This is a genomic window from Paraburkholderia sp. J67, from assembly GCF_905220265.1.
In the GTDB taxonomy this organism is placed as follows: Bacteria; Pseudomonadota; Gammaproteobacteria; order Burkholderiales; family Burkholderiaceae; genus Paraburkholderia.
Genome location: NZ_CAJMZK010000002.1, coordinates 343,332 through 401,002, shown reverse-complemented (window position 1 = coordinate 401,002; position 57,671 = coordinate 343,332). Strand labels below are relative to the sequence as shown.

The following is a 57,671-nucleotide window of genomic DNA, read 5'->3' as shown; positions in this document are numbered from 1 at the left end:
GCCACGCGCCCTTCGCCGCCCTTGAGCGCCGTGCCGCCCACCACCACGGCGGCGATCGCTTCGAGTTCCCAGAGCAGGCCCGTGGTCGGTGTCGCGGAGCCCAGCCGCGGCACATACAGCACTGTCGCCACGCCCACGCACATGCCCAGCAGCACGTAGGTCGCGCACTTGACGCGATCGACACGGATCGCGGCATAGCGCGCCACCTGCTCGTTCGAGCCGATCGCCTGCACATGCCGCCCGAACGCGGTGCGATTGAGCACGAGCGCGCCGCCCGCCGCCATCAGCGCGAACACCCACACGGGCACCGGCACGCCAAAGAGGCTCGCGTAATAGACCGGCCCGTAGAGATCGGCGAGATTGTTCTGGAGCGTGAGCGCGCCGCCGTCGGCGAGCCACGTGAGCACCGAGCGGAAAATGCCGAGCGTGCCCAGCGTGACGATGAACGGCTCGATACGCCCACGCGTGATGAGCAGGCCATGCGCGAGGCCGAACAGCGCGCCCAGCACGAGCGCAATGGCAATGCCCAGCGCGACGATCGCAAGCGGCGCGAAGGTATGCGCCCCCACGCCCGCCGCGAGCGTGTTCATGGTCCAGATCATCACGCCCGCGATCAGCGCGGCCATCGAGCCAACCGACAGATCGATGCCACCCGAGATGATCACGAAGGTCATCCCCACGGCGATGATGCCGATGAACGAGGTCCGCGTGAGCACGTTGAGCAGATTGTCGACAGTGGCGAAGTCGCGGTTGAGCAGCGTGCCGAGCACGCACAGCGCGACGAGGCCGAGCAACGGCCCCACGCCCGCGAGCCGGTGCGCGAAAGCAGCGATCCTCCGCGCGCGGCCAGGCGGGCGCGCGGCCTCAGTGGGTGCCGGTTGCATGGGCGATCAACTCCTCTTCGGTCAGATGCTCACGGCCGAGCGTGGCGACGAGTCGCCCCGCGCGCATGACCGCGACCCGGTGCGCGAGCCCGATCAGTTCGATCAACTCGGACGAAATCACGATCACCGCGCGCCCGGAGGCCGCGAGGCGCTGGATCAGGAAATAGATCTCGCGCTTGGCGCCGATGTCGACGCCGCGCGTGGGCTCGTCGAGCACGATCACACGCGGATCGGGCTGCAAAAACTTGGCGAGCGCGAGCTTCTGCTGGTTGCCGCCCGAGAGCATGCGCGCGCGGCTGGAAAGGTCGCCAGTGCGGATGCCGAAGTCGCGCACCGCCGTCTCCAGCGCGCGGCGCCCCGCCTTGAGATCGAGCAGCGGCTTGCCATAGCGTTCGAGCGTCATGAGCGTAAGGTTGTCCTGCAAGCTCAGGTTCATGTGCAGGCCCCGGCCCTTGCGGTCCTCGCTCAGATACGTGAGGCCATGTTGCATGGCGTCGCGCGGATGACGCAGCGTCGCTTCGCGTCCCTCGATCTCGATCGTGCCCGCACGGCGGCGGCGCAGCCCGACGATCGCCTCGAAGGCCTCGCTACGGCCCGCGCCCACCAGACCCGCGAAACCCAGGATCTCGCCCGCCCGCACCTCGAAGCTCAGATCGTCCACCCAGCCGGGCACCGCGAGGTTACTCACGCGCAACGCAATGGGCGCGTCGGGCGGCGCTTCCAGCTTGTCGGGAAACATGTCGGAAAGGTCGCGGCCCACCATCAGGTTCGCTATCTGCTGACGCGCGAGGCCCGCGGTCGCGCTAGCCGCGACGAAGCGGCCGTCGCGCATCACGATCACGTCGTCGGTGATGCGCTCGACTTCGTCGAGCTTGTGCGAGATATAGACGATCGTCACGCCGTCCGCGCGCAGCTTCGTCATCAGCGTGAAAAGGCGCGCGGTTTCGGCGGGCGTCAGGGTGGCCGTGGGCTCGTCCATGATGAGCAGGCGCGCGTGGCGCGAGAGCGCCTTGGCGATCTCGACGAGCTGCTTTTCGGCGACGATCAGCTCACGCACGCGCGTATCGGGATGGCGTTCCAGCCCCACCTGGGCCAGCAGCGCGCGCGCCTCGCGGCGCATGACGGCATCGTCGACAAACAGGCCGCGCTTCTTCTCGTGGCCCAGAAAAATGTTCTGCGCGATCGTCAGGTGTTCGGCCAGGTTGAATTCCTGATGGATCAGCACGATGCCGGCCGCCTCGGCTTCGCGCGAGCCCGCGAACGCACGGGCGCGCCCGTCGACGACAAGCTCGCCCGCGCTCGCCTGCTCATAGCCCGCGAGAATCTTCATGAGCGTGGACTTGCCCGCGCCGTTCTCGCCGAGCAGCCCGTGGATGCGCCCCGGCGCAAGCTCGAAGCTCACGCCGTGCAGCACGCGCACGGGGCCGAAGTCCTTACGGATGTCGTTGAATCGCACGGCGACGCTCATGAGCGTGCGCTCCTCCTCGAATACTTCTGGATACTGCTGTTCGGCGGGTTTCGACGGGCGGCGCGTGAGTCTTCAACGCTCCGCCCGCCGTTCCTCGCTGGTCTCCACGGCTATTTATTCAGTCACAACTGTCGTTCACCCACTTTGCCGCACCACCAGCCGATGCGGCAGCAACACACCCGCCACGCTCGCCTGCGGCTCGGCCAGACGCCGCAGCAACAGGCGCGCGGCGGTCTCGCCGAGTTCGCGCATCGGCTGCGCGATGGTCGTGAGCGGCGGGTCGATCTGCGCGGCCAGCGCGATATCGTCGAAGCCCACCACCGCGACATCGTCGGGCACGGCCCAGCCCGTGGCGCGCAAACCGTTGACGACGCCCACCGCCAGCGTGTCCGACACCGCGAAGATCGCATCGGGCACCGGCGCGTTCGCGCCGCGCCGCCGCTGCATCAGCGCGGCGGCGCCCTGCGCGCCCGCGTCGTAATCGAGGCTGTTCACGTTGACGCGCCAGCCGTCGCGCGCTTCGATGCCGGCTTCCGCGAGCGCGGCCAGATAGCCGTCGCGACGCTGCTGCGCGTACAGATAGTGGTCGTCGGAATTGATCAGGCCGATGCGCCGCCGCCCGCGCGCGATCAGATGCCGCACGGCGTCGCGCGCGGCGGCGAAATTGTCGATGCCCACATACGGCACGCCCATCGCCGGATCGAACTCGCAGCAGGCCACCCACGGCAGCGCGGCGGCCTCATCCGCGCTCGTCTGGTTGGCGTGCTGCACGGTGGCCGGATCGAGGCAGATCGCGCCGTCCGCGCGGTGGCGGCGCAGCAGATCGAAGTAGCCACGCTCGCGGCCCGCATCCGCGCCGGTGTCGCACAACAGCATGAAATAACCGTGCGCACGCGCGACGCTGTCGATGCCGCGCACGATCTCGGCATAAAACGGGTTGCCGAAGTCCGGCACCATGGTCAGCAGCAAGCGGCTTTCGGCCGTGCGCAGGTTGCGCGCGAGCTCGTTGACGCGGTAACCGCTGGTCTCGATCTCGGCGAGTACACGCTCGCGGGTCGCGGGCCGCACGTTGGCGTGGCCGTTGAGCACACGCGAAACCGTCGCCACCGACACGCCCACGCGCCGCGCCACCGCCGCAATCGAGTCGCCGCGCGCGGCGTCGGCCACGGATGGGCTGACGCCTGCGCTTTCCCCTTCGCACTGCGGCTCGGCGGACATCGACGGTCCCGTTGAAAATGTAATCGATTACATTTTTGGTTCGTCATCGGCCAAACTTCAAGGCGCGCCGTGCCAGGACAAACACCGATCCCGCCCTGGCGGCTGAGCGTTTTCCCCTGCCGGTGGCAAGGCGCGCCGCGAAAGCCCTTTGGTACAATCTCGCGGTTGCCTGGCACCGTTTTCCGCCCGCCGTTGCTGCGTCGCGGAGCGCCGCACCGGCGGCCGATCGAAATCCCGATCCGCCGCGCGAGCGCCGCGCCGCCTGCCCAGAATCCGAAAGAACCATAACGCCGAGTCACCATGAACATCGAACAAGCGCGTTTCAACATGATCGAACAACAGATCCGCCCCTGGGAGGTGCTCGACCAGGACGTGCTGAATCTGCTCTCGATCGTCAAGCGTGAGCATTTCGTCCCCGCGGCCTATGCCGATCTGGCGTTCGCCGACCTCCAGGTGCCGCTGCCCAACGGCCAGCACATGATGCCGCCGCGCGTCGAAGCGCGCGTGCTCCAGGAACTCGCGGTGAAAAAGCACGAAAGCGTGCTGGAAATCGGCGCGGGTTCGGGTTACATGGCGGCACTGCTCGCGCACCGTGCGCAGAAGGTCGTGACGGTCGAGATCGACTCGGAGCTGGCCGAGTTCGCACGCGCGAACTTCGTCAAGAACGGCGTGCTGAACGCCGAAGTCGTGCAAGGCGACGGCGCGCTCGGTTGGGCCGCGAACGCGCCTTACGACGTGATCTGCGTCTCGGGCGGCCTGCCCGTCGTGCCGCAGGAACTGCTCGAACAACTGAAGGTGGGCGGCCGTCTGGCCGCCTTCGTCGGCAGCGCGCCGGTCATGGAAGCGCAGATCATCACGCGCATGGACGAAAAGCAGTACCGCATCGCCAGCGTCTTCGAAACCTGGGTCGAGGCCCTGGAAAACGCGGTGCAGCCTTCGCGCTTCAAGTTCTAAATTACCGTTCTACAATCGTAACCGGGCCGCGTGCCCGGTTTGTTGTTGGTTCCAGTTGATTCCCTTTCGAGATTGAGTCTTTCATGCAGATCCTGACCGCCCCCGCCCTCGCCGAATGGCTCGCCGACTCCTCGCGCGCCGCACCTGTGCTGCTCGACGTGCGCGAGCCGTGGGAAATCGAAACGGCGAAGATCGACGGCATCGTCTCGATCCCGATGGCGCAAATCCCCGCGCGCAGCGAAGAACTGGACGACGAAGCGGAAGTCGTCTGCATCTGCCATCACGGCGCGCGCAGCGCCCAGGTCGCGATGTTCCTGGAGTCGCGTGGCTTCACGAAGGTGTTCAACCTGCAAGGCGGCATCGACGCCTGGTCGCGCCAGGTCGATCCGAAGGTGCCGACGTACTGATCCACCGTTACGGCGGATACACAACGCGCAAAGGGCGCGGCCTCACAGGCCGCGCCCTTTTTTCATGGCTCGAGCCAGGCCGCTAGTCGACTTCGCGAAGCACCAGCGCGACCGTCGAGAAGATTTCCTCGATCTGCTTTTCGTTCACGATCAGGGGCGGCGAAAATGCCAGGATGTCGCCCGTATAACGGATAAGCACACCCTTCTGATAGCAGCGCACGAAGGTCTCATAGGCGCGCGCGCCGGGCGCGCCTTCGCGCGGCTCCAGTTCCACCCCGCCCACGAGGCCGAGATTGCGCGCGTCGATCACGTGCGGCTCGCCGCGCAGCTTGTGGATTTCACGCTCGAAAATCGGCGCCATCTGCGCGGCGCGGCCGAACAGGCCCTCGCGCTCGTACAGGTCGATGGTCGCGCAGGTCGCGGCCGCGGCAATCGGATGGCCCGAATACGTATAGCCGTGAAATAGCTCGATGCCGGCCGGCGCACCGCCCACGATCTGGTCGTGAATGCGCGCGCTCGCGGCCACGGCGCCCATAGGCGCGGCCGCATTGTTGGTGCCTTTGGCCATCGTCAGCAAGTCGGGCGTGACGCCGAAGTAATTGGCCGCGAACGGCGCGCCCAACCGCCCCCAGCCCGTGATGACCTCGTCGAAGATCAGCAGGATGTCGTGCTTGTCGCAGATCTCGCGCAGGCGCTGCAGATAGCCCTGTGGCGGGACCAGCACGCCGGTCGAGCCCGCCACCGGCTCAACGATCACGGCGGCGATCGTCGAGGCGTCATGCAGCGTGCACAGCCGCTCCAGATCGTCGGCGAGATGCGCGCCCCACACCGGCTGGCCCTTCGAAAAACCGGCCTCGCGAATGTTGAGCGTGTGCGGCAGATGATCGACCGAGGGCAGCAATTGCCCCGAATACATCTTGCGATTGGCCGCGATGCCGCCCACCGAAATGCCGCCGAAGCCCACGCCATGATAGCCGCGCTCGCGCCCGATGAAGCGCGTGCGCTGCCCTTCGCCGCGCGCGCGATGGAACGCCAGCGCGATCTTGAGCGCGGTGTCCACGGCTTCCGAGCCGGAGTTCGTCAGGAAGATGTGCTTGAGATCGCCGGGCGTGTGCTTCGCGATCTTCGCAGCGGCTTCGAAGGCCTTTGGGTGGCCCATCTGAAAGGTCGGCGCGAAGTCCATTTCCTCGGCCTGCGCTTTCACAGCGGCGACGATCTCGTCGCGGCCATGCCCCGCGTTCACGCACCAGAGGCCCGCCGTGCCGTCGAGAATCTGCCGGCCGTCGTGCGAGGTGTAGTACATCCCCTTCGCGCTGACGAGCAGGCGCGGCGCGCTCTTGAACTGCCGGTTCGCGGTGAAGGGCATCCAGAACGCGGACAGATCGGGCAGGCTGGCATTCATCTGCATCTCCTTGCGTTTCGTTTCCGTTCGCTTCATTGGCATTCGCTTCGGACAACGAGTCAGTTGAAGAACTTCGCGCGGTGCTTCAGAAATTCAGTGTAGGCAGAGTCCAGCGCGCGTGCACAACGATGCGGCGCGACTGCACTTCGGTCGCGCGGACGTCGATACGCCACGCATCGCCATGCACCGCGCCGCCCTGCACTGGCGCACTGCAACGATGCAGCGCGCCCGAACATGCGTCCCGTTGCACCACATTCGCCCGCTTGTCGTTCGACCTCGCGCGCCATGCACCCCGTCCATGCCTTGCCGCTGCACACATCGCGCATAAAAGGGCCGCTGGCATAGCGCTTGCAGTAATGGACCCGCAAGACTGATACGAACAGGCGGTGCGTAACCAGACGCGCCACGATCATGGATTTCACGCAAAGGGGCAATGCAATGAAACGTCGCAGTCTGTTGAAATTCGGCACGATGACGGGCGCACTCGCCGCCGCAGGGCGCGTGCCGTTCGCGCACGCCGACACGGGCAGCGGCCCAATCAAGGTCGGCATTCTGCATTCGCTCTCGGGCACGATGGCGATCTCGGAGACCTCGCTCAAAGACACGGCGTTGATGACGATTGCCGACATCAACAAGAACGGCGGCGTGATGGGCCGGCAGATTCAACCCGTGGTGGTGGACCCGGCTTCGAACTGGCCGCTGTTCGCCGAAAAGGCCCGTCAGTTGCTCACCCAGGACAAGGTCGCGTGTGTGTTCGGCTGCTGGACCTCGGTGTCGCGCAAGTCGGTGTTGCCCGTTTTCGAAGAACTGAACGGCCTGCTCTACTACCCGGTGCAGTACGAAGGCGAAGAGATGTCGCGCAACGTGTTCTACACGGGCGCCGCGCCGAATCAGCAGGCGATTCCGGCAGTCGAATATCTGATGAGCGCCGAAGGCGGCAGCGCCAAGCGCTTCTTCCTGCTCGGCACCGACTATGTGTATCCACGCACGACCAACAAGATCCTGCGCGCTTTCCTGCACTCGAAGGGCGTGAAGGACAGCGATATTCAGGAGGTCTACACGCCGTTCGGACATAGCGACTATCAAACCATCGTCGCGAACATCAAGACCTTCTCGCAAGGCGGCAAGACCACGGTGGTCTCGACCATCAACGGCGACTCGAACGTGCCCTTCTACAAGGAACTCGGCAACCAGGGCATCAAGGCGACGGACGTGCCCGTTGTGGCGTTCTCCGTGGGCGAGGAAGAACTGCGCGGCATCGACACGAAGCCGCTCGTCGGCCATCTGGCGGCGTGGAACTACTTCATGTCGGTGAAGGGCCCGCAAAACACGAAGTTCAAGGAACAGTTCGAGTCGTGGGTGCAGACCAACAATCTGCCGGGCGGCTCGAAGCGCGTGACCAACGATCCGATGGAAGCGACCTTCGTCGGCATCCATATGTGGAAGCAGGCGGTCGAAAAGGCCAAGAGCACGGATGTGGACAAGGTGCGCGTGGCGATGATCGGCCAGAGCGTGGCCGCGCCGTCGGGCTTCACGCTGACGATGGACGGCAATCACCATCTGCACAAGCCGGTCATGATCGGCGAGATTCGCGGCGACGGCCAGTTCAACGTGGTGTGGCGCACCAAGACCGCGATCCGCGCGCAGCCGTGGAGCCCGTTTATTGCCGGCAACGAAGGCAAGCCGGATGTCGTGACGCAAAGCGTGCTGCCGGAATTCCTGCGCCGCTCGCGCACGGCTTGATGTAGCGATTGCGCGTGGTTCGGGCCAGATTCAAGCCCGCCTCACGTGCGATTGAAGCACCCGGCGCGTCACGCATTTCGATTCGCGTGACGCGCGATCTGCCCGAACGGGACGCGCACATCGCATCTGCGCCGCGCCCCGCATCAAAAAGAAGACATCATGGCTCTCTCAATCTCGAGGTTCGCCCGCACGGGGCTGCGCCATGCGCTCGCCGCCGCTGCGCTCTTTGCGGTGTTCGGCACCAGCGCCCACGCGCTCGAAGCTGCCGATGTCGCGCCGCTTGGCGCCGATGACTTCGATGCGAAGTCCGCTGCCGTCGACAAGCTCATCGCCACGCACGACGCCGCTTCGCTCGCACTCCTGAAGGCTTTATCCGAAGACAACGTCACCGCGACCGATGCGGGCGAAGTGCTGATCCAGGACGGTGACACTGCGCGCGACGCCGCCACTGGCAAAGCCGTGGCCGCGAACGTCGCATCGAGCGCCCAGCCGATCACGCTCAACAACCAGTTGCGCTCGAAAGTGGCAGGCGCGCTCTCGGGCCTGCAACTCGCGTCGCCCGACCTGGAAACGCGCCGCGCAGCCATCGCCGAATTGCTGAAGAATCCCGATCCGTCGATGAAGCCGATGATCGACGCCGCGCGCGCAAAGGAAACCGATCCTGCGCTCAAGCGCCGCCTCGATACGCTCTGGGCGATGACGGCGCTGCACGATCCCAATACGGCGACGCGCCTCGAAGCCGCGAAGCTGGTCGCGGCTCGCCATGATCTCGACATGTACGAACTGCTTCGCCCGCTCGTCGCGAAGAACGCGAGCGGCGCATGGAACGAACCCGATGCCGATGTGCGCGCCGCCGCCCAGCAAGGCATCGACGCGCTCGATTCGATCCAGCGCCGCAGCGAGATCTTCGGCACGCTGTTCGCGGGTCTGTCGCTCGGCAGCGTGCTGTTGCTTGCGGCGTTGGGGCTTGCGATCACGTACGGCCTGATCGGCGTCATCAACATGGCGCACGGCGAGTTCCTCATGATCGGTGCGTACGCAACCTATGTGGTGCAGACGCTCTTTCAACGCTATGCGCCGGGCGCCTTCGACTGGTATCCGTTGCTGGCGATTCCTGTCTCCTTCATCGTGGCCGCACTGGTTGGCGCGGTGATCGAACGGCTCGTGATTCGACACCTGTACGGCCGCCCGCTGGAGACGCTGCTGACCACCTTCGGCATCAGCCTGATCCTGATTCAGGCCACGCGCATGCTGTTCGGCGCGCAGAACGTGCAGGTCGAAAACCCCGCGTGGATGAGCGGCGGCGTAACCGTCATGCAGAACCTCATCCTGCCGTACAACCGTCTCGCGATCCTGGCGTTCTCGCTGATCGTGGTGGGCATTGCATGGACGGTACTCACAAAGACGCGCCTGGGCCTCTTCGTGCGCGCCGTCACGCAGAACCGCCGCATGGCCGCCTGCGTGGGCGTGCGCACCGCGCGCGTCGACGCCTGGGCGTTCGCGTTTGGCGCGGGCATCGCGGGGCTGGGCGGCTGCGCGCTCTCGCAGATCGGCAACGTGGGCCCCGATCTCGGCCAGAGCTACATCATCGATTCGTTCATGGCCGTGGTGCTGGGCGGCGTGGGCCAGATCGCGGGCACGGTGATCGGCGGCTTTGGTCTCGGGCTGGTATCCAAGGCCATCGAGCCGTTCTGGGGCGCGGTGCTCGCGAAGATCGCGGTGCTCGTGCTGATCGTGCTCTTCATCCAGAAGCGTCCGCAGGGGCTGTTCGCCCTCAAGGGCCGTAGCGCGGAGGCTTGACCATGACGATTGCAACGCATACTCCTTCGCCCCACGCGCTCGGTGGGCGCGACAGTGCCGCCGAAACCTTCGCGCTCGGCCTGCCCGCGCGCCCCGCGCTGCTCTCGCGCCGCGCGTGGCTCGCGCTCATTGCCCTCATCATCGCGATGGGTGTGGGTGTGCCGCTGTGTGCGCTGGTGCTGCCGCAGTCGAGCGCGCTGCATCTCTCCGCCTACACGATGACGCTCACGGGCAAGCTCATGTGCTACGCGATCGCCGCGCTCGCGCTCGATCTCGTCTGGGGCTATTGCGGCATCCTGAGTCTCGGTCATGGCCTTTTCTTCGCGCTGGGCGGCTACGCCATCGGCATGTATCTGATGCGCGAGATCGGCCATGACGGCAAGTACGGCAGCGACCTGCCCGACTTCATGGTGTTCCTCGACTGGCACTCGCTGCCGTGGTACTGGCAAGGCACGCAGCATCTGGGCTACGCACTGCTGCTGGTCGTGCTGGTGCCCGCCGTGGTGGCATGGGTCTTCGGCTTCTTCACGTTCCGCTCGCGCGTGAAGGGCGTCTATCTGTCGATCATCACGCAGGCCATGACGTTCGCGGCGATGCTGCTGTTCTATCGCAACGAAACGGGCTTCGGCGGCAACAACGGCTTCACCGATTTCAAGCGCATCGCGGGCATGCCGATCACGCACCCGGGCACGCGCACCGTGCTGTTCCTGATGACTTTCGCGACGCTCGTGCTGGCGTTCCTCGCCGCGCGCGCGATCGTCACCTCGAAGCTCGGCCGCGTCGTGACCGCCGTGCGCGATGGCGAAACGCGCCTTATGTTCCTGGGCTACAGCCCGCTCGGCTACAAGCTGTTCATCTGGACCCTCTCGGCCGTGCTGTGCGGGATCGCGGGCGCGCTCTACGTACCTCAGGTCGGCATCATCAACCCGAGCGAAATGTCACCGGGCAACTCCATCGAAATGGCGATCTGGGTGGCCGTGGGCGGACGCGGCACGCTGATCGGCCCGATCATCGGCGCGTTTGCGGTCAACGGCGCGAAGAGCTTCTTCACCGCCTATTTCGCCGAATACTGGCTATTCTTCCTCGGCCTGATCTTCGTGCTCGTGCCGCTCCTGCTGCCCAACGGCATCATGGGTCTGATCGAACTGGCAGTGAAACGATTCGGAGGCAAGCGCGCATGAACGGACACATCCTGCTCAACGATCCGCTCAACCACAATCCCTTCGACGAAGCGGACACGCTCACGCTCTCGGGCGTGGCCGGCATGGGCCACGTGGTCGAACCCGGCGCCATCGACATCTCGCACGGCACGATCCTCTATCTGGAAGACGTGACCGTGAGCTTTGACGGCTTTCGCGCGCTCAACAAGCTCTCGCTGAATATCGACGCAGGCGAGTTGCGCTGCGTGATCGGCCCGAACGGCGCAGGCAAGACGACGATGATGGACGTCATCACCGGCAAGACCTCGCCCGATTCGGGCAAGGTGTTTCTCGGCCAGACGCTCGACCTCACGCGCATGAACGAGCCCGCGATTGCGCGCGTGGGCATCGGCCGCAAGTTTCAGAAGCCCACGGTGTTCGAGCAGCATCCCGTGTGGGAAAACCTCGAACTCGCGATGAAGGCCGACAAGGGCTGGTTCGCCACGCTGCGTGCGCGGCTCGATCGGGACGCCCAGGCGAAGATCGAACAGACGCTCGAAATCATCCGGCTGGAAAGCGACGCGCGGCGTCTTGCGGGCGAGCTTTCGCACGGCCAGAAGCAGCGCCTCGAAATCGGCATGCTGCTGATGCAGAAGCCGCAATTGCTGCTGCTCGACGAGCCCGCCGCCGGCATGACCGACGACGAAACGATGGAACTGGCCACCCTGCTCAACCGCCTGCGCGGCACCTGCTCGATGATGGTGGTCGAGCACGACATGGAGTTCGTCGCGGCGCTCGCGGGCGAGACCGGCCGCGTCACGGTGATGGCCGAGGGCCGCGTGCTCGCGCACGGCACGCTCGACGACGTGAAGCGCGACGACACCGTGATCGAATCGTATCTGGGACGCTAACAATATCCTTAGCCATGCTGAACATAGAATCCCTGAACCAGTACTACGGCGGCAGCCACATTCTGCGCAACGTCTCGATGACGGTGCCGCAAGGCGAACTCACAGTCCTGCTCGGGCGCAACGGCGTGGGCAAGACCACGCTGCTGCGCTGCCTGATGGGCGTGGTGCCGACTAAAAGCGGCACGATCGCCTGGGGCGATCACGCGCTCACCAAACTGCCCACGCATGCACGCGTGGCGCAGGGGCTCGCCTACGTGCCGCAAGGGCGCGATATCTTTCCGCGTCTCACGGTTGAAGAAAATCTGCTGGTGGGCGCGGCGAGCAAGAAGCGCATGCCCAAGGGCGTGCCGGAGCATATCTACACGCTCTTTCCCGTGCTCAAGGACATGAAGGCGCGGCGCGGCGGCGATCTCTCGGGCGGTCAGCAACAGCAACTGGCGATTGGCCGTGCGTTGATGAGCGATCCGCAGTTGCTGATTCTCGACGAGCCGACCGAAGGGATTCAGCCGTCGATCATTCAGGATATCGGGCGCACGTTGCGCAGGCTTGTGGAAGAGATGAATCTCACGGTGCTGCTGGTCGAGCAGTATTACGACTTCGCGAAGGCTATCGCGGACCGCTACTGGGTGATGAGCCGCGGCGAGATCGTCGCGGGCGGCAAAGGCGCGCAGATGGATGCCGATGGGGTGCGAGAGTTGATTGCGGTGTGAGGGCGTATCCGCACGCCATCAGCCACTTAGCTGGACGTGCGGAACGGATTGATCACCGTCAGTTGGTCGAAGATGACTTGACCATGTTGCATGTCTTCGCTGTAGAGCACTTCGCAATCTTCAAGCAATGCGAAAGCGATGATGCACGAATCGTAGAACCTGAAACCATAGTGCGCGGCGACACGGCGCGCCTCCTTATGGACTTCGAGCGTCAGGGGCACGATTTCACACAAGGCCTCCACATCGTCGAGCAACGCCTCGATCTCCGGCCACGCGAGCTTCATTTTCCGGCTCATGACCAGCGTGACTTCGTTAAAGACCTGCGTGCTGATGACGGACTTCGAACTCCCCTGCACCAACAGCGACTCGGCCCGGTCGGCTTTCGTCGCGTCGCTGGAGAACAAATAGGCAATGACGTTAGTGTCTACAGCGAATCGCGTCGGTGCATCGACCGTCATTCAGCATTCCCTCTTTCGCTAAGCGATTCCCGGTCGAACTTGAAGTCGGCAGGTAGCCGTCCGCGATATTTACGCAGGCGCTCCATGCGTTCAGAAACAGTCGGCTTTTTACTGATTGAGAACGCACCGGACTGGGCGGCATAGATCTCGATGTCGTCGCCCTCCTTCAGGCCAAGCGCATCGACCACGGCTGCGGGCAGCCGGACGGCGAGACTATTTCCCCATTTTGCAACTTGCATGATCGCTCCTGATTGATCTACATGATCTACATTGTATATCCAACCGGATCATCTTCAAGTCTGATGATTGCGCCGATCGTGACCTCGCGTCATCGGCGCCTGAAGCCGCCCCGGAGCGCACCTTGCGACGCGAAAGCGCCGCAGGCGTGACGAATCCGCGTGATATTCTCCTCGCCACCTTCCGTACACGCCCACGTTTCCAGCATGTCGCTCCACGAAGATCACGCCGCGCTCGCGAACGCCACCCAGCGCAACACCGCGCCGCCCGAATGGGCCGCGAAACTCGAACTCGGTTTCGAGTTGCAGAAGGCGCGCACCGCGCTCACGCATCGCCTGCATGTGGGTCCGTTGCGCGTGCAACGTCCGCTCTACCCTGAAGGCGATGCCATTTGCCACGCCGTGATCGTGCATCCGCCAGCGGGCATCGCGGGCGGCGATCGCCTCGATATCGACGTGAACGTCAGTGACGGCGCGCATGCGGTGCTCACCACGCCGGGCGCGACCAAGTGGTACAAGTCGAACGGCCGCGTCGCGCGTCAGCGCATCAACGTGAAAATGGGCGCGGGCGCGAAGCTCGACTGGCTGCCGCAGAACAATCTCGTCTTCGATCACGCGCACGCGGAACTGGATTTCGCGCTGACACTCGCCGAAGGCGCCACCGCCATCGGCTGGGACGCGATGCAACTGGGCCGCCAGGCGGCTGGCGAGCGCTGGTCGGCGGGCATGGTGCGCTCGCTCACGCGCGTGGTCCGAGCAGCGGCACCCGACGCCGAAGAACAACTGCTGTGGTTCGAACGCGCGCTGATCGACGCCGCCGATCCGCTGCGCGACTCGCCGCAAGGGCTCGCGGGCTATCCCGCGTTTGGCGTGCTGTGGGCGATCGGCCCTGCGTGCAACGACGCGCTCGCGCAGGATCTCGCGGCCACGCTACCGTTTGACGATGCGTTGCGCTCGGGTGCAAGCTGCGTCGCGCCCGGCGTGTTGCTCATACGCGTCGTCGCGCGCTCGATGGAACCCTTGCAGAACACGCTGGCGCAATGCTGGTCGCAACTGCGTCCGTTCGTGCACGGAGTGCAAGGCGCGCCGCTGCGCCTGTGGACGACCTGATCCTCGCGCTTTCTCGCCCTCCCGTCCTTTATTCGCCGACGCGCACCACCACGGCGCGCGATCGCGCACTCACGCACAATCTCGCGTCATACACACACCAACGCAGTGCAAAAACGCACCGCATCTGGTGCACTCACGCTGTCCCCTTCACTGGCACAACCCTTGCTGTCACCTTGCACTGATTTGCGCGCATCGCATGCAAAGCTGCAAGCTGGCCGTAACCCGGCTCCCGTAAGCTGATCCGGCGCCCGGCGCAGTACGTGTGCCGCGCGAGGGCGCGCATCCGTTTCGCTTCAGCCTCGCCGGCTAGCGCGCCGGCAAACCCGCCCAAGACACAGAACGATGAAGCTCACGCCACGCGAGAAAGACAAGCTCCTGATCTTCACCGCCGCACTGCTCGCCGAAAGGCGTCGCGCGCGCGGCCTCAAGCTCAACTACCCGGAGGCCGTGGCCTTCATCAGCGCCGCGCTGATGGAAGCGGCCCGCGACGGCAAGACCGTCGCCGAGGTCATGCACTACGGCACCACCCTGCTCACGCGCGACGACGTGATGGATGGCGTGGCCGAGATGATCCCCGATATCCAGGTGGAAGCCACCTTCCCCGACGGCACCAAGCTCGTCACCGTCCATCATCCGATTCCTTAAGGTTCAGCGCATGATCCCCGGCGAAATGCTCATCGACGCAGGCGAAATCGAACTGAACGCGGGTCGCGAGACCGTGACCGTGACGGTCGCGAACACGGGCGACCGGCCGGTGCAGATCGGCTCGCATTTCCACTTCTACGAAGTCAACGACGCACTGGCGTTCGATCGCGAGGCCGCGCGCGGCTTCCGTCTGAACATCGCGGCGGGCACCGCCGTGCGTTTCGAGCCCGGCCAGGAGCGCACCGTCGAGCTGGTCGCACTCGCGGGCGACCGCGCCGTCTACGGCTTCAGCGGCAAGGTGATGGGCCCGCTCTGAGCGGTGCGTCCGCACCCCGTTTCGAATTCATCAGGAATCCGATATGACATTGAAGATCGGCCGCCGCGCCTACGCGGAGATGTTCGGCCCCACGACCGGCGACCGCGTGCGACTCGCGGACACCGAACTGCTCATCGAGATCGAGCGCGACTACACCGTCTATGGCGACGAAGTGAAGTTCGGCGGCGGCAAGGTGATCCGCGACGGCATGGGCCAGTCGCAGCGCCTGCACGCCGAAGTGGCGGACACCGTCGTCACCAACGCCGTGATCCTCGATCACTGGGGCATCGTCAAGGCCGACATCGGCATCAAGGACGGGCGCATCTGGAAGATCGGCAAGGCGGGTAACCCGGACGTGCAGCCTGGCGTGACGATTCCCATCGGCGCGTCGACGGAAGTGATCGCAGGCGAAGGCCAGATCGTCACGGCCGGCGGCATCGACACGCACATCCACTTCATCAGCCCGCAACAGATCGACGAGGCGCTGGCCTCGGGCGTCACTACGATGCTCGGCGGCGGCACGGGTCCGGCCACCGGCACCAACGCCACCACCTGCACGCCGGGCCCGTGGCACATGGAGCGCATGCTGCAAGCCGCCGACGGCTGGCCGATCAACCTGGGCTTTCTGGGCAAAGGCAACGTAAGCCTGCCTAAGCCGGCCGAGGAGCAGATCGCCGCCGGCGCCATCGGCCTCAAACTGCACGAGGACTGGGGTTCGACGCCCGCCGCTATCGACAATTGCCTGACGGTTGCGGACGCAACCGATACGCAGGTCGCGATCCACACCGACACGCTCAACGAATCGGGCTTCCTGGAAGCGACCGTAGGCGCGTTCAAGGGTCGCACGATCCACACGTACCACACCGAAGGCGCGGGCGGCGGCCACGCGCCCGACATCATCAAGGTCTGCGGCGAAGCGAACGTGCTGCCCTCCTCGACCAACCCGACGCGCCCGTACACCATCAACACGCTCGACGAACACCTCGACATGCTGATGGTCTGCCATCACCTCGATCCGTCGATTGCCGAGGACATCGCCTTCGCCGAGTCGCGCATCCGCCGCGAAACCATCGCTGCCGAAGACATCCTGCATGACCTCGGCGCGCTATCGATGCTTTCTTCGGATTCCCAGGCAATGGGGCGTGTGGGCGAGGTCATCATCCGCACCTGGCAGACCGCGCACAAGATGAAAGTGCAGCGCGGCGCGCTGCCCGAGGACACCTCGCGCAACGACAACTTCCGCGTCAAGCGTTACGTCGCCAAGTACACGATCAATCCGGCGCTCACGCATGGCATCGCGCATGAGGTGGGTTCGATCGAGCCGGGCAAGTGGGCCGATCTGGTGTTCTGGGACCCGGCCTTCTTCGGCATCAAGCCCTCGCTCATTCTCAAGGGCGGCATGATCGCGCTCGCGCAGATGGGCGATCCGAACGCGTCGATTCCCACGCCGCAACCGGTGCACTATCGCGAGATGTTCGGCACGCGCGGTCGCGCGCTCACGCAGACGTCGCTCACCTTCGTTTCGCAACTGGCGCTCGACAAGGGCATGCCAGAGCGCTACGGCCTGCAAAAGCGTATCGTAGCCGTACGCAACTGCCGCAACGTCACGAAGGCCGACATGATCCACAATGCGTGGCAGCCGTCGATCAGCGTCGATCCGGAGACCTATCAGGTCGTCGCCGATGGACAATTGCTCACTTGCGAGCCCGCCACGGTGCTGCCGATGGCGCAGCGCTATTTCCTGTTCTGACGTTTTTGAAGTCCTGATATGCGCACGATCGACAAACGACTCAATGCGAAGCTGGCGAGCGTGCTGATGAAGCGCGCACCTACGCTCACGCTCCCGTACGACATGCGCTGCAAGAGCCGCTTCGCGGCCACGCTCGATTCCGGCGAGGAAGTGGGCGTGGTGCTGCCGCGCGGCACCATCCTGCGCGAAGGCGACATGCTCGTCGCCGACGATGGCGGCCTCGTGCGCGTGATCGCGGCAGCGCAAAGCGTGCTGCGCGTGCGCGCGCACGACCGCCTCACGCTTACGCGCGCGGCCTATCACCTGGGCAATCGCCACACGCCGGTGGAAGTGGGCACGGAAGAACTCAAGCTCGAAGCCGACCCCGTACTCGAAGACATGCTCAAGCGCCTGGGCGCGCAGGTCGAGCGCGTGGAATTGCCGTTCCAGCCGGAATCGGGCGCCTATGGCGGCGGTCATCGGCATGGCCACGACGAGACCTTCGCGGAAGACTATGCTCTCGCGCAGCGTGTGTTCGACGATCATCACGGCCATACGCACGATCACGCTCATGACCACGGCCACACGCATGATCACGGCCACGATCACGCCCATGACCACGAGTGCGGCCACGACCACGGGCACTGCGACGGCCACGCGCACGATCACAGCCATGAACATCGCTGAATTCACCGCGCTGCTGCACCTGGCCTCGCCAGCGCTGCCGATCGGCGCGTTCAGCTATTCGCAGGGGCTCGAAGCGGCCATCGACGTCGGGCTGATCGCCAACGCCGACGACGCCGCCAACTGGATCGCCAACGGTCTGGCGACGGTGCTCGCGCCCGGCGAACTGCCGTTCGTCGCGCATCAGCTCGAACGCTGGCGCACCTACGGCGAAGACGACATGCAAGCACTGATCGACGCCAACGCGGAATTTATCGCAAGCCGTGAATCGGCGGAACTGCGCCGCGAGACCTCGCAGATGGGCTGGTCGCTGCGTCAGTTGTGTGCGCAACTTGAATGGGGCGACGCCGCGCGTCGCGCCACGCTCGAGCGCATGACGCCGATCGCGCAGCCCACCGCGTTCGCCTTCGCGGCCTGGGCGCATAACGCGTCGGCCGATGCGACGCTCGCGGCCTACGCGTTTAGCTGGGTCGAGAACCAGACGGCCGCGGCGCTCAAGGCCGTGCCGCTCGGCCAGCTTGCGGGTCAGCGCATCGTGGTGGCGCTGCGACCCCGCATTGAAGACGCCGTGGCGCGTGCGCTCGCTACGCCGCCCGCCTCGCTCAACACCTTTGCGCCGCAACTCGGCATTCTGTCCGCGCGGCACGAATCGCAGTATTCGCGGCTATTCCGCTCCTGAGCGCCTTTGACCTCATCTGCATCGCACGACTCATGAATTCGCACATCAAACGCACCAAGAAACTGCCGCCGCTGCGCGTCGGCGTCGGCGGCCCGGTGGGCTCCGGCAAGACCACTCTGCTCGAAATGCTCTGCAAAGCCATGCGCGAGCGCTATGACCTGGTTGCCATCACCAACGACATCTACACGAAGGAAGATCAGCGCCTGTTGACCGTCGCGGGCGCCCTACCCGCCGAGCGCATCATGGGCGTGGAGACGGGCGGCTGCCCGCACACGGCGATTCGCGAAGATGCGTCGATCAACCTCGAAGCCGTCGATCAGATGCTCACGCGCTTTCCCGACGCGGACATCGTCTTTATCGAATCGGGTGGCGACAATCTCGCGGCCACGTTCAGCCCGGAACTGTCGGACCTCACGATCTACGTGATCGACGTGGCGGGCGGCGAAAAGATTCCGCGCAAGGGCGGCCCGGGCATCACAAAGTCGGACCTGCTCGTCATCAACAAGACCGATCTCGCGCCGCTCGTGGGCGCGAATCTCGACGTGATGGCATCGGATGCGAAGAAGATGCGCGGCGAGCGCCCCTTCGTGATGTGCAACCTCAAGGCGCTCGATGGCCTCGATCAGGTGATTGCGTTCATCGAGAAGAAGGGCTTGCTGGTGCAATAAACCGCGCCTGCCGGGAGAAAGTCGGGCGCGAGTTTGCTTAGAGCAGGTCCGCCCGGATCATGATGCAATCCATCTCCAGCAGTCGCGGGAAGTGCCCTGCGTTGTTCGGCACGAGTGCGGAAAGAGAGAAACCACCCTGCTCGTACACGGTGATGGCCTCGCGAAAATCGATGGAGTCGGTATAGAGCTTCGCAATCGCGAGTTCGCTTTGCAGGCCGACGAATTCGCGCACGGTGTCTCCAGCGCCCTTGAAGATGTGGACGTCGTAGCCCTGCGTGTCCATTTTCAAAAACGGCCGCTTGAAGCCAAATTCGGCCTGAATCCGGCTCAAGACCGTACCGAGACGTTCGGTCTTGACGGTAATGGTCTTGCTGATCGCGTTCATCTTCGTGAACAGATCGACATCGTCGTGTGACGGCGCGCTCAAGGAGCTGAACTGGCTCGACTGCATGACGTTGAATTGCGCGGTGCCGTCAGCGTCGGAAACGGCTGTCTCGCTCACCTGCCACTTGTCGTCGCCTTTCGTACGGCTGCGCAAGATCGCCGCGTCTTCCGGATTCGGTTCGAACGAGAAAATATGGCCTTCGAAGCCGACTCGGCGGCGCAGCATATCCGCGTACTGCCCCTGATTCGCGCCGATATCGAAGACGCAATCGACGTTCAGGTGCTCAAAAAGCTTCTTCAGATGCGACTGTTCCCATTGGGCGTGGAGTCGATACGGATCGATCAGGTCCCGCTTCACCGACTGAACGCTGCCCCGCACGATACTCTGCAATATTTCCTTCATCGTTTCCCCCGTCGTTTACTAGTGTGGTTGTTTGAAAACGAGCGGCAAGCATAGCGCCCGCCAAAAGCACCAGGCAACTTTTTTTCTGGTTCGAATCCCTTACGCAACACGGCCCATTCCGGAGTCGCCGGAATGGGAAAAAGTGCCGTAATCAGTTGGTCTTGAGGGCGTGCGCAAAGAACCCCCGCCCTTGCGCACCTTTGCAGAGAATGGCCTTACAGCCGGTCTTCGGGCATCACGCTGATTGCGTCGCCCATCAGCGAGCCCGCGCGAGGCCCGGCTTCAGTGACGAGCGACAGCAGGACATCCACCGTACGCGCGGTCGCGCCCCGGTGGCGCGCCGCGAATGCCGAAGCAGCCGCGCCCATCGTCACGCGGCGCGACTTGTCGGCGAAGAGTTCGCGCAGGGCACGCGCGAGATCGGCAGGGTCTTGCACCTGCAACGCAGCGCCCGCAGCGACGGCGTCGGCCGTGGCCTGCGTGAAGTTGAACACGTGCGGGCCGATCAGCACGGGCGTGCCCACCGCACAGGCCTCGATCAGATTCTGACCGCCCAGTGGCAACAGACTTCCGCCGATGAACGCCAGATCGGCAGCCGCATAGTACGCGCCCATCTCGCCCATCGAATCGCCGAGCAGCACGCTCACGTCCTGCGGCAACGCGCGCACATTCGTCTGCACGTCCACCGCATTCGCAGCGGGCGCCCATTGCGAACGGCGTTCGAGCTTGAGATTCTTGCGCGCGACCAGCGCGGCCACATCGTCGAAACGCTGCGGATGACGCGGCACGAGGATCAGCAGCGCGTCGGGCACCTTCAGCGCGGCGAAGGCTTCCAGCACGAGTTCTTCCTCGCCTTCACGCGTGCTCGCCGCAACCCACACGGGCCGCGTGCCGATCGCCCGACGCCAGTCGCGCCCGCGCGCGACGAGCCCCGGCGGGCTCGCCATATCGAACTTGAGATTGCCGAGCACGGCCACGTTGCGCGCGCCGAGCGCGGTAAGACGCTCCGCATCCGCAGGGCTTTGCGCCAGCACGCGCGTGAAGCCGCCGAACACCTCGCGCACACGCGTACCGAACTTCGCCGCGCGCTTGAACGAACGCGCCGACATGCGCGCATTGGTCAGCACGAGCGGCACATCGGCGCGCTTGCATTCGTCGATGAGCGTGGGCCACACCTCGGTTTCCATCACGAGACCGAGCGACGGACGCCACGCGCGCAAAAAGCGCCGCACGGCGCCCGGCATGTCATAGGGCAGATAGCAGCGCTGCACCCGATTGCCGAAGAGTTGCTCGCCCGTCGCGCGCCCACCCGGCGTCATATGCGTGAGCAGGATGCGCGCATCGGGGCGCGCCGCCAGCAGCGCATCGACGAGCGGCTGCGCCGCGCGCGTCTCGCCCACGGAAACGGCATGGACCCAGATGAGCGGCGTGTCGTCCTCGGGCAACCGTCCGGCGCTGTGTCCAAAGCGCTCGCAAACATGCTCGCGATAGCCGCGCTCGCGCCGCGAACGGATCATCAGGCGCAGCACCGCGAGCGGCGCGATCAGCCACCAGGCCGCGCGATAGACGGCCCTTAGCATCGGGACTCCGCGCGGGCTTGCAGCGCGCCTGGGTTCGTCATCGGCATTAAACGAGTTCCTTGCCCTTGAGGCGTTGCAGAATGCCGAGCGGCGCCCACTCCGGATGCACCATGTCCTTCGCCGGCAGGAAGAAGGTCTGCTCCATCATGAACTGGCCGGACATGACCGCGTGCGAGGTGTGATCGGAAAAACAGACCCACACCGAGCCCGGCGGAAAGCCGATGGTCTCCTGCGGGCTCGTCTTCTGATAGTCGAGATCGGCCTTCATGCCGTCGTGCAGGTTGAGCATCAGATGGTCGTACTCGCTGCGCGGCGACTTGGTGATATGCAGCAGGTTTTGCAGCCACGCCGAGCCCGGCATCTGCGGCTTGATGTTGGGCAGGAAGCGCTTGGCCATATCCTCGAACGGCTCGCCCACTCGCCACACACGCGGCGCGCCGTTGGGATTCACATTGGTGAACACGCGCAGAATGCGCTCGCCGTAGTTTGGACGCGACGGGAAGGCGTCCACATGCAGACGCGAATCGTCCTTGCGCCACGAGGTCTCGCGCGTTTCCACCTGATGCAGACGCAGGCTCGTGGGCGCAACGCGCAGCTTGCCGGTGTACTCGGGAAAAAGGCCATCGACGAGCGAACGCGCGCAAGCCTGGTAGCGCGCGATCAGCGCGCGCACGGCCGACTGCGTCACCGTGTCGCCGAGCACGCCATGCAGCGCGCCGCCGTTCGGGTCGAGGCTGATGTTCTTGCGCTTGGGATCGGCGATGGCCGGATCGAGCAGTGCGCGCTCGCCGCCTTCGATCGCGAATTCCAGCTTGGGGAAGTACAACACCTTGCCTTGCTCGACCGCATCGAGCAGTTGCTCGCGCGGCTGCGAAAGATATTGCCCCTGCCAGTCGGCGGAAGGGATTTCGATGATCTGGGATTCGTTCATGGTCGCCTCTGGAAGCGATGGATCTGGATGCCTGGCGGGAAGGTCTGGCGCACGGCGCGCACAGGGCGCGCCCGATGTCCGATACGGCCGGCCCGCGACCGGGTACTGCGTGCCATCGCGTCGTGCCTGGGGGAAACCCGGGGCCGCGCGTCGCGCGCGCCGACCCTTATACCGCGCGGGCCGCATGGCGCGCCTTGATGCGCCGCAGTCCGTCAGGAATTGCCGATAAGCCGGCTGGAGCGCGTTGCCGCACCCCGCGCCCTCACAGCAGGCCGAAGCCCGCGAGCGCGCCCTTCACCTGGGCGAGCGTGGGCGGCTGGCCCGCCGTGCCGAGATTGACGACCTTCGGCGACCAGTAGCCGCCGGTGCGCCAGGCGGTCGCGAAATTGTACAACTCGACGGTCGGGCGCTTCAGCGCCGCCGCAATGTGCACGAGGCCGGTGTCCACGCCAACGGTGGCCGCCGCGCCGTCGATCAGGCCGACCACAGCGGGCAGCGAAAGCTTCGGCGGCACGATGGCCGCTTCGCCGAACTCGCGCGCGAGTCGCTCGCTGGTCGCGCGTTCGGCGTCGCTGCCCCACGGCAGTACGAGCGAGGCGCCACGGCGCACCAGCGCCTGGCCCAGCTCGATCCAGTGGGCGTCGGGCCATTGCTTGTCGGCGCGCGACGTGGCGTGCACGAACACCACATAGGGCACGGGCAGGTTCAGGCCAAGGGCCGCGAGCGCCAGCGCGGCGCGCTTGGTGTCGAGACCGAAGTCGATGTCGTCATTAGGCGACGGCGGCGGCAATTCGAGCGCGCCCGCCACGAGCTGGCGCGTGCGCTCGACCACGTGGGTGCGCGGCTCGATGCGAATAGAGCGATCGTAGAAGAAGCGCACGGGCCATTCGTAGCCCGCGCCGTCCGTGCGGTTGCCGAGGCCAACGAGCGGCCCGCGCGCCCAACTCGCGACCCAGGCGGTCTTGATGAGCCCCTGGCAGTCGATCACGAGGTCGTATTTTTCGGCAGCGAGCGCACGGCGGAACGCGCCGATCTCGCGCCAGTTGGCCGCCGAGAGCAGCCGCTTGCGCCAGCGGCGCAGCGAGAAAGGAATCGCGCGGCGCACGCCGTGCACGAGCTCGACGAGCGACTGGAAGCTTTCCTCGACGAGCCAGTCAATCTGCGCGTCGGGATACCGCCGCCGGATGTCGGCGATGGCGGGCATGTTGTGGACGACGTCGCCTAGCGACGACACGCGCACGATGAGGATCTTTTGCACGCTCAAGGCAAACTCGGACTGATTCAGGCGGACGGGTTAAAAGGTGCGCAATTTTAGCGCGTGGCGGGGAGTTGAGCGAAAAAGCGGGGCAAAAGTGCGGATATAGGCGCCAGAACTGCCTTCCCAACCCTTTCGCGACGATTCGGGCGCGGCACAACGGCAGCCGAAAAATGAGGGCAGCATGCCGACGCCACAAATGCCGCGGCGCCGGGCGGAGAAACCGCACGGCGCCGCTTGGACTTCAAATCCGGCGCTTGCTCAGACTTCCAAGCGCCGCAACACTTAGAACGGCAGCTTCGCGTCCGGCTTTTCAGCGAGGATCACGCGCTTGAAGTCGGCCTGGATGCGCGCGAGCGCAGCGTTGTTGTCCGCCTCGAAGCGCATCACGACCACCGGCGTCGTGTTCGACGAACGCGCGAGACCGAAGCCGTCCGGGTACTCCACGCGCAGACCGTCGATCGTGATGACTTCGTCGGCGCCCGTGAACTTCGCGTTCTGCTGGAGCTTCGCGATCAGCGCGAAGTTTTCGCCTTCTTCCAGCTTCAGTTGCAGTTCCGGCGTGGCCGTGGAATTCGGCAGGTCGTTGAGCAGCTTGCTCGGGTCCTGAACGCGCGCGAGGATTTCCAGCAGACGCGCGCCCGTGTAGAGGCCGTCGTCGAAGCCATACCAGCGATCCTTGAAGAACACGTGGCCGCTCATCTCGCCCGCCAGCGGCGCGCCGGTTTCACGCAGCTTCGCCTTCACGAGCGAGTGGCCCGTCTTCCACATCAGCGGCTCGCCGCCCTTTTCCTTGACCCACTTGGCGAGATTACGCGTGCACTTCACGTCGTAAATGATCTGCTTGCCCGGGTTGCGCGAGAGCACTTCCTCGGCGAACAGCATCAACTGGCGATCCGGATAGATGATCTCGCCGTCCTTGGTCACGACGCCCAGACGGTCGCCGTCACCGTCGAACGCGAAGCCGATTTCGGCGTCGGTTTCCTTGAGCGCGCGGATCACGTCCTGGAGGTTTTCCGGGTGCGCCGGGTCCGGGTGGTGATTCGGGAAGTTGCCGTCGATTTTCGTGAACAGTTCGACCAGCTCGCAACCCATCGCCTTGAACAGACGCGGTGCGAGTTCGCCCGCCACGCCATTGCCGGTATCGACGACGATCTTCAGGGGGCGCGCAAGCTTCACGTCGCCGACGATGCGCGCGACGTATTCATCGGCGATGTCGTAGTCGGCATAGGTGCCCGCGCCGGTTTCGAAACGTTGGTCGACGATGCGCTGATAAAGCGCCTGGATCTGTTCGCCGTAGATGGCCTTGCCGCGCAGGACCATCTTGAAGCCGTTGTAGTCGGGCGGATTGTGGCTACCCGTCACGACGATGCACGAATCGACGCTGCGTGCGCCCGTGGGCAGATTCAGCGGCACGCTGGCCGCAAAGTAGCCGACCGGCGTGGGCACCATGCCCACGTTGACGACGTCGACGCCCGCGGCGCGCAGGCCATCGGCAAGCGCGTTGGAGAGATCCGGGCCCGAGAGACGGCCGTCGCGCGCGATCACCACCGCGTCGCCGCCCTGTGCACGCACCTCGCTGCCGAACGCCTGGCCGATGGCGCGCGCCGTATCCGTGTCGAGCGTCTTGCCGATCACGCCGCGAATGTCATAGGCCTTGAAAATCGATTGAGAAATCATGATGAGGCTCACCGTGCGATGGAAAGTCGGGGGGTCTATTCGTAACACGATTTATGACCGGAACGGGACCGGCGGTTACGAAAAGAGGGATCCGTTACAAACTATAATTGCGGGTTTTCGGCTGAGCCGAAGGTTACGCACCTATTTTAATGCCTCGCCGTTTCTTTCAGACGACAAAATCCGCGCTCACGATGGCGCTCTGCACCGGCACCGCATCTAGAGAAGCGGTGCGCATGCGGCATACCCAGCGCGCATCGATGCGCACGGTCCCCCTTTCCCTTCGCGCCCTCTTCGCATGCTGAGCCTCAAGCGTTTCGCCAATCCCGACGTCACGCGCGCATTCAGCAACATCGTCTGGCTGGGCCTCGAGCGCGTCACGCAGATCGCCGTGGCCATCGTCATCAGCGGTGTGCTGGCGCGCTACTTCGGCCCCGACGTGTTCGGCAAATGGCAGTACGCCAACACGCTGCTGCTCGTGCTCGCGCCCATCACCTGGGTGTGCGGCGCGGAGATTCTGGTACCCACCATTGTCAACAAACCCCGCGAGGAAGTGGGCACGGTGCTCGGCAGCGCGTTTGCGTTGCGCATCGGCGTCTCCGCCGTGGCCTTGCTGATTACCTGGGGCGGGATCGCGCTGGGCGCAACCGATCCGATGGTGGGCGCGATGCTCGCCGGACTCGCCGTCACCATGTTGTTTCGCGAGCCGTTTGTCGGCGTGATCAACGCGTGGCTGCAGAGCATGACGTACAGCAAGCCGCAGTTGCTCGCGAGCATGAGCACCGCTGTTGTGAAGGCGCTGCTGGTGTTCCTGCTCGCGCGCGCCGCGTTCACGCCCGGCAGTTTCGGTTGGCTCTGGGCGATTGAATCGGCGGCGATCGGCGCGGCGCTCGTGCTCTATTACCGCAGCCGTCACGGCGGCAAGCTCGGCTGGCATGTGGACCGCACGCTGTTCAGGCATTTCGCCACAGCCGGCACGGTGTTCTGGCTCGGGCTCATCTGCATGTATCTGTTCCTGAAGCTCGACCGCCTCATGCTCGAGCGCACGATCTCCTTCGCGGATCTCGGACGCTACTCGGCCGCGCAGCAGCTCAACGAAAACTGGATCACGCTCGCGCTGATGCTCTCGCAGACCATCGCGCCCGCGTTCGTCTATCGCGTGCAGGAGGCGGCGCAACTCAAGCGTAATCTCGTGCGTCTTTTCGTGATGACGGCCACGCTGATGGTCGCGGGCGCGCTGGTGCTCGATGCGCTCGCGGGCTTTATCATCCATCGCGTGTTCGGGCCGGATTACGCAGGCGCGATCGGCATCTTCCGCTGGGCCGTATGGCTCTCGCTGCCCGCGGGGATCGAAGCGATCGGCAATCTGGTCGTCCTCAAATATCAGGCGAAGTTCGTTCTGCTCGCCAAGTGGCTGCTCGCACTCGCGGTGGCGTTCGCCGTGAATCTGGTGGCGATTCCGCGCATGGGCGCGTATGGCGCGTTAGTCGGTCTTGCGATCGGCTATCTCGCGGCGGCCTGCGTGAACTTCTATTACATTCGCTTCAAGCTGGCTTTATGATGAATTCCCCCGCTGCTACGGGTGTCACCCGCACCGGCGCACTCGCCGACGTGGCCGTGCTGATGCCCGCCTACAACGGCCAGGCCGATGTCGAACGCACGCTCGCCTCATTCGCGGAGGACGCGCCCATTTATGCGCTGATCGTCGATGACGGCAGCACGCCGCCCATCGTTGCGCCCGACGTGCCCGGCATGCAGATCGAAGTGCTGCGCATGGCGAAGAACGGCGGCATCGAGCGTGCGCTCAAGGCCGGTGTGGAAGCGCTGGCCGCGCGCGGTTTTCGCTACGCGGCGCGGATCGATTCGGGCGATCTCGCCGTGCCGCTACGTCTTGCGAAGCAGCGCGCGCGTTTGCAGGCGGAGCCGAAGCTCGCTGCGCTCGGCACCTGGACCCAGGTGATCAATCGTGCAGGCGCACCGCTTTTCATGCTGCGCCCCGCCGCCGATGCGCCCACGTTACGCAAGACGCGGATGCTGAGATCGCCTCTTGTGCATCCTTCGGTGATGCTAAGAATCGATGCGGTGCTGGATGTCGGCAACTATCGCGTGCTGTATCCGGCCGCTGAGGACCTTGATCTGTTCCTGCGTCTGATGGAGCGCTACGACTGCGCGAATCTGCCGGAACTCGGGCTGTACTACGAGTTGAACGAAGGCGGTATCAGCGCGACGAAGCGGCGCAAGCAGGTTATGTCTACGCTACGTTTGCAGCTGCGCTACTGGAACATGCTGAACTGGCGCGACTGGGCGGGCATCACGAAGAATCTGCTGCATCTTGTGATGCCCTACCGTGCCTTGCAAAAGGTGAAACGGGCGGTATTGGCACGCTCAGAGCCCTAAACAATCAAAATAAAAGAACAACCGCAGACGCTATCTCGTTCTGCGGCATCTCAAAATGATGATCATCGAGACGCCTGAGCACCTCAGCTGCGCAACGACCTCGGGGCGATCCTTGGACAGCTATGTGGCGCGGCAAACCTCAGTCCAGAAACTCGACAGCGGAGATGGCTTCATAGGCAGTCCGATGGCAAGCGTAAAGTTAAGGTGATTCAGCCTCACTCGTCATTAAACGCTCGGCGGCAAGTGGACATAGATACGCGAAGAAAGATGCCTCTTTTTATGCAGCTTTCGACGCCACGCATGAACAAATTTGCTGCTTTTTCATAGCGCTTGCGAAATTAGGCGATCGCTATTTCCAGACGCCGAACGTCGTGGTATTGTTCCCTCGTTGTCCGCGTCTATGACGCATCGATTCGGTATGGCATCCATGCCCATTGCTTGACAGGCACCCTGCAACAGTGACAACTTCGGTTGAGCTCCCTTGCATTGCCCGACGAGCCACTAACCGCCACCGGCACGGCTCCAGTAGTCCGTCTGGAAAAAGCGCCATCTTTCGCTGCAATTCGCAGCGCATACCTCTGAAAATGCGTGCGGCTTCACCTGCGTATGCTCTTCCTGCTTGCGCTCCCAATAGGCGCAATTTTCTTTACGCACATCCGATGCATCAACTTGCATCGACTCAACGCTTAAGCAACATGCCGGTTGCACGTACCATGCTTGCGAAAGCAAGCTACGTCGACGCAGGCCCAGTCTGTTACTGACTCGTCATCTGAGCATGTCAACCGCTGACTTGTGTATCACTATCCAGGCAACGCGTGGAGAGTGACGCGCTATCCATGCGAAGGAGAAAATCCTGCGCAAATGGATTCATCAGAACGCATCATCCATCCGCTTTGGGACATGCGTGACTTCCTTTGCATATTGAACCGCTCGAGTCCATAGTGCGTTTTGGTCTGCCATGCGCCGTTCCGGCGCACATCCCCACTTCCCCATCAAGCACGATTCCGGTGTGATGCTCTCACCCGACAATCCGTCCGACATCGTGTTCGCTCTTGTGCGAACCGTCATCGCCCATGTGCTGCATGCACACCAATGCGGTTGAACATCAAATGCGACGCTCCGCGACGCACGATATTCAACACGCCTCCGGGCTCTAACTTCCAAACACGCAGACCTTTCCACCGGCATCAACCGGGGACCCTCAGCTAAACCACCCTCTGCGCTCACTTTTATTTCCGCATACCTGCAGACGCAACGCCGCACCCTCGTTGCGTCTGCTCACTCACGTGCCCCCGCCTGGGACACGTCGCCATCACAACGATGGCATCCAGGGTGCTCTCATGCGCGTCCCGCCGGCGCATGAGGATAGCTACAAGGCGGAACAACCAGACAAAGGAACGAAAAACCGTGGGACGAAGATCAAGAGGCGTCAACCATGCCGCACAGATGAGCCGCGAAGCAGGTGGAAGCAAAGATTCACAGAAGCACCGTCGCCTGCATTGGAGCGAATTCTCGCGTTTTGCGGCCCGTATCGGTCATACCCTGGAGAATGTGAACGAAGTCCAAGACTGGATGCTTGAGTTTTTTGTCTGGTTCCTCGTCGCTGGCGCGATGAAGCCAGGCACCCTCGCCAATTACCGCGCTTCGCTCTCAGTGATACAGGCGATGGCGGGTCAGGATACATCCGACTCGACGGGCAGTCGCGCGCTTCAACTTGAGCGACGGGACCGACACGGAAGGCACCGTGCTCGCACGCAACAGGAATTCAACGACCTGCTCTGCGAGGCACAAAAACTCGACAACGGTGTCGTACACGTGATTCGCCTGATGCGGTGGCTAGGACTACGCATGCGTGAAGCCCTCATGTGCGGTAAGTCGCTGGAGAGCTGGCGCGAACTGATTCTGCAGGGTAGTCGACGCCTGCCCATCGAACGCGGCGCGAAGAATGGGCGGCCACGTCGGACTGAAGTGCTGATGGATCACGTTGATGAAACGCTCGACGCGATCAATGCAGCAATCGCGTTCTGTCGCGATCGCAACTTCGAGCTGGTCAGTGGCTGCAACGACGATCTCAAGAGCGCGAAGTCGCGGCTGAAATCTCGCTTTGAGCAACTGCCGATGCGACGCGAGCTAGCAAGCCACAGCTTGAGATTCACATACGCAGTGGACTTCGCCAACGCGGCACTGGATCGAGATACGCCGCCAGTTGAAGTCTTGACGCAACTATCCGACCGCCTCGGGCATGGTCCCTCGCGGACGAAGATGATTCTCGAGGTCTACTGTTGGCAGATTCGCCACAGATTCCCCGAAAAAATCCAGTTACCTAGTGACTTTGTTCCCCGCACACCGCCCAAGGAAATCGTAACGCCAAAAGCGGGCGACTCCGACAAGAAAACTAGCATGATGACCGACGTTCGTACCCGACGGACATCATCGCGAACTCGTCGATCCAAATTACCTCGTGGAGGTAAAAGCTATTCAAAATTCCTAACCAATAAGTAGTCCCACTCATCCTATAGGGAAATATAGTTATCCACGAAGGAGAAGATACCCGTGTCAGATCTGCAACTCACTGAGCAAGCTTGCGCCACGCTTACCCGATACAGAGGTGTCGGAGCAATCGACACCCTGCTGCCACTATGGCACGAGTTTGAGCGATTTCTCGAATCACTGGGACCGTTGCCAGCGTCGATTCTCGACATCCCGGAACAAACGCTACACGCATATGCAACACATCTCGACTACCAGGACTGCCATATCGACGATGCATTGGTCGCGCTCAGCGCCGTGCTTCTCATCTGCCTACGTGCAGGGTACTCCGCGAAGGTTTTGCGCACCGTCGTGATTGCGCGCATCCGTCGCCCCGTTGAGAACCGGCAGTGGGATGCATTCCGCCTACGAACTTACCAACCTCTTGAATCGTCACAGCGCGCTCGAAGCCGCAGACGCCGAGCCAGACGCGAAGCACTCGTCCACGATAGCGATCCCGTCAAAAACGACGCGAAGTAACGCGCACCGTTACACGATTACTCACCCAAAATCCACTAAAGGAAAGTCAATGACTCATCTGATTGCTGCGCATTTCCAAAGCTCGAACAGCACAGCACAAGCGTCGACCGCGCAACTTCTTCACGCACAAACGGGAGGAATTATGCTTAAACCCGGTCCACTCGATGCGTACGGCAATCGCGTCGCCAACGCACCCACCGAGAATGGAGACGCGTTAGAGAATCACTATTGCGCGATGATGGCCTCCCGGCGTGGAGGAATAATTGACGTCTCGCCAGAAGAGCGACAGTCAATGATTGGGTTCATCCAGACGCGGCGCGCAATCCTAACTGAAATGAAAGCGATCATCGTCTCCGTTTCCCCCGACAACGATTCACAAAACGCTGCCATAGAAACACTCACCGCGATTTGTGAGGCTGGCGTATCCCCATCCGATATCCGTATTCTCGCCACCGACATGCCGCAGAATACAGGGGCCGAGGACGTCTTATCCAAGGCCTTCGCATTTGCCCGGGAAGCTGGCATCACCATAGTTCCCGAAGCCGCCATTCCTGTGTCAACGTCCTTTGCAAAAGCTCTGCAGTTCAAAATGCCGATTGCAGCCGTATTGAACAAAGCTGTCGATTTCGAGACGGAATTGACGGTAGCGCGTCTGAACGGCGCCCCCGAAAAGATCACGCACGCTCTCGCTCATAAAGTAATCGCGCAACGCGATCTGTTGGACTCGGCAGACACCTTCAGACGCGTAGCCGGTTTGCTGGGACTACCATGCATTTCTCAGGACGAATGGCGCGCGGAATTCCCTCTAGCTACGAACCGTAAGCGTGCGAAAGTTGCGACGGTGGAGTAACGACGCCTGATACAAAACCCTGTAACAGCCTCAACGCCCTTCAGATCAACGGACCACACCAATGTGTGGTCCGCTGATCCGCGCACTCTGTCAGCGTTTAACCGAAAGTTGGCCCCACTCCAGGCTCCGACAATCCGAACAGTTCGGCAGGGTTTGATCGCCAGACCAAGGAAGGGAGCAGCGCCTCCGATTGAACAATCACTTCCTTTTCGCCGACTCAACCGCGCGTAAAGCAACCTCTACGTCCTCAATCATGACGGTGGAAGAACCATCGAGCAGGTAACGAAGAGTGGATCTTTCAAGCACATGCGTTATCACGGCATCCGTATCGGATAAGAAGCGATCGCGCAACGCGTGAGCCGCAACATCCAGCGTATGGCGCGAGATGCGCAAAGCATCCGGCGACATCGCCATAAGTCTGGTTCGGACATAGGACGCAATCCAGTCACTGCTTTCGTCAAGGAACTCCAATGAACGAGGTCGGCAATGTACACCACCAGGCGCCCCGTGACATCCGCTGACATCCATGAGCACACCACTTCGATGCTCCGGGTCCAAAGGCAATTCGTGCACAGAATGCACACGCATTTCTAAACACCAGTCGCAGTCACCGCATACGCAACCCTGAACGCAATCTCCCGTTGACATCTCATCAAACGTCATCGCAACTCTCCTGACTAACGAAGTTAGCGATCGCCTCGTTACGGAGGACGCTCGCCAAACCAGTATTCCGTCGCTATCGCAAAGTCAAGTTCACGCCGCCTGCAATTTGCAGGCGCCTGCACCCATTCAGCATATAGAATATGCTAAACATTTGATTTAAATGGAAGTAATTGGCACACGAGCGTGTGCAATTTGTGCAACTCAATGCTATAACGGGAACCTTGAGCAATTAAATACCGAAAGCTAGCCAAAAACCTTAACCATTCCGGGAAAAAGCCTGCAGGCGCCTGCAAAGCGCTGTGGCAATGACTGCCGGGACGAAACGGCATGACGCGCGTCAGTTTTTCCGCCAACGTGATCCGGCTTACTGACGATCGAGGAACTCAGTGCGGTGAGAACTCCGACAGTAGCGAACCCGACGCTAACCTGAGACATCGGATACGGAAGCACAAATGAAAAAGCTGCACCGATGGTGCAGCCTTGATCCAGATTTCTGGCGATCACTGAATGCGAAACGATACGCTAATGCATTCGCTTGCTTCGTGCCCTATCCGACTTCTGGCCGTTGCGCTCCATGATCACGCTAAGTCCGGACAGAGCAAGAGCGACGATCATAGCCACGATTCCAAAGCCCATAACTACCTCCTGTGTTTGCAAAGCCGCATGTTCGTGCGCTCAGCCTCTCAACCTTTGCTCTTCAGTTAGTTACCGTAAAAATGGACGGCCAACCCATGTAGGAGAAAAGCCCCCACACCGGATCTCCCGATTACGCATTCCCTCTGCCAGCCCTTTCACGATCGGCCTTGCGACCGTTTCGATTCATGACCAATCCCAAAGCGCTGAGCAATAAAGCGAACGCCAGTACGCCAAAGCTCCATCCCATAGTCAACCCTCCACGGCAAAGCGGCAGATCCTAGACTATCACGGCGACCGCTAAGATAAGCTCCGCCAATGATTCACGGTTCCATCTGACAATTGATCGCCGTACTGTGCGGCATCTCAAAGGCCCAAGTATCTTCCGGCGGCCCGCACTCAATTCGGCTCTAGTTTTCAGGCTCTTCAACGCTCCGGAAAGAAATGGTGCCGGTGTCTTATGAGCTTACTACCGCTCGTCAGCGCGATGCGCGCAGCTCGGCTTGCTGACGCCGACTCTTCTGCAAAAGCGTACCACTATTAGTGATCTTTTCGAGGCGTTTCGTATTTCCCGGTCGATACACTCAATATAGAAAGACTTGAGCTTTCCGTACGAAACCAGCCCTTCCCAGGGCGAGAACGCGCCAGACGAACCGCCCCGCCTCATCGGCGGCAAGAATCACTCTCGGCGTCTCCTGAACTGCACTATCAAAACCGAGTATAGGACTACAAGATGAGAGTACCTGTTTTTGCGATCGACGTCGGATACGGAAGTACGAAGTACACCTATCGCGATAGCCAAGGCAGCGTGATAACCGGCATGTTTCCATCACTTGCGCCCTTGGCACCTATCGGGATGCTCTCCGGATGGAATCAACGCGTATCTGCTGTGCGCAAAGCAGCCGTTATTACGATCAACCGTATTGAATACGAAGTTGGGCCGGACGTATCGATCACAGCGGCACACGGTTGGACGGGTAGTGCGCTATGCGATGACTACGCTCTGACGGGGAACTACGCGGCATTGCTGTTTGGTGCAGCTTACTTTGCCGGTGTTACACACGTCGAACGCCTTGTTCTTGGCCTACCAGTCCATCTGAAAGAAAAGTATTCATCAGCGATCAGGCAGCAGTTCCTCGGCGAGAACCGTTTCGGCGCCGACAGTGTCACCATTGACGAGGTGACTGTCGTCTCCCAGCCTCTGGGGACGCTAATGCACGCTGCGAATAGCCGCCAGAGCGATTTCCGCCATGACGAAGCGCATCTGGTCGTCGATGTGGGGTATTTCACGACGAGCTGGATCTGGGCAAATGGCCTCACAATAGATGACAGCCGTAGCGGCGGGATGCGTTCAGGAACATGGGACATCTGCAAATGCATCGCGGACCACATTTCACGTGACGAAAACGAGACAGTCGATAACATAGAGCGCATCGATCGAGCGATACGCGAGAAGTCTTCTTACTTGTTTTATGGCAAGGATATTGATCTAGGTCCGTATCTAGATCTGGCTACTCCAATCATCGCCAATGCCGCGAGGCGTCTCCAAAGCCATCTCGGTAGCAGCCCCAATGTAAGCTCAATCATTCTTTCGGGCGGCGGTGCTGCACTGTATGCGAACGCAGTCCAGCAAGCGTTCCCGGATACGCTCTTAGAAGTGATCCCCTCACCGCACTTAGCCAACGCCTACGGCTATCTGATCGTTGGAGAGATCCAACACGCACGGGAACGTCGCGTCGATCGACGAAACCCTCAGAGCAAACCAACCTAGTTGTTTCATCGACGGATTTGGCAGACTACCAGGCGACAGGTCGAAATGCTACAGGTCTCGCAAGCAAGGATCCGACCTCTCGTCGTCGCTCCCCACGGGATAGCTTGTCCATATTGCAGACTAAGATGCCTCCCGTGCACCACTTGCATTGCGCATCCTTGCTCGGCGCGAACTTTTTGCTTTGGCTCTACGCTTGCACGCTTTACTTTCCGTGACTGCAACCAGGAAGTCAACGATCGCTTTCTCCAATCTACCAATATGAGGTATCAATTTTTTGATATCCGATCCCTGGATGGAGATTGTTTTGTAATTTTCTTCAACTACGACGCTTAGTCGAGGATTTAATTCGGACATGACCATTCCCGTTGAAAACATCTCGATCAAATCTGCCAGACGAGTTAGCTTTAGATCTTTGACAAAAACAGCACGTTGCTCCATTTCAGCTTCTCCGATTGATTTTTGAATCCTCAGTAATTTCTCGCCAATTCTAAAGCTGAGATTATCTGAGCCTCCAAATACATTCACGATGTTCCCCGATAGCTCTGCAATGGCGATACAACGAGATACATGAGAAACTGATACGGAGTATGCTGTTGCCAAGGCACGCTGTGAGGGCCAAACTCCAATACGAATCTCACTTCCGTAGCGCCTCCCCAGTTCCCAAGGTCCAGCCCCTTCAGAACGAAGAAACTCGTGGATCTTATAGCCATCTTCCCGAAACTTCACCAACTCTTCATCTGTCATATTAATTAATTATCGTCATCTTATATTGATAGATATCAAATTTTCTTTTCAAAACGAATTCACGCATTTGAGAAGAATAAATTTTAAATCGTGGAAACGACGTTGTCACACAAAACATGAAAAAAGAAAATATTGCTCATCTTTAAAAATACCGCGTTGCAGCCAGGAACAAGCGCGGACTGACACTGATGCCACGACCACTCGGAAACATTTGCTCAAGCGCCTCCACCAGGCTCAATATCCTGCATTTGAGCCACTCGTACTCCGCCCCGCTGCCGTCGACAACGGCATCGATACGACGCCGAGCCCCTGCCTCGTGCAACCGAATCGTCGCAGTAGGAGCGAGCCAGTTCGGTGCAACCAGACGTGTTGCGTACATTGGGAATATCAAGAGACAGCTCTGCACGGGTGAATTCTGCAGGCGCCTGCAGACTTTTCGATCTCAAACGTGCAACACCCACTTCACAAGCATTTGATTTTTCTTGGAATTTTTCCGATCCGAAAAATTTACAATTGATCGAAGTGTGCAACAGACTACGCGACGCGGGTAATTGAGTCCTAACCGCCATTTATTTGTTTAATGAGTGGTGTCTTGTATGGATCAGACATCCGATAGGTCGAAGAAAAAGCATGATACAAGCCGAAATGCATGAGGCCGCACCCAACGGGTGCGGCCTCGATTGAAACAGCCTGTCGATGCTGTCGCGGTCTTCGTTCATTTAGTGCATACCGCGCGCCGCTTACGATTCACTACACTGTCACATCTCTCGTGGTTACCGTGAAGTAGACAGCCTACTGTTGCACCGGGCAACGATTTCAAGCCCCTGAATCACTTTCGGTTGCACGGACAACCTCTACGTGCTCGCTCGCGATCGGCCTTGCGGCCGTTACGATTCATGACCACACCAAGTGCGGCGAGTGCAATGGCAATACCTAACGCAAAGAAACTCCAGCCCATCATTGTCCTCCGTCTGTTGACGATAGTAAGCAGGGCATCATGGGCGCCGGCAATCTTATTCTGCCCCCAAGGCCACCCATGATGAGAAAAGTGCGACTCTCGGCAGCGCTCATCAGCCAGCAGCCGACGAGTCGCTTCGAAATGGCTAGCGTGTGCCCAGCCAGTAGCCGAGACATCCGAGCGCGAAAAGTACTATCAGACCAAACATCTCAGTTCCTTATGTATGAGGTGAGTAAATCCTGTCTGACTCGGCATCTTCAATGTCAAGCTTCGTGTCCGCGTTGCAGGCGCCTGCGTGGTTTGAACCGGAAAGCTGCATGTTTCGTTGAGCTTTCCGATCGCGGCATGCAGGTACCTAGAAGAATCTCAGCCACAACACCAAGATTAAAAATGCGCCGCGCAGGACGTACCAGCCACCGATTGCGAAGAAACAACCGAAGCTAGAGACAATCCCGAGGATCTCAGCAGTACCGCGCCATCCCTCGCTGTAGATCCACGCTGAAAATAGCCATAGCAGGTAAAGTACGACAGCAATCACAACTCGCTGCATGAAGTGAGGCCATCGCCTGAACCCAAACCATATTTTTCTGAGACGGTTCATCGATCCTCCTCCTTTACTCGTTGCCAAAGCTCAAACGTGACCTCACCGAACTTCCAACCGGCTATTGCCACAGCAACAAGTGCAGCGAGGTAAATCCACGTGAGTGGTTCACCCAGACGCTCACCATGCAGAATTGCGCAAAGAAGCCTGTACTCCATGCCTGTTTCTCCTGTTTAGGTTCATGCACCTGTCCATAGCGCGAAGGCGCCGTACCACAGTTGCATGACTTCAGGATTGCACGCCTGTAGCAAAGTCAAGTCAGAGCGATGGAGACAACGTGCCTCTTGCCGCGAGGGTTACAGTACATCGATGCGGGAAAACCACGTTTGCCAAAGTCAAGGTTGGTGATTGCTAGTTGGATTTATCTCAGAGCCGCGACCCTAGGACCGTTTATAGAGGGAAGAGAGGCACCCTCCAACAAGAAGTGCGTGAACTCTTTCAGGAGATTCTCTCTACTGGTATCAGCAGATCTGAGACGATGGGCACGCACTAGGGAATTCCACATCGCCAGGCCGATTAGTTAGTTATCCAAATTTATAGGCAGGGAATACAGGGCCACGCGGCGCATGCCCAGATATGTCATGCAGCGAGGATTAGGAAACGAGCCTCAATTTGCCAACGAATGCCCTATGCGACCGTGCGCTATGGGTGCTGGCATCCGCAATTGATATAGACATATGGCGTGGCTTATCGCGAGCGTTTCATCTGCCACGAATTCTTCAATGCACTAGGTTCAAACGACATAAAGCATTGCAAAACTTGTACGGCGTCGACTGCCGCTCGATGTCTCGCTGCTCAGTATGGTGAACCCATTGCCGGTGCGATAGGCGCGTTATCGGAGATCCACCGTTTTTCAGGTTGAGTTCTTTCTGCACAGTCACGTCGCTCACGATGCAGTCCGGCAAGCGCGATCGCCTCAGCGCGCAGTTGCACGCGCGATGCTGGCGTCGATGACTTATCTTGGATGGGTTTTCCGCGACTGCGTCTGTAGTCGCGCGAAGCACGGCGACTATAGGCAGCCACGCAATATTGCGAGCTCGGATATCGCCGACACGATAGCGTTGGGCACCTCATTCAAGAATGCCCCTGCAATTACAAGCAAAATAGTGCGACAAGCGATTGCCGCCTGATTGGAGCGACCAGCCATCTATACCGCTGACGGTTGCTCGATGCGTCGTAACCACATCGACAAGCTCACGTTTTGCGGCAGGCGCTACCGAGTGAAGCACGGGAGTACCATTCAAGCGATATGGCTCTTGGATGAGGAGTGGTCCTCGGCCAAAGCAGATGCGGCAAAAAGCTAGCGTGGAAGTCCGCGTCGTTCGCGCTTCGCTTTGCGGGCGTTGTGATTCATGATCAGTCCAAATCCCCCGAAAAACGCCGTGATACCCAGTATGAATAGACCCAGACCCATAGCTACTCTCCGGTCACGAAAACACTAACGTCGTAGCAGACCTGCTTCCCAAGGCGAGCGCTCGACAACAATACGTGCGAGTTTTCCTCGTACCGCTTAAGCCTACTACAAGATCTCGTCAGTTGGCCGGTGTCGTAACCTCGGAACCAAGGACATGGATCTACCGATAGCAAACTAGACAACGACGAGCCTTTTTCTCAAACCCGGAGCCGAGCGGCGTAAGGTCACGCCGAAAGTTCTAGAATCGCCCTACATCCATCGCAGAATAACAGGCAGCAACACCGGCACGACAAACGCCGTGAACACGCCGTTCAAACCCATGCCGAGCCCTGCGAACGCCCCCATCTCCTCGCTCACCTGAAACGCGCGCGCCGTGCCGATACCATGCGACGCGACGCCGATCGCGAAGCCACGCACCTCGGTTTCGCGTACGCCCACGACGTTGAGAATCCAGCGCGCCGTCACGGCGCCGAACACGCCCGTCGAGATCACCAGCACCGCGGTGAGCGAAGGAATGCCGCCGACCTTTTCGGCGACAGCCATCGCGATAGGTGTCGTGACCGACTTCGGCGCAATCGAGGCCAGCGTCTGTGGCGTCGCGCCCAATAATTTCGCAATTCCGACCGCCGATACGATTGCCGTGAGCGATCCCGCCACGAGTCCACCGAGCAAAGGCAGCGCGCCGCGACGCAGTTTGTCCCACTGCCGGTAGAGCGGCAACGCGAGCGCGACGGTCGCTGGTCCGAGCAGGAAGTGCACGAACTGCGCGCCTTCGAAGTAGGTGCGATACGGCGTGTCGGTGAGCTTGAGCGCCGCGACAACGATCGCCACGGCGATCAGCACAGGATTGGCGAGCGGATTGTGCTTTGCGCGCGCATAAACGTTCAGCGCGATCAGATACGCGACGAGTGTGAGCGTGAGGCCCAGCAGCGGCGAAGCGGCGAGATAGACCCAGATGGCGTCGAGCTTGTCGAAGGGCAGATGTGAATTCACGATGCGTTCTCCTCGCTGCGACGTCGTTGCCTACGCAACAAGGCGCGCGTGACGAGCGCAGTCACGGCGATACCGAGCGTCGTGCTCAACACGAGACTGGCGATCACGGCCAGGGCTTCGCCGCGCACGGCCTGCGCGGACACCATGATGCCCACGCCCGCCGGAATGAAGAGCAGCGAAAGATGGCGCAGCAATTCGAGCGCGGTGGGCTCAATGGCCGAGGCGGCGGCGGGCCGCATCATCGCGAAGGCAAACATCAGCAACATGCCGATGACGGGACCGGGAACGGGCAGCGAGAAAACGTAGGAAACGCTCTCGCCGAGGCACTGGAAAATCAGCAGGGCGGCAAGGGATCGGAGCATGGTCGGGCGCGTGGGAAGCAACGGGCGGCACAACGGGCCGCCATGCGCCGGAAGTTTACAGGAAGGTTGCGCGACTGGCAGCCAGGCGCCCTTCCCGCTCGCGCTGATTAACTCCGCTTGCGCGGCTCGAAACGCATACGAATCGATTCGAGTTCCGCAGGCAAACGCTTCGCGCGCGGTTTGCGGCGCGGCAACTCGACAAAACCCAGACGCCGATAAAGCGCCGCGGCGCGCGTATTGCTCACGAGCACGTCGAGCACGATTTCGCGTGCGGGCGTATCGAGACCGCGCTCGACGCTACCCAGAGCGTGCTCGAACAGCGCGCTGAACGCGCCCGTGCCCCGCGACTCCTCGCGCGTCGCGCAATGGGCGATGAGCGTTTGGGCGCGCTTCGGCTTGGGCAGTTCGGTTTCGAGCACGAGGCCGCGCAGCAGCATCGGCACGGTGCGCAGCAGACCGAAATGACGCAGGAGCGTGAAGACCACATGCGGATCGTCGGCGAGAATGCGACGGCCGTCGTGCGCCGCCAGCACCGCGACGATCTCGCCGTTCGCATCGACGGCCACTTCGTGACGGCGCCAGGAAAAACGGCCACCATCGAGCCCGAACGCAAAAGCGAGAAACGTGATGCACCGCTCGGGCGAAACGCCCAGGAAGAACTCGAACTCATGCGCGCCCGATTCGAACACGAGCGGCGCGCAAATTAGCGCGTCGCTTGCGCGAGCGGGACGGAAGGTGAGCGTGTGCGCCGCTTTGGCGATCGAAGCTTCAGCCAATACCGTTGTCATCGCAACGTTTCCTCTATCCCTTCGCAAGACGCGCGAGCGCCGCGACGGTGCGGGTGATTTGTTCGGGCTCGTGCGTCGAGCAGATAAAGAAGCGCAGCCGCGCAGCGCGCTCTTCCACCGCGGGATAGAAAATCGGCTGCACGTTGATGCCCTCGTCAAACAGCGCGTTGGCCCATTGTGCGGCCTTCAGCGAACTGCGCGTGATGACCGGCACGACGGCGTAGCCCGCACTCGTGCCGGTGTCGAGACCAGCGGCGCGCGCCTCTTCCAGAAACTGATGGCCGCGCGCCTTGAGCGCCGCCACGCGCTGCGGTTCGGCGCGCAGGCGTTCGAGCGCGGTGAGCGATGCTGCCGCCAGCGCGGGTGCCAGGCCCACGCTATAGAGAAAGCCCGGCGCGAGATGGCGCAACATATCGACGAGCGGCTGACAGCCCGCGATAAAACCGCCGCAGCCCGCCAGCGACTTGCTCATCGTGCCCATCCAGAGATCGACGTCATTTGGGGCGATGCCCGCGTGCTCGCGAATGCCGCGTCCCGTCTCGCCGAGCACACCGAGCGAATGCGCCTCGTCGACCATCAGGAACACGCCATGACGGCGGCGAATCTCCACGAAGCGCTCAAGCTCGGGATAGTCGCCGTCCATGCTGTAGAGGCCTTCGATCACCACCAGCACGTTGCGATACTCATGGCGTACGCGCGCGAGCAGGCTGTCGAGTTCCTGCCAGTCGTTGTGCGCGAACGCCAGACGCTTCGCGCCGCTCAACTGTGCGCCCTGCACGATGCTGTTGTGCGCGAGCGCGTCGTGCACGATCAGATCGCCGTGACCGAACAATGCTCCGATCACCGTCACGTTGGTCGCGTGGCCGCTCACGAAGGCCACGCAATCGTCGGTTTCGTAGAAGTCCGCCAGCGCGCGTTCGAGATCGCGCTGCACGGGCCGCTCGCCCGCCACCATGCGGCTCGCGGAAACCGACGTGCCGTAACGCGTGATCGCGCCCTGCGCCGCCGCCATCACAGCCGGATCGGACGCGAGGCCCAGGTAGTTGTAGTTCGCGTAGTTGATGTACTCGCGCCCGCCGATCGTCGTGGTCGCGCCCGCCATGCCTTCATGCACGCGGAAGAACGGCGACTGCACGCGCAACGTCTCGCCCATCTCCTTCATCAGTTTGACCTGCTGAAAGAGCGGCATGGCCTCGAAGCGCGCGCGCGCGTCGAACGACGTCCCGCCAACACCGGGCGCCGTTTGCGGCGCATCCAGAGGCTGAGCCGACGCGTTCGAAACACGTTCCAGTTGACGCTTGAGCGCCGCGGCGGCCAGTTGCTGCCGGATCTTTTCACCTACGCCCATCTGCGCGCAATTCCTTGTTGGTTCGTTTGCGTGCGCGCTTTCAGGCGTCGCACTCGGCCCACGTCCACGCGTCGCGCTCGGCGAGCAGCGCGGACAAGAGCCGCCAGTTCATTTCATGGCTCGGGCGAAACGCGCTCACCCGCGCGAGCAGCGGCGCACCGGCCAGCGCAAGATCGCCCACGAGGTCAAGCACGCGATGACGCACGAACTCATCAGGCATGCGCAGGCCACCGATCACACGATCGCCCACGATCGCCGCAGTGCATGACAAACGGGCTCCGCGCAGAATCGGCGTACGTTTCACATAGCCGACTGCAATGGCAGGGATTGCCCACTTCAGATGCCCGTAGGAGCGCGACGGCGCGATCTCGCGCGTGAATACCTCGGGCGTGAGTGCGCCGTACCAATGCATATCGCCAAAACCCTTGAGGTCATTGCGCACGCTCAGTTCGTAGCGTTCGCACGGCTCGATGGACAGTTCGCGGCGCAGGGCTCCCACACCATCGCAGACTGTCACGGGTTTGAGCACCTGGATAAAACGCTGTGCATGCCCGAGCGCCGTGCGCCCACAAGCGCGGATCGCCTCGATCCAGGGCGCGGCGCTGCCGTCGAGAATCGGCACTTCTTCCGCGTCCAGTTCCACGATGGCGTGGTCGATGCCGCACACGAGCAGCGAGGCCAGCAGATGCTCGACCGTGCGTACGCCCTCGCCCTTCTGCACGCCGTCGCGCGCACGCAGCATCGTGCATAGCGGCTGCGCCTCGCGCAACGCTGGGTCGGCGCGCAGCGTGGCGACTTCGCGGCCCGACTCAACGCGACGGAACACGATGCCGTGTGCCGACGAGGCATCGGTCACGGGCAGGATGCGCACATTCACGCGGCGGCCCGTGTGCAGGCCGTGGCCCGTGAGCGTCAGTTCGCGCGCGAGCGTACCTTGGGTAGCGCGCCAGCCTTCGGGCGCCCTCATTCGACCAGTTCCTCGGCGCGCTCGCCCGCGACAGCAGGCGTGGCGGCTACGGCTTCGGCACCGACGTCGATCGCGTGCTTGCGTGCAAGCGCTGCGGCCGCTTCAGCTTGCACCGCGTTCTGCGCATCGGCCTGCGCTTCGAGCGGGGAATCCGCCGACTCCGCATCGGCTTCTATCGACTCGACGATGCGCGCCGCGAGCGTGCGCACCGTTGCGCCTTCCGCAATCGCCATCACCGAGAGCTTGACCTCGAAAGCCTCTTCGACCGCGAGGCCCAACTCCATGCCCATCAGCGAGTCCATGCCCATGTCGAGCACCGAGCGCTCCAGTTCCACCTTTTCGGGCGCGAGGTGCAGGATGCGCGCGATCTGCGTGCGCAGCGTTTCTTCGACGAGCGCGAGCGCCTCGGCGTGCGGCAGCGCCGCGACGCGCGAGCGCACCGGCTGACCGCCATCGCTCGCGGGTTCGTTCGCATTGCGCGTGCGCAGCGCGGCGTAACGGCGCGCGCCCGCCGCCGGCATGCCGCGCGACAGCGCCTGCCAGTCGAGACGCACCACCGCCTCGCCTGCCGTGCCCGCGACCAGCACGCGTTCGAGCGCAACCAGCGCCTCGTCCGACGAGATCGATGCACCGCCGATTCGCGATTGCAGCGCCTCGCGGGTCTTTTCGTTGCGCGCGAGGAAGCCGACGTCGTCGAGCGGGCCCCACGCCATGAACGTGCCCGGCAGCCTGGCCGCACGGCGCGTTTCCACCAGCGCTTCGAGGAAGCTGTTCGCCGCCACGTAGCTCGACTGGCCCGGATTGCCGAGCGCCGTCGTCGCCGACGAATAGACGATGAAGAAGTCGAGCGCGCAGGCTTGCGTCGCGCGATGCAGGTTCCATGCGCCCGCAAGCTTCGGTGCGAGCACGGCTTCGAAACGCGCGTCGTCGAGATTGCGCACGAGGCCATCGTCGATATGCATTGCCGAATGCAGCACGCCCTTGAGCGGCGTGCCGCGCGCGGCGATCTGCGCGACCAGCGTCTGCACTGCGGCGGCGTTCGTCACGTCGCACGACACCACATGCGTCTGAACGCCGAACTCCTCGTTCCAGCGCGCGACTTCCGCGCGCGCCGCATCGTTGAGCGTGCCGCTGCGGCTCGCGAGCGTCACATGACGTGCGCCGCGCGCCACCATCCAGCGCGCCGTCGCGAAGCCCAGACCGCCCGTGCCGCCGATCACGAGATACGCGCCGCTCGCGTCGCAGCGCAGCGCACCCGCCTGCTTCGATCCATGCGCCGCACCGCGCGTAGGCGCAGGCGTGCCCGCCGGATAACCGACCAGCACCTTGCCGATCTGACGCGCCTGCTGCATGTAACGGAACGCCTCTTCCACGCGCGCCGCCGGGAACAGGCGGTACGGCAGCGGATGCAGCACGCCATCAGCGAAACGCTGCATGACGGCTTCGAACAGACGCGTCGTCAGCTCGGGCAGCACGCCCATGAGCTGATCGGCGTCGATGCCGAAATAGCTGATGTTGTTGCGGAACGGCCGCAAACCGATACGGCTGTTTTCGTAGAAATCGCGCTTGCCCAGTTCGAGGAAGCGGCCGAACGGACGCAGCGTGTCGATACTGCGCACCATCGCCTCGCCCGCGAGCGAGTTGAGCACGACGTCGACGCCCGCGCCGCCCGTCGCGTCGCGCACCTGGTCGGCGAACGCGAGACTGCGCGAATCGAACACGCGGTCCACGCCCAGCAGACGCACGAATTCGCGCTTCTCGCGGCTGCCTGCGGTGGCATAGACCTCCGCGCCCAGCAGGCGCGCGAGCTGGATCGCGGCGATACCCACGCCGCCCGCGCCGCCGTGCACCAGCACGCGCTCACCCTCGCGCACGCGCGCCAGTTCGACGAGCGCATACCAGGCCGTAAAGAAGGTGGTCGGGACCGTCGCGGCTTCCTCGAACGTCATCGAGGCCGGCTTGTGCGTGACTGCGCCTGCGCGCGTGACGACACGCGTGGCGAACGAGGCCGGCGCGAAACCGAGTACAGCGTCGCCGGACTTGAAGTTGCTCACATTCGAGCCAACGCGCGTCACGCGGCCCGAAAGCTCCATGCCGACGGTCGCGCCCGCGAAGCCGGTTTCGACGGCCTCGTCGGAGAGCAGACCCATCGCGTACATGACGTCGCGGAAATTCAGGCCGGTTGCGACCGGCTCGATTTCAACTTCGTCGGCGTCGAGCGCACGCGAGGTTTGCGCGAACCATTCGAGGTTGCGCAGCGAACCCGGGGTATCAAAGGCGAGCACCGAGCCTTGTGCGCTTTCACCGTTGGTCGCGCTGCGGCGTTGCGCTTGCGCAGCGTCGAGCATGCGCGGCACGAAGCGGCCATGCGCGCTCAGCAGCACTTCTTCTTCGACATCGGCTGCCAGCAGTTCCTGTGCAAGCAACTCGAACGCGTTCTCACAGGATGCCGACACGTCGATCAGGCGGCAGCCCAGTTCGGGATGCTCGTTCGCCAGCACGCGGCCGAGGCCCCAGAGCGTGGCCTGCTCGGCGCGGCGCGGTGCCTGCGCGATAGGGTCTGCGTCAGCGAACGGTGCGCCATCCTGCGTGACGATGCTCAATTGCACCGGCAACGCCGATGCGCCCAACTCGCGCACGAGACCCGCGAGTGCAATCGAGGTCGCGCGCTGCGCTTGCATGAGCGCGGCGCCATCGGCATCGGCGGGCAAGGCGGCGTCGGGCGCGACGAACACGAGATGCAGCGGCGCGCCATCGTGGGCTGCGCTCACTGCATGCAGCGCCGTCGCGACTTCGGACTGCGCGATGAGTTCGACGTCGCCGCCGTGTGCGCGCAGCGCTTCTGCAAGGCCCGTAGCGCGAGCGTCTTCATCAGCATGAACGAGCAGCCACGGCGCCTGTGCCGGTTCAACGGCAACCGGCGCGGCTTCGAGTACGCCCGTCGTCACGCGCATCGGTGCGCGCGCAACAATCAGCGCAGGCGTGCCCTCGATCTCGTAGCCCTGCTCCGCGAACGAGACGACATCGACAAAACCTGCTGCTTCCAGCAGACGCACGAGTTCGGCGGCGCTATGCGATGCCACCGCTTCGGCGCGTACCGGCCCGAACACGATATCGGCGAAACGGCCCCGGCGCGGCTCGGCCAGCGCGATGAACGCGCCCGGCGCGAGCCAGCCGCGCAGCGCGGTCAGCGCCGCGAGCGGATCGCGCTGCCCTGCCAGCAGGCAGTTGGCGATGATCATGTCGTACGGTGCATCGTCGTCGCTCTGGAGTGCGAGACGTTCGTTACGTTCGCCCGCGACCAGCGTGACGAGACGCGCGTTGTGGCCGCCTTCGGCCGCGAGCGCCGCCTGTTGCGGCGCCGTGCAGGCGATCGCGTAATCGCAACGCCCGGCCGGCAGCGCGACTTCGAGCGGACGCGGCACGTCCACATCGGCGCGGCCGATTTCCAGCACGCGCAGACGGCGCGACGACGACCATCCCGCCACCGCACGCGAGGCGAACGCGCCGATCAGCGCACGCACGTGCGACCACGTCGGCGAGGCCTCGAAGAAGTGCTCGACGAGGCTCTTGCTGGTCGGCGACATCAGTTTTTCTGGCACCATCTCGCCTGAGAGCAGCGCCGGCAGTGCCGCGCCGCAATGGGCGAGCAGCGTCAGTTCGGCGACGTGTGCAGGCGATTGTTCGAGCAGGCTGTGCCAGAGTTCATCGACGGGCGGCAGCGCCTCGCAGGCTTCGGGCTCGCGCACGAGCAGATCACCGTCGCGGCGCGCGAGAGCGTCCTCGACCAGCATCGCGGACAGACGCGCGGACAGCTCCGGCAGCGGGCCAAACGCGAGACCCGGCGTGCGGAACGCGCCGATCTTTTCGAACGCACGCAAGGCGTAGCCGCTTGCGAGCACGTCGATGAGCGGCAGCACTTCGGTCAGGTGCATCGCGCGGCGCTTTTGCGCGTCCTGCCCGCCGTGGTTGGCGAGCACGCGCTGCGCCTCTTCGAGCAGCGCTTCGGGAGCCGGCAGCGCCGAGGCGTCGAAAGCGCCCGCGGGCGGACGCGCCTCGAGGTGATACGTATAGCGCGACGGTGCAGCGTGGCGACGCGCCTGGAGATCGACGCGGCGGAAGCGGCATTGCGCGAGACGCGCGACCACGCGCGCGGCACCGTCGAGGAAATGGAACGACACCACCACCGAATGCGGGCTGCGGCGCTCGACCACCGCCAGCACCTGGCGGATCGTGTCGCCGCGCAGATAGTCGATGCGGCCGAACTGCACCGGCAGCCAGGCGGCGCGATCGCCCTTGTTGGCGCCCGTCAATGCGAAAAGCGGATGGAAGCCCGCATCGAGCAGCGCCGGATGCAGGTTGTAACGCGCGAGATCAGCATCGTCGGCAAGTTGCGGCGCGGCCAGTTCGGCCAGCACGGCCTCGCCCGAAGCGCGCACGCATTGCACGCGGCGGAACACCGGACCGTAGGTCAGGCCGATCGACTCGGTTGCGGCGTAGAGCGTGGGCGCATCGACCGCCAGTTGCGCCGAGAGCGCCTGGAGCAGATGCGGATCGACCGTGCTGCCGGCGTCGAGCGTGTTGCCGCTCGCGAGCAGGCGGCCCACCACGTTGACCGACCAGGCGTCGTCGCTCATGCGCTCGCGCGTCTCGATCGTGAACGCCGCCGTGCGCACGTCGATGACGAGACGGAACAGCTTCGCGTGATTCGCCTGGAACACCACGGGCTGACGAATCTCGACGTTTTCGAGTGCGCAGGTCTCGGTCGCAAAGAACACGCGTGCGGCCGCCAGCGCCATTTCAACGAAACCGGCTGCTGGGTACGTCACGCCGCCGTCGACGACGTGATCGGCCAGATACGGCAGACGCGCCGGATCGATCTGGTTTTCCCACCCGAAAGCGTGCTCGTGCAGGCGATAACCCAGCAGCGGATGCTCGCGGTGGCGATTCGCGAGGCCGTAGCCTTCGATCGTCGGCACGAGCCAGTAGTGTTCGTGTTGCCACGGATAGTGCGGCAGCGTCGCCTGCGCCGCGCCCGGCTTGAAAGGCACGAGACGCTTGCGGTCCACGCGCGCGCCATGCGCCACGGCGGCGAGCACCGCGCGATGGAGCGTGGCGGCGCTATCGTGCTGACGCTTGAGCGTGGGCAGCGGCGCGCCGGTTTCCTTAAGCGCCGCGAGCGTCTGCTTCACGTAGGTGCGCAGGATCGAGTGCGGACCGACCTCGACGAACAGGCGCACGCCCTCGCCCACCAGATGTGCGATGGCATCGCCAAAACGCACCGGCTCGCGGATATTGCGCCACCAGTACTGGGCGTCGAGCGCCGTACCGTCGAGCGGCGCGCCCGTCACGGTCGAAACGTAGCGATGCGTTGCGGTGCGCGGCGCGATATCGGCCAGCCCCTCGCGCACCGGCGCTTCGATGCCGTTCATGTGGCGGCTATGGAACGCGTAGTCCAGATCGAGCAATTGGAAGAAGCGGCCCGTTGCCTTGAGAGCCGTGCCGATCACATCGAGGCCTGCGAGCGAGCCGGCCAGCGTGACCGACTGCGCGCTGTTGATACCGGCGACTTCGATATCGCCGATGAGGCCTTGCTGGAGGATCATTTCGCGCGCTTCGGCCTCGCCGATGCCCGCGGCAGCCATGCGGCCCGTGCCGCGCGTAAGCGCCTGGGCGCGGCTGCGGATCTTGACGACCTGCACGGCGTCGGCGAGCGTCAGTGCGCCAGAAGCCCAGGCTGCGGCGACTTCGCCGACGCTGTGGCCCACGCACGCGTCGTAGGCCACACCGTGCGCTTCGATCGCGCGCACGATGCCGACCTGGATCGCGAACAGCAGCGGCTGCGCGTGTTCGGTGGCCGCGAGCGTCTCGGTATCGGCACCTGCTGCGAGCATCGCGTAGAGTGATGCGCTGCCGTCGGCGCACCAGAGCGCGTCGACTTCTTCTACCGCCGCGCGGAACACGGCGTCTTCTGCAAGTAGTTGCTTGCCCATGCCCGCCCACTGCGAGCCATTGCCCGAGAAGACCAGCGCGATGGGCGCGTCGTCCGCGACTATTTGCGCGTGGACGAGCGCGGCGGGCGCGATCTCGCCTTGCTCGGCGGCATCGTCGGGATACGCCAACGCGGTGAGCGCCGCATGCGCTTCGTCGAACGTTGCGGGCGCAATGATTGCGCGATGCTCCAGCCATTGACGACGATGAGCGGCAGCGGCAGCGAGCGTGTCCCAAGCCTGGCCTGCATCGAGGCGCGCCAGATAGCGCGCGGCAAGCGCCGCCAGCGAGCGCTCCGAACGCGCGGTGAGGACGAGCGGTGCGAATCCTTGCGTTTGTGCTGAGTGAGTGACTTCGACGGGCTGCGCTGGCGCCTCGGTCAGCACGACGTGCGCGTTGGTGCCGCCAAAGCCAAACGAGTTGACGCCGACCACCAGATCACGGCCATGCGCGCCAATCGGCGTCATGCGCTCGACCACGCGCAGATGACCGCCGACGAAATCGATATTGGGGTTCGGCTTTTCGAAGTGGAGCGAACGCGGCACCGCGCGGTGCTTCAGACACAACACAGCCTTGAGCAGCCCCGCCATGCCCGACCCCGTTTCAAGGTGGCCGATATTGGTCTTGACCGAACCGATCAGGAGCGGCTTGTCAACGTCGCGGCCCGCGCCGACGACATCGGCGAGTGCACGCGTTTCGATCGGATCGCCCACCGCCGTGCCTGTGCCGTGCGCTTCCAGATAGTCGACGGTACACGGGTCGATCTGCGCGCGCGCATAGACTTCGCGCAGCAGCGCCGCCTGCGTAGGCGTGCCCGGCACGCTGATGCCGCCTTGCGTGAAGCCGTCCGAATTGACGCCGCTGCCCGCGATGACCGCGTGGATCGTGTCGCCGTCCGCGAGCGCGCGCTCGAGCGTTTTCAGCACCACGACCGCGCCGCCTTCGGCGCGCACATAGCCGTCGCCGGTGGCGTCGAACGCGCGGCAACGCCCGCGCGGCGACAGCATCGACGCTTTCGAAAAACCGACGAAACCGTACGGGTGCATCAGCAGATTGACGCCGCCCGCGAGTGCCATGCTAGCGTCGCCGGTCTGCAGTGCCTTCACGGCCTGATGCAGCGCGACGAGCGACGACGAGCACGCCGTGTCGATCGACATGCTCGGCCCGCGCAGATCGTAGACCCACGAAATGCGGTTCGATGCGATGGAAAGCGTGTTGCCCGTGGCCGAATACGGATCGACCGTGTTCAGGTCGTCCATGTTGCGGTTGCCGTAGTCCGTGCTGGCCACGCCGACATAAACTGCGCAATCGCTGCCGCGTAGCGCCTCGGGACGCACGCCCGCGTCCTCGAAGGCTTCCCACGTGAGTTCGAGCAGCAGACGCTGCTGCGGGTCCATCTGCGTCGCCTCGCGCGGCGAAATGCCGAAGAAGGCGGCGTCGAAACCTGCGACATCGTCGAGCACGCCTGCCGCGAACGTGTAGCTCTTACCGGGCTCGCGCTTCGAGGGATGCTGATAAAACTCCGTGCCGAAGCGATCGGCGGGAATTTGCGTGACGGCGTCCTTCTCGTTTTCGAGCAGACTCCAGAATTCGTCCGGCCCGGTGACTCCACCCGGGAAACGGCACGACATACCCACAATTGCGATCTTGCTGTTCTTCATAGCTGCTCTGTTCTCTCGGACTCGCCTGTCGCGACCTCTCGCCGGTCCGCCGTCTCCATCGCATGGAGCAGCGCGGCGCCGAGATCCTCGATGGCTCTGTCTTGCTTCCTGGCTGGCCGATCTCCAAAATTCCGCCAGATGAAGTAATGACTGCGGCTCGGTACAGTGCCGAGCCGTTCGAATATGTGTGGCAATGCTGGTACGTGATCACCGTAGAAGCACAGTACGGTGTCGCGGCGGCGTGTGCGCAGATGCGCGAGTAAGCGGCCGATCATGGCGTCCGCGTTGGCGATGTGGCGTAAGTATGCGGTCAGATCCTTATATGCGGGATCTTCCCCAAGTCTGTGATAACGGCTGGATTCGCCCGTCTCTACAGTTTCAAGATGCAGCGGGCCGTGGTTTTCCATCGTCATCGCGAAGATGAAAGCGGGGTTCGATCGCGATGCATCCAGTTCTTTGACGATACGGTCGAAGACGCTTGCGTCTGAGATGTACGGGCCCGCGCGATGTGCGTTGGCGAAGGCGCGAATGTCGAGGAAACGATCGAAGCCGAGCAGCGGGAAGACGCGGTCGCGGCCAAAGAAGTCGGCGTAATACGGGTGGATGGCGACTGTTTCGTAGCCAGCGCGGTGAAACCAGCTTGCCAGTGAGGTGCAGGCGCGGCGGATAAAGGCGTACGGATAAAAGCGCGCGTAGCCGAGGGCCGTCGAGGGGATGCCGGAAAGCAGCGCGAATTCCGAGCGCATGGTGTTGGCGCCCCACGCGGGGACTTCGAGTTGGCCGTGGTCGGTCGATTCGCGCAGTGCGGTGTCGTAACGCGTATAGAGCGAGGCGTCTATTGCGGCGTTCGACTGGCGGGCGTCGAAGAAGGATTCGCTCTGAATGATGATGACGTCGGGACGGCTTGTGGGCGCGAGCGCATCAAAGAATGGGCTCGCCGCGAGTGCGCGCTGGAGACGGCCGACCGTGGCGGGCTTTAGACCGTTGAGTAGATAAGCAACGAAAACCGCGAAAAAGCCGTTACGGCGTTGATCGTCAAGCGGTTCGAGCGTGAGCGGTAATCGTGCGGCGATTACGTAGCCGAGCGCGAGACATAGCGCCGCCACAGCCGCAGCGTCCGCAGCGATGGGGGCAAGCACGACGGAGTCGAAATAGAAACCAGCAACCACCGCCGCGCCGCCCGAGAGAATCGCGGCGACCGCTGGCGCGCCCAAAAACGGCAGATAAAGACGCGGGTGCGCAAACAGCTGACTGAACAGGCTCAGATCGGTAAAAACAAACGGCTCGCGCAACGACGTGTATTTCGCATTGCTCACGATATTCATGAGCGCGACCAGCGCCAGAGCCATGAAAACCGAAAAATGCGGGCGACGCGTAAGCACCAGGAACAGGCCAGCAAGAAACAGCACGCTAACGAAGTGCAGCGCACAGGCGAGCAACGGGCGGCGCAACGCCGCCCGCGGGGGCGCGATCGCGTCCGCAGCGAACGACAGCACGACAGCTGCCGTAAAAGTGATCACGATCGACGGCGCCACGCTAACGCTCCTCACGTGGCAGATAGGACAGACGGCCCAGGATCGTGTCGGCGAACACGGCTGGCAAAAGCGGCAACAGGCGCATGCCGAACGCGAGCAGGCCTGGGAAGGCGATTTCGACACGGCCCTTTTGCAGTTTATTCTGGATATGGTTCGCGGCCTTTTCGGCACTCCACATGAAGGGTTTATCGCCGGGGAAGACGTCGCTCATCGCCGTTTTTACGAAACCTGGGAGAACGATGGAAACGCGGATATTATCGCGTGCGAGAACCGGGCGCACGGAATCACCCCAGGCTTGTAATGCGGCTTTGCTTGCACAGTAGGCTGGGGAGATCGCCATGCCGCGTAGCGCCGCGATCGAGCTGATTAGCACAATGTGACCTTGGTGGCGGGTACGCATGCGTTCGATTACCGGGAGTGCTGCGTTGAGCGCACCGGTGAAGTTGGTGTCGACGATATCCGCCGTGCGCTCGCGCCCTTCCCAGTCGTTTGGGTGCGCGAGCGTGCTGGCCACACCGGCGTTGGCGATCAGGAGATCGATGGGGTGTTTGGCGTCGAAATCGTTGACCCAGGCCTGGATTGCGGTGGCGTCTCGGACGTCAAGTGCTTTTGTCATGACCGTGGCGCCTTTCGCCCGACAGGCTTCGGCGCAATCTGCCAGACGATCAGCATTGCGGCCAACGAGGCCCAGCGCTACGCCAGGGCGCGCGTAAGCAAGCGCAAGCGCTCGACCGAGGCCGGCGCTTGCTCCGGTAATGGCACAGTGGCGAGGAAATGAGCTAGACATTAGCGGCCTCGCTAAGCACCGCAGCCCGCGAAACACGTCGCGTACCGACTACGCGATTGCGGTATTCGCAGCCGATCAATTTAAAGGAACGGTTGAGGATCGCAATACGTGGCGAACAAGCGTGCTCACTATCTCGGCACAATTGTCTCGATCTTTGTACACAAAGGGATGCGTAATTTCGATGCCCATCCATCGGGAGCCTTTGATTCTTTTGCACGCAGTCGGCATACAGAATCGTCAGCTGGCAATGCTCCCTTCTTCGAGCGTATCCGGACGAAAACGCTGTGAAGGCAATTCCGACTGCAAACGGAATGACCTTGCATCGCAGAACAAGCGAAGAACGACTCATTTTTTGACATGCGGCGAATGCGTCACGCGCTTCAATTGCCACACATTGCAGGCCCCAACCAACGTCCTTGGAAAACTGGAATCTGTCGTTTGTACTTGTGCTGCTCACGCAGCACCGCTCCAAGGATACAGTATTACTGAGACATTCAATACAGATGCAATGAAATTATCGTAATAAATGTCGGCTGGCCGATACACTACGAACGCGCATCAGCCATAACCATCAAGCAAATGTCCAATCGGCATCCCTCCTGACGCCCAGTCCCAGCAAGCGCGAATCGGCGGCCAAACCACATGCAGCGGGCGAAAGCAAACGGTCAACCTGCAAATCAACAACGAGACTGCCTTGCGCGTTTTGTACGCGTAGGACGGCACACGCGTCTTCGATTCGGGCCGCAAATTCGCGCGCACCCTGCCAGCATCGCACCGAAACCGTTTGCCGCTCTGCGCTCAAATAGCGTATGGGAATTCTGATTTCGGAGGCATCCGCTGGCACCTTTGACATATCGATAAATACACGAGCATGCAATGAAAGACTCCAAGCTCCCCATGCCTCAGCTGGATACCATCCCATGCCCAGTCGACACAAGCCACCGACACCATGAACAGGCCCCGCCGTCGTCTCTCGAGCGGAAAGCAACGATACTTGCTTGTGCAGAAAATCTGCAATCTGCGTATCCGTCGGATTATCAATGAGCCAGCGTACGCAGCGATTAACCGCATCGGCGACGTTACCGGCGGCAATGAGCGCCTCGAGAATCACTAGCCGCGTCTTGCCGGTTGAGTTGCTCAAGAGGCCATTAGCGTAACGGCTCACGAATTCGATTTCGCCGCATGCCAACAAACCGTTAAGAATTTCGGAGCAGGTTTCGGGCGCCAGATCGTGCACGCCGGCGAGTAATTTCTTGCACAACGCGGGCCGCGTGAAAGCCGTCGCACGCGCCAGATAACTTAGCCGCTGCGGCCAGCGGTGCTTGACGTCGCGCTCGAGGCGTTTTATCCCGAGAAGATCGCCCTTTGTCGCGAGGGAGATTAGCGTCTGAAATGCCTGCGAATTGGCGAAAGGCCTGATCGAAGAATGCCCCGTTCCGAAGACCTTGACTTCATGCGCTTGCGGCACCACGCTCTTGATGTGCCGCGCATTAAGTCCATCGTATTGATCGACAGGATCGAAAAACAGAAAAACGTGGGCATCTGAAGCAATATCCCGAGCGACGATGTCATGTCCCGCGTGCCAGTCGCCCACGTAGTACCCAGAGAATCGCCGATCTGCGCCGGCCATACTCGTCGGACAAATGGAGAATTGTGGCGAGAACGCTAGCGCAACTTGGGCCTTGAAAAGCTCGCAGTATTTGAGCGCGGCGAAGCCTCCCTGTGAATGCCCGTATGTAACGACCGTACGATTCTTGCGAAAATCCGGGGCCACCAGTGCGTACGCGCGCTCGATGCTCGCTCGTGGAAACCAGTTCGGTCGCTTAGAAACAAAACCGACGTATGAGTAGCCCAATTTCTCGAGCATACCCCCCCCCCAAGCACCCGAACCCGCTTGCATGCCCATTTCGCTGAACGTAACAACGAGTGGCGAACGGTCATCGCCAATCGAAATATAGGCTTCGACAGCGCTGTCTTCAAAGAAAAGTTCTGCCATGAAATTCAACCAATGATTTGATCTCGAGAGAAAGGCGCATTTCGCGCGCCTCTCTGCAACTGCCCGGCATCCGCGCTCTGCTCCATCAGGGAGCGCAATTGCGCGGCACTCTCACGCCACGACAGGCATCGGATACCCTCGCTACGCGGCGCCGAACCGTCATGAATCGCTTGCAGCCATTCGATGAGATCCACAGCCAATGCTTGCGGCGCGCTGTCAGCGAAATAGGCGATATGCTCCCCGCCGATCTCCCTGAATACGGGCAAGTCGTGTGCGAGGATCGGCAAGTGCTTCCTTGCGCCCTCGACAAGCGGCAGGCCGAAGCCTTCACCTTCAGACGCCATCAAAAGACCGTCCGCCTGCGCGTACTGGTGCAGCAACGTCTCATCGTCGGGTTTGTCGAGCCAGACAAGACGTCGGCCTGCTTCGCGGTGCGTTCTGATACGCGCGACCAGCGAATCAACCGACCAGCCCACACCGCCTACGATGACGAGTCGCGTGGCAAGACCATCGCGCCATAGGCGCTCGAATGCGTCGAGCACAAAAGCGTAACCCTTACGTGGCTCTATCGTTCCGACCATTAGAATGGTTTTATCGTGCCAATTCGCTGCATCAGGATGCTTGATCGCCAAAGGACGTCCGGACGAAGCACCGGCGTCAAGATCCGAGCCCAAGTGGAACCAACCCGAACGGCCACGGAATGGAGCTGCGCAGTGGCAATGCAGCCATTCATGCAGCTCCTGTTCGACGGCGGAGGAAATGCAGAACAAGGCATCCGCATGGACTACCAGAGTGCGCAGCCAACGTCGGTAGGCGCGCACACCACGCGACGTGAACCATGCATCGTGCAATACAGGCAGAAGATCATAGACGATGAACCATAAATTCACGCCCTTTCGACGCCAATTGAGCAATTCGTACTGACGCGAGGGCAACACGTTGCTGGCGAAATCCAGACCGAGAAAACTGTCGCCTACTTTGACTGCGACAGCCTGTCCTGCGAGCGTTTTATCGTCCAGTCCAAATGAACCGCAATAGCGGTAAGTCCGCTTGCGCGCTGCCTCCACCGGGCGCACGACGAAGCCCGTCGGCGGATGCGTATGGAGTTCACTCAAAAGCGCGCGCACAACGCGCTGAATACCGCTCTTGCCATCGTGGCTCGCAATGATAGAGACATCCACGAGAAGTTGTCGCGGAGTATTCGTTTCATCGCGATCGCGCAGTGAACGCGTACGGTGCGCGCGGTCACGCAGGAACGGAAGCAGAATGATCGGAAGGTGTATGACCCCGAGAGCGATAAGTTTCGCCCTCATGAGAGCAAATCTGCCGCCTCTGGACACTCTGCCATCGCTCCGCTCCGTCGGGCGACCATCGGCATTGCTATCTGCACTCAATCGTAGAGACGTACAGTGGTTGTTACCGGATAGACTGTCGAGAAGATGAGATTCATAAACTTCTGCAATTCAGCGACCGGTCCGTTAGATACGTACACGACATCTCCGTTTTTGATCGGGAACGATTGCGCCACGAAAAAATTTGCCGGGTCTTTCAGATTGACGCGGTAGACAACGGGCACACGACCATCGGGCGTCGTCACTACGGGTTGCTGCGACCAATGAAGTGCCCCTGCCGGTTCAAAGCGGAAGATGAAAACTCCCTTCGGATCGGAACGTGCATCGTTAAGGCCGCCGCTGCGCGCAAGAGCCTGAGCCAACGAAATACCTTGGGTTTCGAAATTTACTTCGCTATTCTTGCCGGTCGCCCCCAGCACCGTGAAACTGTAAGGCTGATAAAGCGCCGTCACTACGTCGCCCGTACGGAGCACCACGTTCTGGCTCGGGTCTTGGACGACGGCCTGCATTGGCAAGGTCTCGACCCGGCTACCCCGCGTCACCTGAATTGTCGTTTTTTCAATTGGGTGCTTCACGCCACCGGCATTGGCGAGCGCATCGAGTAGCCGCTCCCCGGCTGCGCTAAGCTCCATGCGCGAACTTTGCGTGACATCGCCAACAACGGTGACATACGAGTTGGCGTTTCGCACCGTGCGCACGATCACTTGTGGATGATTGGCCTTGCCGTTGAGCTGGGTGGCAATTGCGCTCGATAGTTGCGCGGGCGTGCGACCCGCAGCGCGCACACGACCTGCGAACGGCACCACGATCGTACCGTCTAGATCGATTACTTGCGCCGGCAGCACCGTTGCGTGTGTACCCCCGGAGCCGTCTCCAGCAAGATTCGTGTCGACAAAAAGGGTCGCTGGCGGGGCCTCCCATATCGACACTTCGATTGAATCACCTGGCCCGTACATCTGCTCCCTTACCGCGTTGTCTCCTAGCGTGCTAGCAAAATCCTGCTTCTTCGCCTCCGCTACCAACCGACGAGCCACTCCGTCGGTGACGTCGACAACCTGAATGCCATGTAGATTCTGGCTCTCAGGGGCTGCCTGAACCTCTCGTGCAGTTGGTCCCGATGCGGGAACAATTCCACAGCCGCCGATCATCAGCGCAACAGCCGCGAGCGAAAAGAATCCTGTAATTTTCCGGTGATTCATATCAGTCTCAGCTCGCTTATACGTTCCCCGACGAGCTTTATGAAAAAAAACCACGTTGCGGCGAAGGAGCAACGTGCAAACTCTGCTGCATAGCAACCCGGGATTTTGTCATATCGACGCTCATATGACACGTAAATATATTTATAGCACCATCCTGAAGCCGTGTTTTTACGGAAGTGACGATGCTTGCTGGTTTTTACATCCTGATCCGCAAATCGTGCAAGGCACCGTCCGAAGTGGCTCCGCGATGGGACAGGCATC

General features: G+C 62.3%; 44 protein-coding genes (1 of these 44 only partly in view). 20 read left to right on the top strand and 24 right to left on the bottom strand.

Annotation, left to right across the window (positions count from 1 at the left end; genetic code table 11):
• From U5782_RS05675 to U5782_RS05665, 3 genes are all read right to left on the bottom strand, one after another.
• On the bottom strand, positions 1-884 hold the 5' portion of the coding sequence (locus U5782_RS05675) for an ABC transporter permease (protein ID WP_322042844.1). Its footprint begins 142 nt before the window's first position; only the first 884 of its 1,026 coding nucleotides appear in the window; its start codon is at positions 882-884; its stop codon lies beyond the left edge, outside the window.
• On the bottom strand, positions 865-2,352 hold the full coding sequence (locus tag U5782_RS05670; protein ID WP_322042843.1) for a sugar ABC transporter ATP-binding protein: 1,488 nt from the start codon (positions 2,350-2,352) through the stop codon (positions 865-867). The genes U5782_RS05675 and U5782_RS05670 overlap by 20 nt, the downstream gene beginning before the upstream one ends.
• Before the next feature lie 135 nt (positions 2,353-2,487).
• Entirely contained in the window at positions 2,488-3,570 is a 1,083-nt protein-coding gene (locus U5782_RS05665) for a LacI family DNA-binding transcriptional regulator (RefSeq protein ID WP_322042842.1), read from the bottom strand.
• Positions 3,571-3,870: 300 nt separating this feature from the next.
• Here U5782_RS05665 and U5782_RS05660 point away from each other — a divergent pair, with 300 nt between their 5' ends.
• Together U5782_RS05660 and U5782_RS05655 are read left to right on the top strand one after the other, a co-directional pair.
• Positions 3,871-4,524 (top strand): protein-L-isoaspartate O-methyltransferase, encoded by a 654-nt coding sequence (locus U5782_RS05660; protein WP_322042841.1) that lies wholly within the window; start codon positions 3,871-3,873, stop codon positions 4,522-4,524.
• 83 nt (positions 4,525-4,607) lie between these two features.
• A complete protein-coding gene (locus U5782_RS05655) occupies positions 4,608-4,931 on the top strand; it encodes a rhodanese-like domain-containing protein (RefSeq protein ID WP_322042840.1) in 324 nt (107 codons plus the stop codon).
• 82 nt (positions 4,932-5,013) lie between these two features.
• Here the strand turns inward: U5782_RS05655 and U5782_RS05650 are convergent, their stop codons facing one another.
• The gene (locus tag U5782_RS05650) at positions 5,014-6,333 is read right to left on the bottom strand and encodes an aspartate aminotransferase family protein (protein ID WP_322042839.1); all 1,320 of its coding nucleotides are present in this window, start codon (positions 6,331-6,333) and stop codon (positions 5,014-5,016) included.
• 438 nt (positions 6,334-6,771) lie between these two features.
• Between U5782_RS05650 and urtA the strand changes: the two genes are divergently transcribed.
• The 5 genes from urtA (at position 6,772) to urtE (ending at position 12,636) form a co-directional block, all read left to right on the top strand.
• Positions 6,772-8,076 carry an urea ABC transporter substrate-binding protein gene (gene urtA, locus U5782_RS05645; RefSeq protein ID WP_322042838.1) on the top strand — a complete coding sequence of 435 codons (1,305 nt, stop codon included), beginning with the start codon at positions 6,772-6,774 and terminating at the stop codon, positions 8,074-8,076.
• Between the two features lie 159 nt (positions 8,077-8,235).
• Positions 8,236-9,876: an urea ABC transporter permease subunit UrtB gene (gene urtB / locus U5782_RS05640; protein ID WP_322042837.1), complete on the top strand. Its 1,641-nt coding sequence runs from the start codon at positions 8,236-8,238 to the stop codon at positions 9,874-9,876.
• A 2-nt stretch (positions 9,877-9,878) separates the two neighbouring features.
• Positions 9,879-11,057, top strand: a complete 1,179-nt coding sequence (gene urtC, locus U5782_RS05635) for an urea ABC transporter permease subunit UrtC (RefSeq protein WP_322042836.1) — start codon at positions 9,879-9,881, stop codon at positions 11,055-11,057.
• Positions 11,058-11,140: 83 nt separating this feature from the next.
• The gene (gene urtD / locus U5782_RS05630) at positions 11,141-11,926 is read left to right on the top strand and encodes an urea ABC transporter ATP-binding protein UrtD (protein WP_322043083.1); all 786 of its coding nucleotides are present in this window, start codon (positions 11,141-11,143) and stop codon (positions 11,924-11,926) included.
• A gap of 14 nt (positions 11,927-11,940) precedes the next feature.
• Entirely contained in the window at positions 11,941-12,636 is a 696-nt protein-coding gene (gene urtE, locus U5782_RS05625) for an urea ABC transporter ATP-binding subunit UrtE (RefSeq protein WP_322042835.1), read from the top strand.
• 26 nt (positions 12,637-12,662) lie between these two features.
• Here the strand turns inward: urtE and U5782_RS05620 are convergent, their stop codons facing one another.
• Complete coding sequence (locus tag U5782_RS05620) at positions 12,663-13,094, bottom strand: PIN domain-containing protein (protein WP_322042834.1); 432 nt, start codon at positions 13,092-13,094, stop codon at positions 12,663-12,665.
• Positions 13,091-13,333, bottom strand: coding sequence for an AbrB/MazE/SpoVT family DNA-binding domain-containing protein (locus U5782_RS05615; protein WP_322042833.1), 243 nt, complete (start codon positions 13,331-13,333; stop codon positions 13,091-13,093). The genes U5782_RS05620 and U5782_RS05615 overlap by 4 nt, the downstream gene beginning before the upstream one ends.
• 204 nt (positions 13,334-13,537) lie before the next feature.
• On the opposite strand from U5782_RS05615, the gene U5782_RS05610 reads away from it, so the two are divergent.
• The 7 genes from U5782_RS05610 to ureG all read left to right on the top strand — a co-directional run bounded on the left by U5782_RS05610 (position 13,538) and on the right by ureG (position 19,161).
• Positions 13,538-14,440: an urease accessory protein UreD gene (locus tag U5782_RS05610; RefSeq protein WP_322042832.1), complete on the top strand. Its 903-nt coding sequence runs from the start codon at positions 13,538-13,540 to the stop codon at positions 14,438-14,440.
• 342 nt (positions 14,441-14,782) lie between these two features.
• Positions 14,783-15,085, top strand: coding sequence for an urease subunit gamma (gene ureA / locus U5782_RS05605; protein ID WP_322042831.1), 303 nt, complete (start codon positions 14,783-14,785; stop codon positions 15,083-15,085).
• Between the two features lie 10 nt (positions 15,086-15,095).
• Positions 15,096-15,401 (top strand): urease subunit beta, encoded by a 306-nt coding sequence (locus tag U5782_RS05600; RefSeq protein WP_322042830.1) that lies wholly within the window; start codon positions 15,096-15,098, stop codon positions 15,399-15,401.
• 43 nt (positions 15,402-15,444) lie between these two features.
• The gene (ureC, locus tag U5782_RS05595; protein ID WP_322042829.1) at positions 15,445-17,151 is read left to right on the top strand and encodes an urease subunit alpha; all 1,707 of its coding nucleotides are present in this window, start codon (positions 15,445-15,447) and stop codon (positions 17,149-17,151) included.
• An 18-nt stretch (positions 17,152-17,169) separates the two neighbouring features.
• Positions 17,170-17,817, top strand: a complete 648-nt coding sequence (gene ureE / locus U5782_RS05590) for an urease accessory protein UreE (RefSeq protein ID WP_322042828.1) — start codon at positions 17,170-17,172, stop codon at positions 17,815-17,817.
• Entirely contained in the window at positions 17,804-18,493 is a 690-nt protein-coding gene (locus U5782_RS05585) for an urease accessory protein UreF (protein WP_322043082.1), read from the top strand. Before ureE ends, U5782_RS05585 begins: the two co-directional genes overlap by 14 nt.
• A 32-nt stretch (positions 18,494-18,525) precedes the next feature.
• Positions 18,526-19,161, top strand: a complete 636-nt coding sequence (gene ureG / locus U5782_RS05580) for an urease accessory protein UreG (RefSeq protein ID WP_322042827.1) — start codon at positions 18,526-18,528, stop codon at positions 19,159-19,161.
• A gap of 37 nt (positions 19,162-19,198) precedes the next feature.
• Here the strand turns inward: ureG and U5782_RS05575 are convergent, their stop codons facing one another.
• From U5782_RS05575 to U5782_RS05555, 5 genes are all read right to left on the bottom strand, one after another.
• Complete coding sequence (locus U5782_RS05575) at positions 19,199-19,948, bottom strand: FkbM family methyltransferase (RefSeq protein WP_322042826.1); 750 nt, start codon at positions 19,946-19,948, stop codon at positions 19,199-19,201.
• Between the two features lie 215 nt (positions 19,949-20,163).
• Complete coding sequence (gene waaA / locus U5782_RS05570) at positions 20,164-21,528, bottom strand: lipid IV(A) 3-deoxy-D-manno-octulosonic acid transferase (RefSeq protein WP_322042825.1); 1,365 nt, start codon at positions 21,526-21,528, stop codon at positions 20,164-20,166.
• Positions 21,529-21,574: 46 nt separating this feature from the next.
• Entirely contained in the window at positions 21,575-22,459 is an 885-nt protein-coding gene (locus U5782_RS05565) for a Kdo hydroxylase family protein (protein ID WP_322042824.1), read from the bottom strand.
• Positions 22,460-22,721: 262 nt separating this feature from the next.
• Positions 22,722-23,717, bottom strand: coding sequence for a lipopolysaccharide heptosyltransferase I (waaC, locus tag U5782_RS05560; RefSeq protein ID WP_322043081.1), 996 nt, complete (start codon positions 23,715-23,717; stop codon positions 22,722-22,724).
• A 282-nt stretch (positions 23,718-23,999) separates the two neighbouring features.
• Positions 24,000-25,394 (bottom strand): phosphomannomutase/phosphoglucomutase, encoded by a 1,395-nt coding sequence (locus tag U5782_RS05555; RefSeq protein ID WP_322042823.1) that lies wholly within the window; start codon positions 25,392-25,394, stop codon positions 24,000-24,002.
• A gap of 295 nt (positions 25,395-25,689) precedes the next feature.
• On the opposite strand from U5782_RS05555, the gene U5782_RS05550 reads away from it, so the two are divergent.
• From U5782_RS05550 to U5782_RS05530, 5 genes are all read left to right on the top strand, one after another.
• On the top strand, positions 25,690-26,952 hold the full coding sequence (locus U5782_RS05550) for an oligosaccharide flippase family protein (protein ID WP_322042822.1): 1,263 nt from the start codon (positions 25,690-25,692) through the stop codon (positions 26,950-26,952).
• Positions 26,952-27,788: a glycosyltransferase gene (locus U5782_RS05545; RefSeq protein WP_322043080.1), complete on the top strand. Its 837-nt coding sequence runs from the start codon at positions 26,952-26,954 to the stop codon at positions 27,786-27,788. Before U5782_RS05550 ends, U5782_RS05545 begins: the two co-directional genes overlap by 1 nt.
• A gap of 1,446 nt (positions 27,789-29,234) precedes the next feature.
• Positions 29,235-30,290: an integrase domain-containing protein gene (locus U5782_RS05540; RefSeq protein WP_322042821.1), complete on the top strand. Its 1,056-nt coding sequence runs from the start codon at positions 29,235-29,237 to the stop codon at positions 30,288-30,290.
• 51 nt (positions 30,291-30,341) lie between these two features.
• On the top strand, positions 30,342-30,797 hold the full coding sequence (locus U5782_RS05535) for a hypothetical protein (protein ID WP_322042820.1): 456 nt from the start codon (positions 30,342-30,344) through the stop codon (positions 30,795-30,797).
• 49 nt (positions 30,798-30,846) lie between these two features.
• Entirely contained in the window at positions 30,847-31,647 is an 801-nt protein-coding gene (locus U5782_RS05530) for a hypothetical protein (RefSeq protein WP_322042819.1), read from the top strand.
• 198 nt (positions 31,648-31,845) lie between these two features.
• Here the strand turns inward: U5782_RS05530 and U5782_RS05525 are convergent, their stop codons facing one another.
• Positions 31,846-32,310 carry a hypothetical protein gene (locus tag U5782_RS05525; protein ID WP_322042818.1) on the bottom strand — a complete coding sequence of 155 codons (465 nt, stop codon included), beginning with the start codon at positions 32,308-32,310 and terminating at the stop codon, positions 31,846-31,848.
• Between the two features lie 1,366 nt (positions 32,311-33,676).
• Here U5782_RS05525 and U5782_RS05520 point away from each other — a divergent pair.
• Positions 33,677-34,714 carry a PRTRC system protein D gene (locus tag U5782_RS05520; RefSeq protein WP_322042817.1) on the top strand — a complete coding sequence of 346 codons (1,038 nt, stop codon included), beginning with the start codon at positions 33,677-33,679 and terminating at the stop codon, positions 34,712-34,714.
• A gap of 120 nt (positions 34,715-34,834) precedes the next feature.
• On the opposite strand, the gene U5782_RS05515 is transcribed toward U5782_RS05520, so the two are convergent.
• From U5782_RS05515 to U5782_RS05460, 12 genes are all read right to left on the bottom strand, one after another.
• The gene (locus U5782_RS05515; protein WP_322042816.1) at positions 34,835-35,458 is read right to left on the bottom strand and encodes a hypothetical protein; all 624 of its coding nucleotides are present in this window, start codon (positions 35,456-35,458) and stop codon (positions 34,835-34,837) included.
• A gap of 3,222 nt (positions 35,459-38,680) precedes the next feature.
• Complete coding sequence (locus tag U5782_RS05510) at positions 38,681-39,424, bottom strand: LrgB family protein (RefSeq protein WP_322042815.1); 744 nt, start codon at positions 39,422-39,424, stop codon at positions 38,681-38,683.
• A complete protein-coding gene (locus U5782_RS05505) occupies positions 39,421-39,786 on the bottom strand; it encodes a CidA/LrgA family protein (RefSeq protein WP_322042814.1) in 366 nt (121 codons plus the stop codon). Before U5782_RS05505 ends, U5782_RS05510 begins: the two co-directional genes overlap by 4 nt.
• 107 nt (positions 39,787-39,893) lie before the next feature.
• Positions 39,894-40,574 carry a GNAT family N-acetyltransferase gene (locus U5782_RS05500; protein WP_322042813.1) on the bottom strand — a complete coding sequence of 227 codons (681 nt, stop codon included), beginning with the start codon at positions 40,572-40,574 and terminating at the stop codon, positions 39,894-39,896.
• A 13-nt stretch (positions 40,575-40,587) separates the two neighbouring features.
• Positions 40,588-41,922: an aminotransferase class I/II-fold pyridoxal phosphate-dependent enzyme gene (locus tag U5782_RS05495; RefSeq protein ID WP_322042812.1), complete on the bottom strand. Its 1,335-nt coding sequence runs from the start codon at positions 41,920-41,922 to the stop codon at positions 40,588-40,590.
• A gap of 40 nt (positions 41,923-41,962) precedes the next feature.
• On the bottom strand, positions 41,963-42,889 hold the full coding sequence (locus U5782_RS05490; RefSeq protein ID WP_322042811.1) for a UDP-3-O-acyl N-acetylglycosamine deacetylase: 927 nt from the start codon (positions 42,887-42,889) through the stop codon (positions 41,963-41,965).
• A complete protein-coding gene (locus U5782_RS05485) occupies positions 42,886-50,541 on the bottom strand; it encodes an SDR family NAD(P)-dependent oxidoreductase (protein WP_322042810.1) in 7,656 nt (2,551 codons plus the stop codon). The genes U5782_RS05490 and U5782_RS05485 overlap by 4 nt, the downstream gene beginning before the upstream one ends.
• On the bottom strand, positions 50,538-52,076 hold the full coding sequence (locus tag U5782_RS05480; RefSeq protein WP_322042809.1) for an LTA synthase family protein: 1,539 nt from the start codon (positions 52,074-52,076) through the stop codon (positions 50,538-50,540). The genes U5782_RS05485 and U5782_RS05480 overlap by 4 nt, the downstream gene beginning before the upstream one ends.
• Position 52,077: 1 nt before the next feature.
• A complete protein-coding gene (locus tag U5782_RS05475; RefSeq protein WP_322042808.1) occupies positions 52,078-52,863 on the bottom strand; it encodes an SDR family NAD(P)-dependent oxidoreductase in 786 nt (261 codons plus the stop codon).
• Positions 52,864-53,434: 571 nt separating this feature from the next.
• Positions 53,435-54,859 carry a hypothetical protein gene (locus U5782_RS05470; RefSeq protein WP_322042807.1) on the bottom strand — a complete coding sequence of 475 codons (1,425 nt, stop codon included), beginning with the start codon at positions 54,857-54,859 and terminating at the stop codon, positions 53,435-53,437.
• Between the two features lie 5 nt (positions 54,860-54,864).
• Complete coding sequence (locus U5782_RS05465; RefSeq protein ID WP_322042806.1) at positions 54,865-56,172, bottom strand: glycosyltransferase family 1 protein; 1,308 nt, start codon at positions 56,170-56,172, stop codon at positions 54,865-54,867.
• A 77-nt stretch (positions 56,173-56,249) separates the two neighbouring features.
• Positions 56,250-57,410: a polysaccharide biosynthesis/export family protein gene (locus tag U5782_RS05460; protein ID WP_322042805.1), complete on the bottom strand. Its 1,161-nt coding sequence runs from the start codon at positions 57,408-57,410 to the stop codon at positions 56,250-56,252.
• Positions 57,411-57,671: the final 261 nt, after the last annotated feature.

Excerpts from the sequence above, each read along its gene's own strand:
- U5782_RS05670 (WP_322042843.1), bottom strand. The coding sequence starts at position 2,352 with ATGAGCGTCGCCGTGCGATTCAACGACATCCGTAAGGACTTCGGCCCC.
- U5782_RS05665 (WP_322042842.1), bottom strand. The coding sequence starts at position 3,570 with ATGTCCGCCGAGCCGCAGTGCGAAGGGGAAAGCGCAGGCGTCAGCCCA.
- U5782_RS05660 (WP_322042841.1), top strand. The coding sequence starts at position 3,871 with ATGAACATCGAACAAGCGCGTTTCAACATGATCGAACAACAGATCCGC.
- U5782_RS05655 (WP_322042840.1), top strand. The coding sequence starts at position 4,608 with ATGCAGATCCTGACCGCCCCCGCCCTCGCCGAATGGCTCGCCGACTCC.
- U5782_RS05650 (WP_322042839.1), bottom strand. The coding sequence starts at position 6,333 with ATGAATGCCAGCCTGCCCGATCTGTCCGCGTTCTGGATGCCCTTCACC.
- urtA (WP_322042838.1), top strand. The coding sequence starts at position 6,772 with ATGAAACGTCGCAGTCTGTTGAAATTCGGCACGATGACGGGCGCACTC.
- urtB (WP_322042837.1), top strand. The coding sequence starts at position 8,236 with ATGGCTCTCTCAATCTCGAGGTTCGCCCGCACGGGGCTGCGCCATGCG.
- urtC (WP_322042836.1), top strand. The coding sequence starts at position 9,879 with ATGACGATTGCAACGCATACTCCTTCGCCCCACGCGCTCGGTGGGCGC.
- urtD (WP_322043083.1), top strand. The coding sequence starts at position 11,141 with ATGGGCCACGTGGTCGAACCCGGCGCCATCGACATCTCGCACGGCACG.
- urtE (WP_322042835.1), top strand. The coding sequence starts at position 11,941 with ATGCTGAACATAGAATCCCTGAACCAGTACTACGGCGGCAGCCACATT.
- U5782_RS05620 (WP_322042834.1), bottom strand. The coding sequence starts at position 13,094 with ATGACGGTCGATGCACCGACGCGATTCGCTGTAGACACTAACGTCATT.
- U5782_RS05615 (WP_322042833.1), bottom strand. The coding sequence starts at position 13,333 with ATGCAAGTTGCAAAATGGGGAAATAGTCTCGCCGTCCGGCTGCCCGCA.
- U5782_RS05610 (WP_322042832.1), top strand. The coding sequence starts at position 13,538 with ATGTCGCTCCACGAAGATCACGCCGCGCTCGCGAACGCCACCCAGCGC.
- ureA (WP_322042831.1), top strand. The coding sequence starts at position 14,783 with ATGAAGCTCACGCCACGCGAGAAAGACAAGCTCCTGATCTTCACCGCC.
- U5782_RS05600 (WP_322042830.1), top strand. The coding sequence starts at position 15,096 with ATGATCCCCGGCGAAATGCTCATCGACGCAGGCGAAATCGAACTGAAC.
- ureC (WP_322042829.1), top strand. The coding sequence starts at position 15,445 with ATGACATTGAAGATCGGCCGCCGCGCCTACGCGGAGATGTTCGGCCCC.
- ureE (WP_322042828.1), top strand. The coding sequence starts at position 17,170 with ATGCGCACGATCGACAAACGACTCAATGCGAAGCTGGCGAGCGTGCTG.
- U5782_RS05585 (WP_322043082.1), top strand. The coding sequence starts at position 17,804 with ATGAACATCGCTGAATTCACCGCGCTGCTGCACCTGGCCTCGCCAGCG.
- ureG (WP_322042827.1), top strand. The coding sequence starts at position 18,526 with ATGAATTCGCACATCAAACGCACCAAGAAACTGCCGCCGCTGCGCGTC.
- U5782_RS05575 (WP_322042826.1), bottom strand. The coding sequence starts at position 19,948 with ATGAAGGAAATATTGCAGAGTATCGTGCGGGGCAGCGTTCAGTCGGTG.
- waaA (WP_322042825.1), bottom strand. The coding sequence starts at position 21,528 with ATGCTAAGGGCCGTCTATCGCGCGGCCTGGTGGCTGATCGCGCCGCTC.
- U5782_RS05565 (WP_322042824.1), bottom strand. The coding sequence starts at position 22,459 with ATGAACGAATCCCAGATCATCGAAATCCCTTCCGCCGACTGGCAGGGG.
- U5782_RS05555 (WP_322042823.1), bottom strand. The coding sequence starts at position 25,394 with ATGATTTCTCAATCGATTTTCAAGGCCTATGACATTCGCGGCGTGATC.
- U5782_RS05550 (WP_322042822.1), top strand. The coding sequence starts at position 25,690 with ATGCTGAGCCTCAAGCGTTTCGCCAATCCCGACGTCACGCGCGCATTC.
- U5782_RS05545 (WP_322043080.1), top strand. The coding sequence starts at position 26,952 with ATGAATTCCCCCGCTGCTACGGGTGTCACCCGCACCGGCGCACTCGCC.
- U5782_RS05540 (WP_322042821.1), top strand. The coding sequence starts at position 29,235 with ATGAGCCGCGAAGCAGGTGGAAGCAAAGATTCACAGAAGCACCGTCGC.
- U5782_RS05530 (WP_322042819.1), top strand. The coding sequence starts at position 30,847 with ATGACTCATCTGATTGCTGCGCATTTCCAAAGCTCGAACAGCACAGCA.
- U5782_RS05525 (WP_322042818.1), bottom strand. The coding sequence starts at position 32,310 with ATGACGTTTGATGAGATGTCAACGGGAGATTGCGTTCAGGGTTGCGTA.
- U5782_RS05520 (WP_322042817.1), top strand. The coding sequence starts at position 33,677 with ATGAGAGTACCTGTTTTTGCGATCGACGTCGGATACGGAAGTACGAAG.
- U5782_RS05515 (WP_322042816.1), bottom strand. The coding sequence starts at position 35,458 with ATGACAGATGAAGAGTTGGTGAAGTTTCGGGAAGATGGCTATAAGATC.
- U5782_RS05505 (WP_322042814.1), bottom strand. The coding sequence starts at position 39,786 with ATGCTCCGATCCCTTGCCGCCCTGCTGATTTTCCAGTGCCTCGGCGAG.
- U5782_RS05500 (WP_322042813.1), bottom strand. The coding sequence starts at position 40,574 with ATGACAACGGTATTGGCTGAAGCTTCGATCGCCAAAGCGGCGCACACG.
- U5782_RS05495 (WP_322042812.1), bottom strand. The coding sequence starts at position 41,922 with ATGGGCGTAGGTGAAAAGATCCGGCAGCAACTGGCCGCCGCGGCGCTC.
- U5782_RS05490 (WP_322042811.1), bottom strand. The coding sequence starts at position 42,889 with ATGAGGGCGCCCGAAGGCTGGCGCGCTACCCAAGGTACGCTCGCGCGC.
- U5782_RS05485 (WP_322042810.1), bottom strand. The coding sequence starts at position 50,541 with ATGAAGAACAGCAAGATCGCAATTGTGGGTATGTCGTGCCGTTTCCCG.
- U5782_RS05475 (WP_322042808.1), bottom strand. The coding sequence starts at position 52,863 with ATGTCTAGCTCATTTCCTCGCCACTGTGCCATTACCGGAGCAAGCGCC.
- U5782_RS05470 (WP_322042807.1), bottom strand. The coding sequence starts at position 54,859 with ATGGCAGAACTTTTCTTTGAAGACAGCGCTGTCGAAGCCTATATTTCG.
- U5782_RS05465 (WP_322042806.1), bottom strand. The coding sequence starts at position 56,172 with ATGAGGGCGAAACTTATCGCTCTCGGGGTCATACACCTTCCGATCATT.
- U5782_RS05460 (WP_322042805.1), bottom strand. The coding sequence starts at position 57,410 with ATGAATCACCGGAAAATTACAGGATTCTTTTCGCTCGCGGCTGTTGCG.